This window comes from Collinsella sp. TM09-10AT, assembly GCF_003436275.1.
In the GTDB taxonomy this organism is placed as follows: domain Bacteria; phylum Actinomycetota; class Coriobacteriia; order Coriobacteriales; family Coriobacteriaceae; genus Collinsella.
Window position 1 is genome coordinate 1 of sequence record NZ_QSOP01000007.1, and the last position, 57,671, is coordinate 57,671.

Annotated in this window: 46 protein-coding genes, 2 tRNA genes and 1 pseudogene (1 of these 49 running past the window's edge); 31 read left to right on the plus strand and 18 right to left on the minus strand. The window is 63.2% G+C overall.

What is annotated here, in order from left to right; translation table 11 throughout:
• Positions 1-468: 468 nt before the first annotated feature.
• The 9 genes from DXD77_RS04215 to DXD77_RS04255 all read left to right on the plus strand — a co-directional run bounded on the left by DXD77_RS04215 (position 469) and on the right by DXD77_RS04255 (position 8,742).
• On the plus strand, positions 469-732 hold the full coding sequence (locus tag DXD77_RS04215; RefSeq protein WP_022094575.1) for an HPr family phosphocarrier protein: 264 nt from the start codon (positions 469-471) through the stop codon (positions 730-732).
• Positions 733-865: 133 nt separating this feature from the next.
• Entirely contained in the window at positions 866-2,569 is a 1,704-nt protein-coding gene (gene ptsP, locus DXD77_RS04220) for a phosphoenolpyruvate--protein phosphotransferase (protein ID WP_117564113.1), read from the plus strand.
• Positions 2,570-2,643: 74 nt separating this feature from the next.
• Positions 2,644-3,576 carry a 1-phosphofructokinase family hexose kinase gene (locus DXD77_RS04225; protein WP_055250439.1) on the plus strand — a complete coding sequence of 311 codons (933 nt, stop codon included), beginning with the start codon at positions 2,644-2,646 and terminating at the stop codon, positions 3,574-3,576.
• 184 nt (positions 3,577-3,760) lie between these two features.
• Positions 3,761-4,693 (plus strand): 1-phosphofructokinase family hexose kinase, encoded by a 933-nt coding sequence (locus DXD77_RS04230; protein WP_117564111.1) that lies wholly within the window; start codon positions 3,761-3,763, stop codon positions 4,691-4,693.
• Between the two features lie 164 nt (positions 4,694-4,857).
• Positions 4,858-6,252: a CCA tRNA nucleotidyltransferase gene (locus tag DXD77_RS04235; protein WP_117564110.1), complete on the plus strand. Its 1,395-nt coding sequence runs from the start codon at positions 4,858-4,860 to the stop codon at positions 6,250-6,252.
• A gap of 128 nt (positions 6,253-6,380) precedes the next feature.
• Positions 6,381-6,457: transfer RNA gene (locus DXD77_RS04240), tRNA-Glu, on the plus strand.
• A 22-nt stretch (positions 6,458-6,479) separates the two neighbouring features.
• Positions 6,480-6,556: transfer RNA gene (locus tag DXD77_RS04245), tRNA-Glu, on the plus strand.
• 151 nt (positions 6,557-6,707) lie between these two features.
• Positions 6,708-8,012 (plus strand): lysylphosphatidylglycerol synthase transmembrane domain-containing protein, encoded by a 1,305-nt coding sequence (locus DXD77_RS04250; protein ID WP_117564109.1) that lies wholly within the window; start codon positions 6,708-6,710, stop codon positions 8,010-8,012.
• A gap of 118 nt (positions 8,013-8,130) precedes the next feature.
• Positions 8,131-8,742 carry a TetR/AcrR family transcriptional regulator gene (locus DXD77_RS04255; RefSeq protein WP_158548925.1) on the plus strand — a complete coding sequence of 204 codons (612 nt, stop codon included), beginning with the start codon at positions 8,131-8,133 and terminating at the stop codon, positions 8,740-8,742.
• Between the two features lie 51 nt (positions 8,743-8,793).
• Here the strand turns inward: DXD77_RS04255 and DXD77_RS10555 are convergent.
• The 6 genes and pseudogenes from DXD77_RS10555 to DXD77_RS04285 all read right to left on the minus strand — a co-directional run.
• Positions 8,794-8,970 (minus strand): annotated as a pseudogene (locus DXD77_RS10555) (IS3 family transposase); the annotation flags it as partial.
• Positions 8,971-8,999: 29 nt separating this feature from the next.
• Complete coding sequence (locus DXD77_RS04265) at positions 9,000-10,316, minus strand: ABC transporter ATP-binding protein (protein ID WP_117564107.1); 1,317 nt, start codon at positions 10,314-10,316, stop codon at positions 9,000-9,002.
• The gene (locus tag DXD77_RS04270) at positions 10,317-11,339 is read right to left on the minus strand and encodes an iron ABC transporter permease (RefSeq protein WP_117647851.1); all 1,023 of its coding nucleotides are present in this window, start codon (positions 11,337-11,339) and stop codon (positions 10,317-10,319) included. It lies immediately after the preceding gene.
• Positions 11,340-11,361: 22 nt separating this feature from the next.
• Positions 11,362-12,933 carry an ABC transporter substrate-binding protein gene (locus DXD77_RS04275; RefSeq protein WP_147325414.1) on the minus strand — a complete coding sequence of 524 codons (1,572 nt, stop codon included), beginning with the start codon at positions 12,931-12,933 and terminating at the stop codon, positions 11,362-11,364.
• 4 nt (positions 12,934-12,937) lie between these two features.
• A complete protein-coding gene (locus tag DXD77_RS04280; protein WP_117564104.1) occupies positions 12,938-13,471 on the minus strand; it encodes a hypothetical protein in 534 nt (177 codons plus the stop codon).
• 144 nt (positions 13,472-13,615) lie between these two features.
• Complete coding sequence (locus tag DXD77_RS04285) at positions 13,616-14,542, minus strand: sirohydrochlorin cobaltochelatase (RefSeq protein WP_089571781.1); 927 nt, start codon at positions 14,540-14,542, stop codon at positions 13,616-13,618.
• A gap of 511 nt (positions 14,543-15,053) precedes the next feature.
• On the opposite strand from DXD77_RS04285, the gene cobM reads away from it, so the two are divergent.
• Genes cobM through cobK form a run of 17 tightly spaced genes read left to right on the plus strand, consistent with a single transcriptional unit; the run spans position 15,054 to position 31,481 of the window.
• The gene (cobM, locus tag DXD77_RS04290; RefSeq protein WP_089571784.1) at positions 15,054-15,845 is read left to right on the plus strand and encodes a precorrin-4 C(11)-methyltransferase; all 792 of its coding nucleotides are present in this window, start codon (positions 15,054-15,056) and stop codon (positions 15,843-15,845) included.
• Between the two features lies 1 nt (position 15,846).
• Positions 15,847-17,031, plus strand: a complete 1,185-nt coding sequence (gene cbiD / locus DXD77_RS04295) for a cobalt-precorrin-5B (C(1))-methyltransferase CbiD (RefSeq protein WP_221696317.1) — start codon at positions 15,847-15,849, stop codon at positions 17,029-17,031.
• Complete coding sequence (gene cobI, locus DXD77_RS04300; protein ID WP_089571786.1) at positions 17,024-17,713, plus strand: precorrin-2 C(20)-methyltransferase; 690 nt, start codon at positions 17,024-17,026, stop codon at positions 17,711-17,713. The genes cbiD and cobI overlap by 8 nt, the downstream gene beginning before the upstream one ends.
• A 42-nt stretch (positions 17,714-17,755) precedes the next feature.
• Positions 17,756-18,847 (plus strand): cobalt-precorrin 5A hydrolase, encoded by a 1,092-nt coding sequence (locus tag DXD77_RS04305; protein WP_233506734.1) that lies wholly within the window; start codon positions 17,756-17,758, stop codon positions 18,845-18,847.
• Positions 18,847-19,590, plus strand: a complete 744-nt coding sequence (gene cobJ, locus DXD77_RS04310) for a precorrin-3B C(17)-methyltransferase (RefSeq protein ID WP_117564102.1) — start codon at positions 18,847-18,849, stop codon at positions 19,588-19,590. The genes DXD77_RS04305 and cobJ overlap by 1 nt, the downstream gene beginning before the upstream one ends.
• The gene (cbiE, locus tag DXD77_RS04315) at positions 19,578-21,050 is read left to right on the plus strand and encodes a precorrin-6y C5,15-methyltransferase (decarboxylating) subunit CbiE (protein ID WP_117647855.1); all 1,473 of its coding nucleotides are present in this window, start codon (positions 19,578-19,580) and stop codon (positions 21,048-21,050) included. Before cobJ ends, cbiE begins: the two co-directional genes overlap by 13 nt.
• Positions 21,047-22,429 (plus strand): cobyrinate a,c-diamide synthase, encoded by a 1,383-nt coding sequence (locus tag DXD77_RS04320; protein ID WP_233506735.1) that lies wholly within the window; start codon positions 21,047-21,049, stop codon positions 22,427-22,429. Before cbiE ends, DXD77_RS04320 begins: the two co-directional genes overlap by 4 nt.
• Positions 22,422-23,564: a nicotinate-nucleotide--dimethylbenzimidazole phosphoribosyltransferase gene (gene cobT / locus DXD77_RS04325; RefSeq protein ID WP_117564100.1), complete on the plus strand. Its 1,143-nt coding sequence runs from the start codon at positions 22,422-22,424 to the stop codon at positions 23,562-23,564. Before DXD77_RS04320 ends, cobT begins: the two co-directional genes overlap by 8 nt.
• Positions 23,565-23,566: 2 nt before the next feature.
• Positions 23,567-24,109: a bifunctional adenosylcobinamide kinase/adenosylcobinamide-phosphate guanylyltransferase gene (locus tag DXD77_RS04330; protein ID WP_199407892.1), complete on the plus strand. Its 543-nt coding sequence runs from the start codon at positions 23,567-23,569 to the stop codon at positions 24,107-24,109.
• Entirely contained in the window at positions 24,106-24,873 is a 768-nt protein-coding gene (locus DXD77_RS04335; RefSeq protein WP_158548924.1) for an adenosylcobinamide-GDP ribazoletransferase, read from the plus strand. The genes DXD77_RS04330 and DXD77_RS04335 overlap by 4 nt, the downstream gene beginning before the upstream one ends.
• Positions 24,807-25,871 (plus strand): histidine phosphatase family protein, encoded by a 1,065-nt coding sequence (locus DXD77_RS04340; protein WP_233506736.1) that lies wholly within the window; start codon positions 24,807-24,809, stop codon positions 25,869-25,871. Before DXD77_RS04335 ends, DXD77_RS04340 begins: the two co-directional genes overlap by 67 nt.
• Positions 25,871-26,845, plus strand: coding sequence for an adenosylcobinamide-phosphate synthase CbiB (gene cbiB / locus DXD77_RS04345; RefSeq protein WP_117564096.1), 975 nt, complete (start codon positions 25,871-25,873; stop codon positions 26,843-26,845). The genes DXD77_RS04340 and cbiB overlap by 1 nt, the downstream gene beginning before the upstream one ends.
• Positions 26,842-28,065, plus strand: a complete 1,224-nt coding sequence (locus tag DXD77_RS04350) for a histidinol-phosphate transaminase (protein WP_158548923.1) — start codon at positions 26,842-26,844, stop codon at positions 28,063-28,065. Before cbiB ends, DXD77_RS04350 begins: the two co-directional genes overlap by 4 nt.
• Positions 28,058-29,557 carry a cobyric acid synthase gene (locus DXD77_RS04355; RefSeq protein WP_233506737.1) on the plus strand — a complete coding sequence of 500 codons (1,500 nt, stop codon included), beginning with the start codon at positions 28,058-28,060 and terminating at the stop codon, positions 29,555-29,557. Before DXD77_RS04350 ends, DXD77_RS04355 begins: the two co-directional genes overlap by 8 nt.
• Positions 29,554-30,069 (plus strand): cob(I)yrinic acid a,c-diamide adenosyltransferase, encoded by a 516-nt coding sequence (locus DXD77_RS04360; RefSeq protein ID WP_117647859.1) that lies wholly within the window; start codon positions 29,554-29,556, stop codon positions 30,067-30,069. Before DXD77_RS04355 ends, DXD77_RS04360 begins: the two co-directional genes overlap by 4 nt.
• On the plus strand, positions 30,070-30,711 hold the full coding sequence (locus tag DXD77_RS04365; RefSeq protein WP_117647861.1) for a precorrin-8X methylmutase: 642 nt from the start codon (positions 30,070-30,072) through the stop codon (positions 30,709-30,711).
• Positions 30,708-31,481 carry a precorrin-6A reductase gene (gene cobK / locus DXD77_RS04370; RefSeq protein ID WP_117564093.1) on the plus strand — a complete coding sequence of 258 codons (774 nt, stop codon included), beginning with the start codon at positions 30,708-30,710 and terminating at the stop codon, positions 31,479-31,481. The genes DXD77_RS04365 and cobK overlap by 4 nt, the downstream gene beginning before the upstream one ends.
• Positions 31,482-31,673: 192 nt before the next feature.
• On the opposite strand, the gene DXD77_RS04375 is transcribed toward cobK, so the two are convergent.
• From DXD77_RS04375 to metK, 6 genes are all read right to left on the minus strand, one after another.
• Positions 31,674-32,888 carry an ABC transporter permease gene (locus tag DXD77_RS04375; RefSeq protein ID WP_117564092.1) on the minus strand — a complete coding sequence of 405 codons (1,215 nt, stop codon included), beginning with the start codon at positions 32,886-32,888 and terminating at the stop codon, positions 31,674-31,676.
• The gene (locus tag DXD77_RS04380; RefSeq protein WP_117564091.1) at positions 32,885-33,658 is read right to left on the minus strand and encodes an ABC transporter ATP-binding protein; all 774 of its coding nucleotides are present in this window, start codon (positions 33,656-33,658) and stop codon (positions 32,885-32,887) included. The genes DXD77_RS04375 and DXD77_RS04380 overlap by 4 nt, the downstream gene beginning before the upstream one ends.
• On the minus strand, positions 33,658-35,070 hold the full coding sequence (locus DXD77_RS04385) for an efflux RND transporter periplasmic adaptor subunit (protein WP_117647863.1): 1,413 nt from the start codon (positions 35,068-35,070) through the stop codon (positions 33,658-33,660). Before DXD77_RS04385 ends, DXD77_RS04380 begins: the two co-directional genes overlap by 1 nt.
• Positions 35,071-35,202: 132 nt before the next feature.
• Entirely contained in the window at positions 35,203-36,927 is a 1,725-nt protein-coding gene (locus tag DXD77_RS04390; protein WP_117647865.1) for a L,D-transpeptidase, read from the minus strand.
• Between the two features lie 140 nt (positions 36,928-37,067).
• A complete protein-coding gene (gene sdaAA, locus DXD77_RS04395; protein ID WP_117647867.1) occupies positions 37,068-38,675 on the minus strand; it encodes an L-serine ammonia-lyase, iron-sulfur-dependent, subunit alpha in 1,608 nt (535 codons plus the stop codon).
• 311 nt (positions 38,676-38,986) lie between these two features.
• Complete coding sequence (metK, locus tag DXD77_RS04400) at positions 38,987-40,267, minus strand: methionine adenosyltransferase (protein ID WP_117647869.1); 1,281 nt, start codon at positions 40,265-40,267, stop codon at positions 38,987-38,989.
• Between the two features lie 234 nt (positions 40,268-40,501).
• Here metK and gltX point away from each other — a divergent pair, with 234 nt between their 5' ends.
• The 5 genes from gltX to DXD77_RS04425 all read left to right on the plus strand — a co-directional run bounded on the left by gltX (position 40,502) and on the right by DXD77_RS04425 (position 47,844).
• On the plus strand, positions 40,502-41,977 hold the full coding sequence (gene gltX / locus DXD77_RS04405; protein WP_117647871.1) for a glutamate--tRNA ligase: 1,476 nt from the start codon (positions 40,502-40,504) through the stop codon (positions 41,975-41,977).
• A gap of 210 nt (positions 41,978-42,187) precedes the next feature.
• Positions 42,188-44,641, plus strand: coding sequence for a primosomal protein N' (gene priA, locus DXD77_RS04410; protein WP_117647873.1), 2,454 nt, complete (start codon positions 42,188-42,190; stop codon positions 44,639-44,641).
• A gap of 18 nt (positions 44,642-44,659) precedes the next feature.
• Positions 44,660-45,196 carry a peptide deformylase gene (def, locus tag DXD77_RS04415; protein ID WP_117635192.1) on the plus strand — a complete coding sequence of 179 codons (537 nt, stop codon included), beginning with the start codon at positions 44,660-44,662 and terminating at the stop codon, positions 45,194-45,196.
• 327 nt (positions 45,197-45,523) lie between these two features.
• A complete protein-coding gene (gene fmt, locus DXD77_RS04420) occupies positions 45,524-46,444 on the plus strand; it encodes a methionyl-tRNA formyltransferase (protein WP_117647874.1) in 921 nt (306 codons plus the stop codon).
• Positions 46,441-47,844 (plus strand): RsmB/NOP family class I SAM-dependent RNA methyltransferase, encoded by a 1,404-nt coding sequence (locus DXD77_RS04425; protein ID WP_117647876.1) that lies wholly within the window; start codon positions 46,441-46,443, stop codon positions 47,842-47,844. Before fmt ends, DXD77_RS04425 begins: the two co-directional genes overlap by 4 nt.
• Before the next feature lie 62 nt (positions 47,845-47,906).
• Here the strand turns inward: DXD77_RS04425 and DXD77_RS04430 are convergent, their stop codons facing one another.
• The 6 genes from DXD77_RS04430 to DXD77_RS04455 all read right to left on the minus strand — a co-directional run.
• A complete protein-coding gene (locus DXD77_RS04430; RefSeq protein ID WP_117647878.1) occupies positions 47,907-48,143 on the minus strand; it encodes an FmdB family zinc ribbon protein in 237 nt (78 codons plus the stop codon).
• Positions 48,144-48,231: 88 nt separating this feature from the next.
• Complete coding sequence (locus DXD77_RS04435; protein ID WP_117647880.1) at positions 48,232-51,528, minus strand: 4-alpha-glucanotransferase; 3,297 nt, start codon at positions 51,526-51,528, stop codon at positions 48,232-48,234.
• Between the two features lie 215 nt (positions 51,529-51,743).
• Positions 51,744-54,002 (minus strand): glycogen synthase GlgA, encoded by a 2,259-nt coding sequence (glgA, locus tag DXD77_RS04440; protein WP_199409001.1) that lies wholly within the window; start codon positions 54,000-54,002, stop codon positions 51,744-51,746.
• A gap of 90 nt (positions 54,003-54,092) precedes the next feature.
• A complete protein-coding gene (gene glgD, locus DXD77_RS04445; RefSeq protein ID WP_117647882.1) occupies positions 54,093-55,220 on the minus strand; it encodes a glucose-1-phosphate adenylyltransferase subunit GlgD in 1,128 nt (375 codons plus the stop codon).
• Positions 55,221-55,224: 4 nt separating this feature from the next.
• Entirely contained in the window at positions 55,225-56,373 is a 1,149-nt protein-coding gene (locus DXD77_RS04450; protein ID WP_035138263.1) for a glucose-1-phosphate adenylyltransferase, read from the minus strand.
• 104 nt (positions 56,374-56,477) lie between these two features.
• Positions 56,478-57,671 carry the 3' end of a glycogen/starch/alpha-glucan phosphorylase gene (locus tag DXD77_RS04455; protein ID WP_117647884.1) on the minus strand. It continues 1,233 nt past the right edge of the window, so the window shows 1,194 of its 2,427 coding nt (coding positions 1,234-2,427); its start codon lies beyond the right edge, outside the window; the stop codon is at positions 56,478-56,480.

A 57,671-nucleotide genomic window follows, 5' to 3' on the forward strand; every position in this document is an offset into this window, starting at 1 on the left:
CAGCAGGGGCTCTCAATGTTTTTATGTCCTGCTCATATCGTCTCTGCCGGCAGTTTGGGACACTCCTCAGTCCACAAGAGGGTATAGATAGGCTCCATCAACTAGATCAACCAGGCGAACAAACAATTAGCCAGAATTCCGTTCGCACGATATTGCTCTGGACCGACCGAGTTTCCGCAGCTTGCTCGCCCACAGGGGGCCGGGCGCGGGCTGTGAGGTTTATCGCGAGTTCCGCACGAGCCGAAGAGCACTTAATGTGCTCTTCGTGCGAGCAGGACTGTAGAGCAGGAAATCTCACAGCCCGCGCCCGGCCCCCTGTGGGCGAGCAAGCGGACGACAAACACATCTGTCCAACAATTCGTGCGAAACACAATGAAAAACCGTTTGATGTGAGTTAATATAAACAACGTCGTGAATCTGACTCCTGCCGCATACACGACAGGGGTTAAACACAAAAAGGAGTCAATTATGGTTTCTGAGAAGGCTACCCTCGTCAATCCGCAGGGTCTTCACATGCGTCCGGCTGGCCTCTTCGCCTCCACCATGGGCAAGTACGCCTGCGACGTGACGGTCGTCACCCCCGAGAAGGAGGTCAACGGCAAGTCCCCGATGGCCCTCATGGCTGCTGGTATCCCCTGCGGTACCGAGGTCGAGGTCAAGTGCGACGGCGCCGACGAGGCCGAGGCTCTGGCTGCTGCCATCGAGCTCATCAAGAGCGGTCTTGGCGAGTAGAACTCAAACGGGTCGCATGTTGAACAATTAAGTTCATACTTGGGGGCGCAGTGACCTGCATCAAGGTAGCTGCGCTCTTTTGTCATGGATATGGCAAAACGCTTTATCACATGGCACGGAGAGAGGAATGGGAATGTATCAGGGAGTCAACGCATCCGAGGGCATCGGAATCGGCACCGTCATGGTCGCCGTCGATCCCGACTTGACGTTTGAACCGCACGAGGTCGCTGATTCGGCAGCAGAGAAGGAGCGCTATCAGACCGCTCTTTCGGTCTTCTGCGAGAAGACCCAGGCTCAGGCCGACCACATGAAGGAGACGGTGGGCGAGGCCGAGGCCGAGATCATGAGCGGACACATTGTCCTGGCTCAGGACCCGGGCATGACCGACGCCATCAACGCCGCCATCGACGGCGGCACCTGCGCCGAGCAGGCGCTCATGGACACCTCGACCATGTTCGAGAACATGTTCCTGTCCATGGACGACGAGATGTTCCGTCTGCGCGCGGCCGACATCGCCGACATCCGCACCGGTATTCTGGCCGAGCTGCTGGGCAAGGAGGTCGTCGACCTCTCCGTCCTGCCCGAGAACACCGTCGTTGTCGTGCACGACCTTACGCCGTCCATGACCGCCACGATCGATAAGGCCCACGTTGCCGGTATCGTCACCGAGACCGGTGGCCGCACGTCGCACTCCGCGATCATCGCGCGCGCCCTCGAGATTCCGGCCGTCCTTTCGGTCTCTAACAGCTGCACCGCCCTTCGCAACGGCATGACCGTCGTTGTCGACGGTGGCAAGGGTGTTGTCGAGGCCGATCCCGACGAGGAGACGCTCGCTGCCTACACCGCCAAGGCCGAGGCCTTCGCTGCCGAGAAGGCAGCCCTCGAGGCCTTCCGCGGCAAGCCTTCTGTGACTGCCGACGGCATCAAGAAGATCATCGCCTGCAACATCGGTAACCCCGATGACGTGCCCAACGCGCTCGATCACGATGCCGAGGCCATCGGTCTGTTCCGCTCCGAGTTCCTGTTCATGGACTCCGCTGAGCTTCCTTCCGAGGAGGAGCAGTTCAACGCCTACCGCAAGGTCGCCAGCGCGCTCAAGGGCGCTCCGGTCATCATCCGTACGCTCGACGTGGGCGGCGACAAGGAGATTCCGTACCTGCACATGGTCAAGGAAGACAACCCCTTCATGGGCTTCCGCGCCGTGCGTTACTGCCTGGCCAACCCCGATCAGTACAAGGTCCAGCTCCGCGCCCTTCTGCGCGCCAGCGCCTTTGGTGACGTCAAGATCATGATCCCGCTCGTCACCTGCGTCGAGGAGGTCGTGGCCGTCAAGGAGCTCGTCGAGCAGTGCAAGGCTGAGCTGACCGAAGAGGGCCGCAAGTTCAACGAGAACATCGAGGTCGGCATCATGGTCGAGACGCCTGCCGCTTCGCTGCTCGCTGACCGCCTGGCCGAGGTGGCCGACTTCTTCTCCATCGGCACCAACGACCTGATCGGCTACACCATGTGCGCCGACCGTGGCAACGACACCATTTCCAACCTGTACCAGGTGTACTATCCCGCCGTGCTCCGCTCGCTCAAGAACATCATCGAGAGCGGCGTGAAGGCCGGCATCATGGTCGGTATGTGCGGCGAGGCCGCTGCCGATCCGCTGCTTGAGCCGCTGCTGATCAGCTGGGGCCTGGAGGAGTTCTCGATGAGCGCTCCGTCCATCCTGCGCGCCCGCAAGACCATCAGCCAGTGGACCAAGGCCGAGTGCGACGAGCTCGCCGAGAAGGCGCTCGCCTGCAACACCGCCGCCGAGGTCAAGGCACTGCTCGAGTCCGCAGCTCGCTAATTTGGTATCAGAGGTAACCGCGTGGTTGGAATGGGCCGGCCACGCGGCCCTCACATATACAGGGGGTACTGTAAATGTTCTACACGCTAACCGCTAACCCGGCTGTCGACATGACGGTTTCGAGCTCTCCGCTCGAGCCCGACGAGAACGTCCGCACCGGCTCGGCCAGCTACACCGCCAACGGCAAGGGCCTCGACGTGTCCTTCGCCTTTAAGAAGATGGGCGTCGACACTGTCGCGCTCGGCTTCTTCGCCGGCTTCACGGGCAAGTTCATCGTCGAGGAAGTCATGAACCTGGGTTGCCTGTGCCGCCCGGTCTGGACCGACGGCATCACGCGTATCAACACCTACGTCAACGATGGCCAGCACGAGTACGGCATCCTCAACCCCGGTGCTCCTATTACGCCGCAGCACCAGGAGGAGCTCTACAACATCCTGGACACCGCGGGCGATCTTGAGTGCCTGATCGTCTCTGGCTCCGTGCCTCCCAAAGCTACGCCCGACTTCCTGGCTCAGGTCATGGAGCACGCTCAGGCCCGTGGCGCCGACGTCGTCCTGGACCTTTCTTCCGACAAGCTCAAGGAGCTCGCTCACAAGAAGCCGCTGCTCATCAAGCCGAACCATCATGAGATGAAGGCCATCTTCGGCGTGCCGGTCGACACCGACGACGAGGTCCGAGTTGCCATGAAGCTGGCTCACGAGGCCGGCGTCCAGAACGTGCTGCTCACCCGTGGTAGCCGTGGCGACGCTTACTTCTCCAACGGCGAGGACATCTGGTACGCCAAGCGTGAGTTCAACATCAAGCTGGTTTCTTCCGTCTGCGCCGGCGACTGCACCCTCGCTGCGTTCCTGCACAAGTGGTACAGGGATCGCGACAACGTCGAGGAGGCCATGAAGCTCGCTATGGCCACCGGCGCCAACGTCGCTGAGTCCGTCGGCATCGGCGACTTCGGTCACGTTGACGAGTACAGCAAGCGCGTTGCCGTCCGTAAGCTCGATCGCAAGTAAGCGAAACGCGACATATTCGTGCGCATGCGGCGTCCCGGTTTTGATCGGGGCGCCGTTTTTTCGTTGGAAAAGTCAGATGAAACCGCCCTTCACCGCTTCCACACCGTTCGCCGAGTTGTTGTAGCCTTTTGCCGAAGCGTGGAATATACTTTCATTAACACGTTGCTTCGTGAAAGGAACATTCATGATTTACACGCTCACTGCAAATCCCGCCATTGACTACAACATCTCCTGCGATGGCCTGTCCGCCAATACCGTTACGCGCACCCGTAACGCGGTCTACACCCCCAACGGCAAGGGTCTCAACGTCTCGTTTACGCTCGACCACTACGGCGTCGACACCACGATCCTGGGCTTCTTCGCCGGCTTCTCGGGCGAGTTCATCGTTAAGGGCGCCGAGGCCCTGGGCGTGCCCGTCAAGCCCGTGTGGACTGACGGTATCACGCGTGTCAACGTGTTCCTCAACGCCGGTCCCGACACCGAGTACAACATGGTTAATGCCGGTGCCGCCATTAACGAAGCCAACGAGCAAGAGATGTTTGAGCTCATCGATTCGCTTGACGACATGACCTGCCTGGTCATTAGCGGCTCGCTGCCCCCCAACACCTCCGAGGGCTTCCTTGCCGAGGTCCTGCGTCGAGTGAAGGCGAAAGGCGCCGAGTTCGTGCTCGATATCTCGAGCCATCAGCTGGCCGACCTCATTGCTATGGAGCCGTTGCTCATTAAGCCCAACGACGACGAGCTGCTCGACATCTTTGGCATTAAGGTGAGCGGTGGCGACGACGAGTCCGTCAAGGGCGCTATGGCCGAGCTTCATGCCAAGGGCGCCAAGAACGTGCTGCTGACCCTGGGTGGCGCTGGAGCGTACTTCTCTAACGGCGAGCACATCTGGTTTGCCAACCGTACCTTTGAGGTCAAGCTGCTGTCGACCGTCTGCGCCGGTGACTCTTCGCTGGCCGCCTTCCTGTCCGTGTGGCACGACGCCCCCGAGCGCGTCGAGGACGCCCTGCGCCTCTCGATGGCCACCGGCGCCAACGTGGTCGAGTGCCCTGGTCTGGGCGACTTTGCCAAGGTCGATGAGTATCAGAAGGGTATCGCCATTCGTCAGGTCTGCTAGTTCCGGCACCTTGCCTGAATAATTCGATTAATTCGCATCCGTCTTAGACCAGGACGGATGCATTTTTGTTTATCGGACTTGCTTGTGCAGTAGAGGCCGTTTCTTGCTAGACTTCTTGCAGATGCAATCGATAACCAAATTGATAGTCGCAGGAGGTCATAGGCATGTGCAATGTTTCGCTTAACGGTACGAAGCCGACCGATGCCTCCATCCGTGTCCTGCGTGCGCTTGAGGCAGCCGGTCTTGAGGCTTGGTACGTGGGCGGTTGGGTCCGTGATGCCCTGATGGGGCGCCCCAGCCACGATGTTGACATGTGCTGCAGCGGCCTGTGGCAGGAGTCCAAAGCGGCGCTCGAGGCGGCTGATATTGCCGTGGTTGAGTCGGGCATCAAATTTGGCGGCATCACGGCTATTTGCGATGGCGAGCGTATTGAGGTCACCACGTACCGCCTGGATGGTTTTTATACCGACGGTCGTCATCCCCAGAGCGTGGAGCGTGCGGCGTCGCTTGAGGACGATCTGGCGCGTCGTGACTTTACCGTTAACGCTATGGCCTGGCATCCCGAGCGCGGTCTTGTCGACCGCTACGATGGCCAGGGCGACCTGAAGCGTAAGCTCATCCGCGCTGTTGGAGATCCCAAGCGTCGTTTTAACGAGGACGCGCTTCGCATGCTGCGCGCGGTGCGTTTTGCCTGCCGTCTGGATTTTATGATCGAGCCTAGGACCAAACAGGCACTTGCCGAGTGCGCGCCGCTGCTCGATGCTGTGGCGCGCGAGCGCGTGGGCATTGAGCTCGAGGGCATCCTTTCGACGGGCCACGGGGGAGACGCGATGCTGCGCTACCCCGAGCTTGTTTGCGCCGCCGTGCCCGAGCTCGCGTCCGCTCGCGGGTTTGATCAGCGCAGTGTCTATCATGCGTTTAACGTCTACGAGCATATCGCCCGCGTGCTGACGGTGGCAGGGGAGCTGGCGCTGTGCGACGGCGTCGCGCCCTCGTCGAGCCTTATGTGGGCGGCGTTTTTGCACGACGTTTCCAAACCCGAGTGCTTTACGGTCGATCACGACGGCAGCGGACACTTCTATGGTCATCCCGAGCTCGGCGCCAAGAAGGCGCGTGTCATCATGGATCGCCTAGCGCTCTCGCACGATTTGGTGCGCGATGTGTGCCTGCTGATCAAATACCATGACAAGCCGCTGCGCCCCGAGCGCTCCTGCCTGCTCAATATGATGCGCGCGCTTTCGGGCGAGGGTGTCGATACGCCGCGTCTGATGGACGAGCTCATGGACCTTAAGCGTGCCGACACGCTCGGCAAGGCGCCCTCGTGCTTCTATTACGTCGAGACGATCGAGGAGATGCGTACGCTCGCCCACGATCTGCTGCAGGCGGGGGAGCCCTATACGCTCAAGATGCTTGCCATCAATGGTGGCGATCTGATCCGCGCCGGCGTCAAGCCGGGGCCGGAGCTGGGGCAGCTTCTCAACGCTGCCCTCGACGCCGTGATCGAGGACAACATCCCCAACAACCGCGAAGCCCTCCTGGCTCATCTCAACTTGAACTAGCTAACCAGTTGACCTGCGCGTTCCATAACCTGCCGACAATTTTTTCGGCAATTTGGAATTTCTTCTTGCGCTGATGTTTTTTGTCCCGTAATATATTTCCTCGCAGCACGGCAGTGCAGATGTCATGTGGCCCGTTCGTCTAGCGGTTTAGGACGCCGCCCTCTCAAGGCGGAGATCACCAGTTCGAATCTGGTACGGGCTACCACTTCTTTTCTGCTGAGGCTTATGGCCCGTTCGTCTAGCGGTTTAGGACGCCGCCCTCTCAAGGCGGAGATCACCAGTTCGAATCTGGTACGGGCTACCATGAATCTGAGACCCGGACTTCCCACGGAAGCCCGGGTTTTTTATTTCCGAGCAAACCATCTGCAATTCCCATTTGGCCCATAGCTTTACGTTCTGCTTGTGGCCCTTGCGGGTACAATATGCAAGATATTTGGACGGTCAGAAGGAGCCTCATGACGGAGTCCTCTCAGCATACATCTAAGCCCCAGGTCGAGGTTGAGGCCTCGGGCGGCGATGACAACAAGGGTGCACGCCGCGGTGCCATTTTTATCGGCGTCGTGCTGGTTGGCTATATCGTTTATCTGATTGTGACCGGTCAGATGGGACAGTTCTGGGCCGCTATGTCGAGCGTTCAGGCGCCGTGGCTCGTTGCTGCATGCTTTTGCATGTTCCTGTACCTGTTCTTTGGCATCGTCGCCTATGCGATCGCCGTCTGGCTCGATCCCAATTCGCCCGTCGGCATTCGCGACCTGATCTCGGTCGAGGCGAGCGGTATCTTCTTTGGCAACCTGACGCCCATGATGATGGGCTCTACGCCCGCCCAGATCTACCGCCTGACCAAGGCAGGCCAAAATGTCGGCGAGGCCGGTGCCACGCAGTTCACGCGCTTTATCGTGTATCAGTTTGGCCTCGTTGCCTGGGGCGCCATTCTGCTGCTTGCCCGAATGCCGTTTTTCGCCGAGCGCTATGGCGACATGACGCTGCTGTGCGTCTTTAGCTTTGGCGGTCACTGTTGCATTCTGCTTGGCATCTTTGCCGTCGCGCTCATGCCCAAGACCGTCACGCGCGTCGCGCACTGCATCATCAATTGGCTCGAGCGAATGGGCGTCTCGGCCACCAAGATTGAGGGCTGGCGTACGTTTGTCGACGGCGAAATCTACTCTTTCTCCGAGAAGTTCAAGCTTTCAGCCGGCCACTTTTCGTCCATGCTGCTCACGGTGGTCATCACCATGTTGCAGCTCGCGTTTTTCTACCTCGTGCCGTATTTCCTGATGCTTGCCTTTGGCCACCACGAAGTCGACTTTTTCTCGGTCATGGCCGCGAGCGCCTTTGTTCAGCTCCTGAGCTCTGCTGTTCCCCTGCCCGGTGGCACCGGCGGTGCCGAGGGTGGCTTCGCGCTGTTCCTGGGTCATTTCTTTGGGTCGGCGTCGACCGCCGGTTATCTGCTGTGGCGCCTCATTACGTTTATCGCGCCGACGATTTTGGCCGCGCCCCTGCTGGGTCTTAAGAGCGCTCACAACGAGAGTATCCACTCACGCTGGGATCGCGCGATGCGCAAGCTCGGACGATCGCCTCAGACGTCCTCTAAGCCTGCAAAGCCCCATCCTGTGAATGCGGTTACCGTGGATCCCAATCAGCATGCTCAGAAGGCTTCTGGGGCCGCCAAACCCTCGCATAAGGCCTATGTGCGCCAGACAGGTGACGGCATTCGTGTGTCCCCGGCTGCTTTGAACAAAAAGAAGCTCCCTAAGGCGTAACAGTTGGTCGTGCGTTCTTCATGTTGCCGGGCTTTTTTGTGCCGGATGGGGGATAATCCTCTTACGTAGATTAACTCTCATCTGTTGATGAATGCTCACATTCCGAAGGGACACGTCCATGGACACCAGCAAACCGCGCCTCGACCGCCGCATCGTTCGCAGCCGCAATGCCATCCTTTCTGCGTTTGAGCGCCTGCTGATGGATAAACCGCTTGCCGATATTACCGTGAGTGCCATCGCGCGTGAGGCAAATGTCGATCGCAAGACCTTCTACGTGCACTTTGGCACGGTCGACGGCCTGCTCGATGCCATCGCCGCCGATGTGGTCGAGATGATCGTCGACTCGGTCGAAAAGACGCTTTCCACTATGGGCAGTGACCCCAACGAGCGCGCCCTTGGAGCGGCGGCTACCTTCTTTAAGACCATCAACGAGGCACTTTGCAATAACCTCGTGCTCAATCGCCAGCTGATTGAAAACATCCCGCTCGACGATTTTATGACGCGTTTGCGCGTGCCGCTCGAGCATGAGATTGCCGAGCGCGATCTGCTGCCCCAAGGTCTCAAGGACGAGATGTTCGACTACTATCTGGCGTTTTTGCTGTCGGGTATTATCGGAATCTATCGCACATGGGCGCTGTCTGACGGCTCGGTTCCTATCGAGCGCGTCTCGGAGGTCGCCAACGACCTGACTCTCAATGGCCTGTCGAGTCTGGAATCTCGCTTGGATTAGGCGCAGGCTCGAGTTCGTGAGGCGCTTGTCGGGGTGCAGCCCGATCGATCAGGCGACGAGCATCCCGCCGAAGCAGTCGATGACCGGGCTCAGGTAGACCTTCTCGCCGCCCGGGAGCCTGAACTCGGTGATGTCGGTGAGCCACAGCAGGTTGGGCTCGTCGGCGTGGAAATTCCTGTTTACGAGGTTCTCCGGCGCCTTGTAGACCTCGCCGGCGTAGGAGCTGTAGCCTGAGGATCCTTAAAAGAAAGTCCAGTTTATCCTTTCCACCCCAATTGGGAATCCTCCGATGCGCCTTCGCACGCTCGCATGACCTCGATACCGTGCGAGCGTGCGAACTCGACGAGCTCTGCGTTGCGGGCGTTTATGGTGCCGAAGGCGGCGGGACACACGATAAGGCGCGCGCAGTGGACGAGGAGCTCTTTGGCGCGGGCTATGGTTCTATCCCCGATCGGCTCGAAGGCGCGCTCGGCCACGCATTCCGCCGCCAGGTCGCGCGCGAGCTCGCAGTCGATGTCCCCTTCGTGCAGAACGCCCGTGTAGAACGCCTTGCCCTGCCGGATGAGCTGGCGAAACACAGCCGACCCCGTACCTGCGCCGGCGATGACGAACGTGTGCGCATCGCCGTGCGGGCGTCCAATTTCCACGCTGCCGAAGCGCTCGTTGAAGGTGCCATGTTGAAGGCCGTAGAGCTCGCCAATCGTCTCGCGCGTGAATATGTCCTCGGGTGCGCCGGCGCGGAAGACCCGGCCGTCCTTCACGCAAATCACCTTGTCGGCGCTTTTCTGCGCGAGCTCGAGTTCGTGGATGGACATGATGACAGCCACATTCCGCGATTTCGCAAGGTGGCGAAGTATTCGCAGCAGGTCGATCTGGTAGCGGATATCGAGATATGACGTGGGCTCGTCGAGCACGAGCACGCGCGGATCCTGCGCGATGGCGCGTGCGAGCATGACGCGCTGGCGTTGCCCGTCGCTTATCTGCATGAAGTCGCGCTCGGCGAGCTCTTCCACATGTGCGGTTTTCATGGCCTCGTCGACCCGACTATGGTCGTCGGGCGAGAGTGTGCCCATTCGCCCGGTGTAGGGGTGCCTTCCCGCCTCTACGACATCGCGGCAGGTGAGGAGCTCGGTCCGGGGGCGATCTGTCAGCATAACGGCAAGGTTCCTTGCAAACTCCGCCGTCTTCCATCGGGAAATCTCCCGCCCGTCGAGCTCGACTGCGCCGGCAAGCGGTGCCAGATGGCGTGTGATGGTTTTCAAGATGGTCGACTTGCCCGAGCCGTTCGGCCCGATGAGCGCCACGACGTCGCCCGCGCGAACCTCCAGATCGACGCCTTCGACTACGACCTTCTTGTCGTAGCCCGCCGACAGGTCGCTTATGTGGAAAAGCGGCGCTCCGTCAGCCTGCGTTTCGACCGTAGTTTCGAGGTTCGGCTCCGCTCGGAGGAGGCGTTCCGCGCGCAGTTCCGCACGAGCCGAAAGTGCCTTCTGGCGCTTTCGTGCGAGCTCAGGACTGTCTAAGCATGGAATGTCCCCTCCGAGCGTTTTGGGCCGCGGCACGAATTCCCCCATCTACCTCACCCGCTTCTTCAACATGAGCGCGATAACCACCGGAGCGCCGAAGATGGCGGTGACGGCGCTGATGGAAAGCTCGACGGGAGAGAACAGCGTGCGCGCGATCAAATCGCAGCCCGCGCAGAAGATGGCGCCTCCCAAGAAGCACGCAGGAATCACGCGGATGGGCTTCGACGACTTTAGCGCCGACTTCACGAGATGCGGAACCGCGATGCCTACGAACGACACCGGACCAGCGAACGCGGTCACGCAGGCGGAGAGCATGCTCGCTAGAAGGACGAGCACCACGCGGAAGCGTTCGACGTTCACGCCGACGCTTTTCGCGTAGGCTTCTCCCAGCTGGAAGGCGGAAAGGGGCTTCGATATCGCGAATACGCATGCGCTCACGGTGATCACCACGACCGCGATGACCGCGATGTCGTCCCAGCTCGAACCCGAGAAGCTACCCAAAGACCAGTTGTGCAGGTTCACGATGGACTGGTCGTCGGCGAAGGCGATGAGGAAGTTCGTCGCCGCCGAGCAGATGTATCCCACCATGACGCCCGCCACGATGAGCATGGCCATGGAACTTATGCGCCGTGCGATGAGGAGCACGAAAACGATGGTGATAAGCGAGCCCAGAAACGCTGCGGCCACCATGGCCGGCGAAGACATGGCCATGTTCGCGCCTAGAAGTACGATCATCGTAAGCGCGACGACGAACTTTGCGCCCGAGGAGACGCCCAAGATGAACGGGTCGGCGATGGGGTTGTTGAAAAACGTCTGCAGCAGGAACCCGGAAAGCGAAAGTGCCCCGCCGAGAAGCACGGCTGAAAGCACGCGCGGCAGGCGAATCTCCCGGATGACCTGGCTTTCCATGGAATTGGCCGCGCCGCCCGAAAGGATGCCGGGGATGTGGTCTGCGGGCACGAGCACGCTCCCGATGCACAGGTTGGCCCCGACGAGCACGATGAGGGCAACAGCGAGCAGCGCCGTCACGACGCGACACCGCGCGGCGCGCCCCGATTCGTCGTATGCCATGGAAAGCCGGCTTCTCATGGCGCTAACCGAGCTTCCTCAGATAATGGAAGTCGCTCGCGTTATCGCCGGTGAACGCCCCGTGCAGCTCGTCGATAATGTCGGCGGTAGAAGTCATCTGCTGGTACATGTCGGCGCTTGTGACCCAGACGTTGCCGTTCTTCACGGCTTTGAACTGCGACAATAGCGCGTTTTTGCCTACGAAGTCGTTCAAGGTGGTAACTGAATCGTCGATGGTGCCGTTGTAGACGATGATGTCGGCATCCTTCGCCGTCGCGTAGAAGCGCTCCATTTCGAGCGTTACTGACGAACCTGACGTCGACGACGCCTGCGCGTCATCGAGCGCATAGCTGCCGCCTGCAAGCTCGATCATCTGCGCCACGTAGTCGCCCGCCCGCCGCGTGACGGCGGCCCCGTTCGAGTTAATGTAGAAATACGCCACGGTTTTACCTGACGACGCGAGCCCCGACGTTTGCTCGACGCGGGCCTTCTGCTCGTTGAACAGGTGCGCGGCCTCGTCTTCCTTGTCGAATAGGACGCCGAAAAGCTTAATCCACTCAACGCGCCCGAGTGCTTCGGGCTCGCTCGACGACTGTTCGGTGAGCACGACGAGCCCGAGCTTCTGCAGCTTTTCCTTCACATCGGGCGTGTGGTTGATCATGGTGTTCTCGATGGCGAGCGTGCAGCCCGAGGCCGATATTCGCTCGTAGTCGGGCGCGCTGTACTTGCCGCCGTAGGCGATCGCCCCACTTTCGAGTGCGCTTTTGAAGCCCACGACCGAGCAGTCGTCGGCCTTCGTGCCCGACATGATGATATTGTCGTTCGCATCGAGCGCGTCGACTAGGCACATCGTCGCCGACGACACGAGGTACACCTTGTCGGCGGGGCGCCTTATGACCGCGATGTCGGAGCTCAACCCATCAGGTACCTTCGCATCTTGCGGCACCACGAGGAAACGTTCTCCATTCGAAACGCAGATAAGCCGCAGACCGCCTTCGAACTCGTCGACAGTGAAGTGCTCGGCGTATTCAAGCTGAAGCGCCCCCGTCGGCTCCCAGCCGCAGCCCAAATCGGCGTTGTGGAAGTCGGCCGCGGCGCTTGAAGCCGTTCCTGCAGGGGAGCCGCCGCTTGCATCGTCGCCCGATTTCTCCTTCATGGTGGATGAGTCGAAGTGGATCGTGTAGTCGATGGTGTGCGGCGTCGACATGGCGACGGTCTCGGCCGACACGGCGATGTCCTCGTCGAGCGTGACGGGTATCTCGAACGTGGAGTTGCCGCCGTCGTTTACGGGCGCGTAGTCCACGCCGTCGACGGTCATCTTGTCGTAGTTCGAACTCGACCAGGTGATGGTCGCGGTGTAGGTGTCGCCATCTTTCACAATTGTGGTGGGTGAGGCGATGCTTGCGCGCCCTGACCCGCCGGAAAGCGAGACATTCACAGTGTATTCCTGAGAGCCCGCCGTGCCACCGGTCGCGTTCGGGCTCGCACTGCACCCCGCGAAGGGAAGCGCGAGCAGGGCGACGAGAACGCAGGCGATCGCGCGCGCCGCGATGCTGCGGCGCTTCCTGTTTTCCCCCTTGGGAAGAATCGACCGCATGGCGTTACTTCAGTGCGTCGGCGCGCAGATCGACGCCGGCGGATTCGAACACGAGCGTGCGGTCGTACCACTGCTCTTTTCTAATACTCCACGCGGCACAGGCGGTGTCCTCGTCGAGCGCATCAACGGGCACGTCGTAGGTGTACTTGCCTTCCCCGTTTTCCACATAGGGGATGAAGTCTGCCTCGCTCGCGGCGGCAGCCTCGTCGCCCGTGCCCATGAAGAGCTTGCCGTAGCCCGTGCCGGAAAGCGTCATCACGCAGTGCATGGAGCCGTTTTCCACGATGAGCTGGGCGTCCACAATCCTGAACATGTTCGAGCTGGAATCTACGGTGATCGGATAGGTGCCGTCGGCTACCTTGTCGGCGGTGATGGGGGCAGCGCTTGCGCCCTCGGTCGCATCGGCCGCCTGCTCGGTCTTTTCCTGGGAATCGGTATTGCTTGCCTTTGCGCTGTCGCTTGAATTTCCGGCGCAGCCGGCGATCGAGAACGCGAGAAGCGCCGCCGACAGGGCGAAGACGAGGGTTTTCTTCAACATGGAGGGGTTCCTTTCAATCGCTTCTACCGCCCGCGCCGTGCGGTGGGCGGGCGGGATGCGAATGCAACGGGCATGCGCCGTCGGTCGGGGAAGGCGCATGCCCGTTGCACGGGGACGCGACCGGCGCCCCCGTGCGCGGCGAGTTTACAGCTTGGCGATGGCGTCGTCCACGTGCGAGACGTAGATGTCGTCGACCGCGGCGTTCTGTCCCAGACCCTGGAGCAGGCACGTCACTTCGAAGCCGGCGGCCACGAACTTCGCAGCCCAGCTGTCGGGGTCGGTCTCGTCTGCCATGTCGTTGTTCGCGTGGTCGCCCGCGACCACCATGAACGGCGCGAGCACGGCCTTCTTGTACCCTGCGGCGCTCGCAGCGGCGATAACATCCTCGCAGGTCGGTTCAGCCTCGACGGTGCCGACGAAGAACTGCGTCAAGCCCTCGTTCTTGAACACTTCCTGCATCTTGGCATAGTCGGCGTTGGAATCGGCTTCGGTGCCGTGGCCCATGAGGCACAGCGCCGTCTTGCCGTCGTCGAAGGACGCCATGTTCTCCTTAATGGCTGCGGCCACCTTCTTGTAGTCGTCGTCGGAGGTGAGCAGCGGGTCGCCGAGCGAGATCTTGTCGAACTTGTCGGCGTACTTGTCGAGCTCGTCTTTCACGTCGGCGTATTCCAGGCCAGCCATGAGATGCGTCGGCTGCACGACGATTTCCTTCACGCCGTCTTCCACGCAGCGGTCGAGCGCCTCGGTCATGTTGTCGATCGTGATGCCGTCGCGCTTCTTCAGTTTGTCGATGATGATCTGCGCGGTGAAGGCGCGGCGGATGTCGTAGTCCTGCCAGTACTTCTCGCGGATAGCGTCTTCGATGGCGCCGATGGTGATGTGGCGCGAGTCGTTGTAGCTCGTGCCGAAGCTCGTGACGAGAATGACCGGCTTCACGGCCTTCTCCTTTTCGCTCGATTTCTCGGGACTCGCGGAGGTGCTGGAGCAGCCCGCGAGCGCGAATCCGGCGAGCGCGACGGCTCCGGTTGCTGCGGCGCCCATGAAGCCGCGGCGTGACATCTGGTCGGACATGGTTTTCCCTTTCCTCGGTTTGCCGGTCCCCCGGCGACAGTTGCTTATCGGCACAAGCGAAAGAAAAGCGCGCTCGTCCGCAAAGGGATAGCGCGCCTGTTTCTTGCATTCGAAAGGGAAGCGCACTCCTCGGGGTTCACAAGGAGATAACGCCACGGCGATGCCGTGAGGAAAAGGCGAAGCAGTCTGGCTTGGGGCGCGAGGCGGTTCGCCCGCGCGTCCTACACAGTAATGTCCCTTGCCCAGGATTCCCACCTGGTTCCCTCCGCAAGCCAGCGCGGGCTGTGTGGGCGCCGCGCCGGTCATTTCCTTTTATTCGATTGTCATATGCTCGTTGCCGAAACTACCACTATGATAGTGGGCGTTTGTGGGCGTGTCAAAGCCAGGGCGGGCGGCATTGCGCCTCCTGCCTACGTATTTGCGCCGATTGCCGCTGCGGGCGCCGTGTCTTGCCTGCTGCGCGAAGGGCGGCGTAAACGGTTGCGATGAGAAACGGGAAGGGAAGGCTCGGATGATTCATATTGTTGGCGCAGGTTCGGGCGCCGCCGACCTTATCACGCTGCGCGGGGCGCGTCTTCTGCGCGCGGCCGACGTGGTCGTTTGGGCGGGGAGCCTTGTGAACCCCGAGCTGCTCGCCGAGTGCAAGGAATCCTGCGTCGTCTACGACAGCGCGCACATGACCTTGGAGGAAGTGCTCGACGTGATGTGCGCGGCGGATGCGCGGGGCGAGGAAGTGGTGCGCCTGCACACGGGCGACCCGTGCCTGTACGGCGCCATCCAGGAGCAGATGGACGCGCTCGACGCGCGCGGCGTGGACTACGAGGTGGTGCCCGGCGTGTCGAGCTTTTGCGGTGCCGCGGCGGCGCTTCGCCAGGAATACACGCTGCCGGGAATCAGCCAGTCGGTCGTGATCACGCGGCTTTCCGGGCGCACCCCCATGCCCGCGGGCGAGGGCATGCGCACCATGGCGGAAAGCGGCTCGACTATGGTCATCTTCCTGAGCTCGGGTATGCTCGCCGAGCTTTCCGCCGAGCTTTTGGCCGCGGGCCGCAGCTCCGACGAGCCGGCGGCGCTCGTGTACAAGGCGACCTGGCCTGAGGAGCGCGTGGTGCGATGCACAGTGGGCACGCTCGCCGATGCGGGCGCGCGAGAGGGCATCGACCGCACGGCGCTCGTGGTGGTGGGCCGCGTGCTCGGAGCTCGCGGCGGGCTTGCGCACAACGGCGCGCAAGCGGAGTCGTACGAGCGCAGCAAGCTTTACGACCCTTCGTTTGCCACAGGGTATCGGAAGGCGAGCAGCTAGCGTGGCCTTCGAGCACTACATATATACCGGGACGACCCGCCTGCGCTGCGGCTACACCACGGGGAGCTGCGCCGCGCTCGCGGCGAAGGCGGCCTGCGAGATGCTCTTGTCACGAAAGCCCGTCGGCCGCGTGTCGATCGTCACCCCCGGCGGGCTGCCCGTCGAGGCGAACGTGGTCGACGCATGTATCGGCGAGGGGTGCGCCCAGTGCGCCGTGCGAAAGGACGCAGGCGACGATGCCGATGTGACCGACGGCGTGCTCGTGTACGCGCGCGTGGAACATGCGGGGTCGGGCACGGGTGCTGCGGGCAGCAAGGGCGTGCCCGCGCGCGAATCGGAAGTTTCCGTCGATGGCGGCGTGGGCGTGGGGCGCGTGACGTTGCCCGGGCTCGAGCAGCCGGTGGGGGCGGCCGCCATCAACGCGACGCCGCGCGCGATGATCACTTCGGCGGTGCGCGAGGTGTGCGCCGCGCACGGCTTTTCTGGAAATATCGCTGTGACGATTTCGGTACCCGAGGGTGTTGCCCTTGCCGAAAAGACCTTCAACCCGCACCTGGGGATAGAGGACGGCATCTCCATCCTGGGCACGACGGGCATCGTCGAGCCGCGCAGCCTCGCTGCCTTGCGCGACAGCATCGAGCTCGAGATCCGGCAGCATGCGGCTATGGGGCGGCGCGGAGTCGTGCTCACGCCCGGCAACTACGGCGCACAGTTCATCTCGGGGCATTTCCACCTAAACGGTGCGCCGGTGGTCTTCATCTCCAACTTCGTGGGCGATGCGATTGATTGCTGCGTTCGCGAGGGATTTACCAATGTCCTTCTTGTGGGACACATCGGCAAGCTGGTGAAGGTCGCGGGCGGCATCATGGACACCCATTCGCGTACCGCCGACTGCCGCGCGGAGATTCTGGCCGCCCACGCGGCCTTGGCCGGCGCGGGCACGAAGACCGTGCGCGAGATCATGTCGTCGGTCACGACCACGGCGGCGCTCGAGGTAATCGAGGCCGCCGGCGTGGGGGACGCTGCGCGCGCCTCGCTCGCTGCGGCAATCGATGACAGGTTGCGCCGCCGCGCGGCGGGCGCATGCGACATCGCCGCGGTCGTGTTCGACGCCGAGCGCCGAGAGCTTTTCCGCACGTCGGGCGCCGATGCAGTTATCGGGGAATTGGGGGCTACGTATGAGTAAAGGCGTGCTGTACGGGGTGGGCACGGGGCCTGGCGACCCCGAGCTGCTCACGATCAAGGCCGTCCGCACAATCGAATCGTGTCCGGTCATCGCCGCACCGCAGACGGCGGACGGGGCCATGGTCGCGCTCGACATCGTGCGCGGCGCCGTCGACCTTACAGGCAAGACGGTGATCCCCGTGCGATTCTCGATGACGCGCGACGCCGAGCGCCGCACGGCCGAGCATGCCTCGCTTGTTCGCGAGCTTGTCGCGCACCTGGATGCGGTCCGCGACGTCGCGCTGCTGAACCTGGGGGACCCGAGCATCTACGCCACCTTCCAGCGCATAGCGCCCGACGTTCGCGCCTGCGGGTTCGAGGCGCGCGCCATTCCCGGCGTGCCGAGCTTCTGCGCGGTCGCCGCAGCGCTCGAGCGCGACCTCACGCCCGAGATGTCGTCGCCTCTGCACATCGTGCCCGGCGGCTACGACGACGTGCGCCGCGCAATCGGCTGGCCGGGGACGAAGGTGGTCATGAAGGCGCGCCGCTCGCTTGCGGACACGAAGCGCATCCTTCGCGAGGAGGGCGCCTTCGACGGTGCCGAGCTCGTAGAGGACTGTGGGCTTCCGGGCGAGCGCGTGTACCGCTCGCTCGACGATGTGCCCGATCGGGGCAGCTACTTCTCGACGATGGTGGTGCGCTAGATGAGGGTTTCCTGCATAGCGTTCACTGAGAGGGGGTATGCGTTGGCGGAGCGCATCGCACACGCGCTTTCCGATTGCGCGCAGACAGGTGAAGATGACCCTGGCTGGGACGTTTCCGTTTCGCGCGGGTTCGGCGAGTGGAAGGCCGACCTGCGCGCATGGACGGCGCTCGCGTGGGAAGCGTCGGACGCGCTTCTGTTCGTGGGCGCGGCGGGCATCGCCGTGCGGGCGATCGCGCCGCATGTCGCCTCGAAGGCAAGCGATTCCGCGGTTGTGGCGATCGACGAGGCGGGGCGCTTTGCCGTCCCGCTTTTGTCGGGGCATTTGGGCGGTGCGAACGAGCTTGCGCAAACTGTGGCACGCGCGGCAGGGGCCATCCCCGTCATCACCACGGCGACCGACGTCCGCGGCGTGTGGGCGGTGGATACGTGGGCTCGCTGTGCGGGGCTCGCCGTTTCGAATCCCGAAGCCATCAAGCGAGTGTCGGCGCGGCTGCTTTCGGGCGGGCGCGTGGCGCTCTATTCCGACATGCCGATTTCGGGACAGCTGCCTGAGGGGGTTGACATTGCGTCCGACCGCGCTCGGGCCGATATTGTCGTGTCGCCGTTCGCTGGCGCGAATGCAGGTGCGTCCGTTCGCGCGGCGGAGACAACGGGCGAGGTCGTGCCCGCCGGTGAGACGGGGAAGCCGGCGGGCGTGCGGGCGCAGACGTCTGCGCCCGAGCCGCTTCGCCTTGTCGTGCCCTGCATCGTTGCGGGCATAGGGTGCCGTCGCGGTGCGTGCGCCGAAGCGATCGGGGAGACGTTTCTTCTCGCGTGCGGGCAGGCGGGTATCTCGCCTTCGGCCGTGCGCGAAGCGGCGACGATCGACGTGAAGGCGCACGAGGAGGGTCTGCTCGCCTTCTGTCGCGCGCGCAATATCCCGCTTGTGACGTATTCCGCAGAGGAGTTGTCGCAGGTCGAAGGCAGCGTTTCGCCATCTGATTTCGTGCGCGCGACGGTGGGGGTCGACAACGTGTGCGAGCGCGCGGCGCTCGCGGACGGGGGCAAACTTATCTTCCCGAAGCTCGCTCACGGCGGCGTGACCGTCGCGTTTTCCAAGGTAACTATCGAACTTTCGTTTAAGGAGCGGTGATGGGAAAGCTCTTCGTGGTGGGGATCGGTCCGGGCGGCCCCGACGGCATGACGATTGCGGCTCGGCGCGCGCTCGAGGCGGCCGACATCGTTGTGGGGTACACGAAATACGTGGAGCTCGCGCTCGCCGCCGTGCCCGACGCGGCGCATCTCGCGACGCCGATGATGCACGAGGTCGAACGGTGCCGCCTGGCGCTTTCGCGCGCGCAGAGCGGAGAAGCCGTGGCGCTCGTGTGCAGCGGTGACGCGGGCGTGTACGGCATGGCGAGCCCCGTGCTGGAGCTTGCGGAGGACTACCCCGATGTAGACGTGGAAGTTATCGCCGGGGCCACCGCGGCTCAGAGCGGGTCGGCGGTGCTCGGCGCCCCGCTTGCCCACGACTTCGCGGTCGTGTCGCTCTCCGACCTGCTTACGCCGTGGGAGGTCATCGAGCGCAGGCTCGCCGCCGTGGCGAGCGCCGACTTCTGCATCTGTTTGTACAACCCGCGCAGCAGAAAGCGCGCCGACAGGCTCTCGCGCGCGGCGAAGATTATGCTCGAATGGAAGGCCCCCGACACGCTCTGCGGCTGGGTACGCAACATCGGGCGCGAGGGGCAGCAGTCGGGCATGTGCAAGCTCTCCGAGCTGGGGGAGTTCGACGCCGACATGTTCACCACCGTGTTCGTCGGCAACGCGGACACGAAGCGCGTAGGCGGCCGTATGGTCACGCCGCGCGGGTATCGGGAGATTCCATGCGAAAGGTAACGATCATCGGGGCGGGGCCCGGAAACCCCGACTTGCTCTCGCGCGCGGCGCTCGACGCGATCGACATCGCCGACGTGGTCATCGGCGCTCATCGCGCGCTTGTCAGCATCGACGTGCCGCCCGACGTGGTGAGATGCGAGCTCGTGAAGACGGCGGACATCGTCGCCGCTCTCACCGATGCGGCGTCGTGGCAGCGCGCCGTGGTCGTGATGACGGGCGATGTGGGGCTGTTCAGCGGCGCGCGCCGCCTGGTGGAGGCGCTCTCCGGCGACGCGCGGGTGGACGTGCGCGTCATTCCCGGCATAAGCTCAGCGTCGTATCTCGCCGCGCGCCTCGCGCGTCCATGGCAGGATTGGAGCTTCGCGAGCGCTCACGGCGTGGCGTGCGACATCGTGGCCGAGGCCGAGCGCGCAGGTGAGCTCTTCCTCGCCACGTCGGGCGGGGAAGACCCCTCGCGGCTTTCGGGCGAGCTTGTGCAGGCGGGCTTCGGGGACGCGCGCGTGACGGTGGCCGAGCGCCTGTCGTACCCCGACGAGCGCATCACCTGCGCGACCGCAAGTGAAATCGCAGGTCAGACGTTCGACGACTTGAACGTGATGCTTATCGAGTTCGCAGGCTGCGCCGGGTCGCCTGCGGGCTCTAGCGCAGCCTCCGAGGCGCCGGCCGGCGCGTCTGCGCCCGCGGCTGCTTCTTTCGCGGCGGACTCTGCGGGCGCATCCCGCGCCGCGAGCTCCCGCTGGCCGTACGCTTCCTCGGGCATTCCCGACGAGCTCTTCATCCGCGGCGACGTTCCCATGACCAAGCAGGAGGTGCGCGCCGTCGCGCTCGCGAAGCTGCGCCTTACCGCGACCGACACCGTGTGGGATGTCGGCGCCGGCACGGGGAGCGTGTCGATCGAGGCGGCGCTCGTCGCGCGAGCGGGGTCGGTATGGGCGGTCGAGCGCAACGCGGCCGGCGTGCGGCTCATCCGAGAGAACGCGGATGCATTCGGGTGCGGCAACGTGCATGCGGTCCCCGGTGTCGCCCCCGAAGCGCTCGCGAAACTGCCTGTCCCCGACGCCGTGTTCGTCGGCGGGAGCGCGGGCGAGCTTCCCTCCATCGTGGAGGCGGCGCTCGAGAAGAACTCGCAGGTTCGCCTGTGCGTGCCATGCGTCACCGTTGAGACGCTCACCGAGGCGTGCGCGCTCCTCTCGGGTTCGCGCTTTAAGGGGTTCGAGGCGTGCCAGGTGTCGGCCGCCCGCGCTGAGGCTGTAGGCTCGCACCATCTTATGAAGGCGCAAAACCCCGTGTTCCTCGTCAGTGCGCGCGGTGCGAGCGCGGATGCCGAGGAGCTTGCCGAAGTCGGCGCGCTTGCTGAGTCGCCTTTCGGGGAGGACCCCTCTGTCGAGGGGAACCCATCCGTTGAGGTGGTCTCGCTTGCTAACTGCAACGCCGCAGGTGGGGAAGGCGGTGCCCGGTGAGCACGTCCATCCCGCGCTTCATGGTCGCTGCGCCCTCGAGCGGGAGCGGCAAGACGGTCGTCACGTGCGCGCTCCTGCGCGCGCTCGCGCGCCGCGGCCTTGCATGCGCAGCCTTCAAATGCGGCCCCGACTACATTGACCCGCTCTTTCATCGCCGCGTCGTGGGTGCGTGCTCGGGCAACTTAGACGGCTTCTTCACTGACGCCCCGACGCTGCGCGCCCTGCTCGCACGCGGCGCCGCGGGCGCGGATGTCGCGGTGCTCGAGGGGGTCATGGGCTTCTACGACGGCATGGCGCCCGGCGTGGCCGACGCGAGCAGCTATCAGGTTGCGCGCGACACGGAAACGCCGGTCGTTTTAGTGGTGAACGGGCGCGGGGCGTCTTTATCGCTCGCCGCCGTAATCCGCGGCATCGCCGAGTTCCTGCCTTGTGCGAACGTGCGCGGCGTCGTGCTGAACAAGACGAGCGCCGCTGCCTGCGCCTACGCGGCGCCTGCGATCGAGAAGCACACGGGCGTCGCGGTTTTGGGGAATATCCCCGCCGACGAGGCGTTCTCGCTCGAAAGCCGGCATCTGGGGCTTGTGACCGCCGACGAGGTCGAGCAGCTCTCCGCGCGCATCGGCAAGATGGCCGAGCTGGTGGAAAAGAGCATCGACGTCGACCGCTTGCTCGAAATAGCGGCGACGGCACCCGATATCCGCGAGGAACCTTACCGGTTGGAGCCGATCGCGGGAGCGCGGCCCATCGTCGCCGTCGCGCGTGACGAGGCGTTCTCGTTCTATTACGAGGAGAATCTGCGCGCGCTCGAGGACCTGGGTTGCGAGCTGGCCTTTTTCAGCCCCCTGTGTGATAGCGAGTTGCCCCGGGGGACAAGCGCCCTCTATCTGGGGGGCGGCTACCCGGAGCTCCATGCGCGGCAGCTCTCCGAGAACGTGTCGATGCGCGAGGCGGTGCGGCGCGCGGTGGAATCCGGCATGCCGACGGTCGCCGAATGCGGTGGGTTTCTGTACCTGCAGCGCGAAATCGCCGATAGCGAGGGGCGGCGCTGGCCTGTTGCGGGCGCCCTTGAGGGCGCAAGCGAGAACGGGGGAAGGCTGTCCCATTTCGGGTACGTGGAGCTCACTTCCCAACGCGACGGGCTCTACGGGCCACGCGGCACACGCATCCGCGCGCACGAGTTCCACTACTGGCAGTCCACCTGCCCGGGCGGCGACTTCTGGGCGCAGAAGCCCCGGCGCGACAAGGGCTGGCCGTGCATGACGACCACCCCGTCCCTGGTGGCGGGCTTCCCGCATGTGTACTATCCTGCGAACCCCGACGTTGCGCGCGCGTTCGCGTCTGCCGCAGCGTCGTTCGCAGAGAGGAGACGGCATGGCTGAAGCAACCGAAACCGCGCTTGCCTGCATCCGCGAGGAAGTCGAGCGCGCGTTCTCGTCGGCGCCGGGCGCCGTGCTCGAAGCCGCGCTTTCCCGGATCGCGCCCGCAGACGAGTGCGCCCGTGCCGCCGCGTACGCCGCGTGGGACTCCATCGCGCACCCCTTGGGGGGATTGGGCGACTTTGAAGACGCCGTCGCGTGTATCGCCGCAGCTCAGGGGAGCGCCGAGGTGGCCGAGTTTCCCCGTGCGCTCGCGGTATTCTTCTCCGACAACGGGGTCGTTGCCGAAGGCGTGTCGCAAAGCGGGCAAGATGTGACGCGAGCCGTCGCGCGCAACATGTGCGAGGGGGCCGCGAGCGCCTGCCGCATGGCGGCGTTCGCGGGTGCCGAGGTCGTGCCCGTCGACGTGGGTATGGCCCGGGGCATAGAAGACGCGCGCATGGTGCGCGCGAACGTGCGGCGGGGGAGCGGCAACATCGCTCACGGCTCCGCTATGTCTCGCGATGGGGCCGTGCGCGCGATCGAGGTCGGAATCGCCGTCGCGTGCGGGCTTGCCCGCGCCGGCGTGCGCCTTCTCGCCGCGGGCGAGATGGGCATCGGCAACACGACCACCTCGGCGGCGGTGGCCGCAGTGCTCATCCGGGCGGACGCGCGGAGCCTTGTCGGGCGCGGCGCGGGGCTCTCGGACGCCTCGCTCGCGCGCAAGCGCGACGTGGTCGAGCGCGCTATCGACGCGAACTCGCCCGATCCCGCCGACCCGATCGACGTGCTCTCGAAGGTGGGCGGCTTCGACATCGCTGCGATGTGCGGCTTCTACCTGGGGGCCGCGGTCTCGAAGGCGCCGGCGCTCCTCGACGGGGTCATATCCTGCACGGCGGCCCTGTGCGCGGCGCGCCTGTGCCCCAACGCCTTGGGCTACCTCGTGGGCACCCACGCATCAAGCGAACCCGCAAGCCGGGAGCTCCTTCGCGAGCTCGGCATAAAGGCGCCCCTCGACGCAGGCATGCACTTGGGCGAGGGCGCGGGCGCCATGGCGTATCTCCCCCTTCTGGATTCGGCGCTGCGCGTGTACCGGGATGGGAAGACGTTCACGGCGACTGGCATGGCTGCTTACGAGCATTTCGAGGCCGGGAAATGACAGTGACGCTCGTCATCGGCGCCGCCGCGAGCGGCAAGAGCGCCTACGCCGAGTCCCTGTGCCTCGGGCACGACGGCCCTCGCGTGTACCTGGCAACGATGGAGCCCTTCGGGGAAGATGGCGCCCGCCGCATCGCGCGCCATCGGGCGCTGCGCGAAGGCAAAGGGTTTTCCACCCTCGAGTGCTCGCGTGACGTGGGCGCCGCAGCGCCCGGGCTTCCGCGCGGCTGCACACTTCTTTTGGAGGACGTGGGCAACCTGGTTGCGAACGAGCTCTTCGCGGAAGGCGGCTTGTCCCCGCGTGACCCCGACGCTGCGGCGCGCGAGGTACTCGGAGGCATCGAACGGCTCGCTCAGGCCGCTGCGTATACGGTGGTGGTCACCGTCGACGTGTTCGCCGATGGGATGCGCTACGATGAAGGGACCGAGGCATGGAGGCGCGCGCTCGCGCGCGTGAACGCGGGCGTCGCGGCGCTGGCCGACCATGCAGTCGAAGTGGTATGCGGGATTCCCGTGTGGATGAAAGGCGAAGGACCTACAAGGTGAAGATAGCAGAGGCAATCGGCGCGGCGTTCGGAACGTTCTCGCGCATCCCCGTCCCGAAATCGGCCTGGACCGATTTCGGGTCAACCCATGCACTTGCCGCGTTTCCCCTGGTGGGCCTTGCGGAAGGCTTCCTCATGACGGCGTGGGGGCACGTGGCGAACCTGCTCGGCGTGCCCGCGACCATCGTCGCGGCCGTGCTCGCGGCGCTGCCTGTGGCGGTGACGGGAGGCATCCACCTAGACGGGCTCTGCGACACCTCCGATGCGCTTGCAAGTTGGGCCCCGCGCGAGCGAAAGCTCGAGATCATGCACGATCCGCGGGCGGGCGCCTTCGGGGTCATCGGTGTTGTTGTGTACCTTATTCTGCAGTTTTCCCTGTTCACCGTGCTGCCGCTTACGGCGGGGGCGTTCCTCGCGCTTCTGTGCTCGCTCGTGTTCTCCCGCGCGCTTTCGGGACTCGCCGTTGAATGCTGGCCTGCCGCGCGGGCGGACGGCATGGCCGCGGGGCTCTCGCCTGCGAAGAAGCGCGCGGCGATCGTCGTGCCGCTTTGCGCTTTCGCTGCGGCTTCGGCTGCAGGGATGGTCGCGTGCGCTCAGGCCGTCGGCGCCTTTATGGCGGTGGCGGGGCTTTTGGTGCTCGCGTGGTACCGCCATGTTGCCCTGTCCCGCTTCGGCGGGGTGACGGGGGATTTGGCCGGATGGTTTCTGCAATGGGCCGAGCTCGCGATGCTTGCCATGCTGGTGGTGGGGGGCATGCTCCTATGATGCTCGTGGTAGGTGGCGCGCATTCGGGGAAGAGGACCTTCGTACGCGAAAAACTCGGGTTCGCGGCGGACGATTTCGTCGACGCGGCGCAGCTTGCGGAGGGCGGCGTGCCCGCGGCTTTTGCCGGCCGCGTCGCATACCGTGCTGAGGAACTCGTACGCGCGCTCGACGCTGACCGGGCGCTCGAGCGGCTGATCGGCTTCGACGCAGTGATTCTGCCCTTGGTCGGCTCGGGGGTCGTCCCCATGAGTGCGGAAGACGCCCAATGGCGCGAGCGCGCGGGGCGCCTGGGATGCGCGCTCGCTGCGCGCGCCGACGTCGTCGTGCGCATGACGTGCGGGATTCCCCAGGTCATCAAAGGAAACCTTGCCGATGCACCTCGAGGGACGCAGGGCGCGGGTGCGCTTTTGGAAGTCGTCTTCGTGCGCCATGGTGCCACGGCGGGCACGGAAGACCATCGCTACAGCGGGGCGGGCACCGACGAGCCCCTGTCGAGTGCGGGCGAGCGCGCTTTGCGCGACCTCGCGTGCGATCGTGACGTGTTCCGTGTTATCACGAGCGGCATGGCCCGCACCGACCAGACGGCGCGCATCCTCTTCCCGAACGCGGAGCTTATGGCGTGCCCCGGTCTGCGCGAGATGGATTTCGGCGACTTCGAGGGGCGAAGCGCCGCCGAGCTTAAAGAGGATGCGCGCTATCGCGCCTGGGTAGACTCCTGGTGCGAGACGCGCTGCCCGCATGGCGAGGGCAAGAGCGATTTCACCCGCCGCGTCATCGCGGCGTTTCGGGAGGCGTGCAAATCGGAGCGCTCCCAGGGGAGTGGGCGCGCCGTCTTCGTCGTTCACGCGGGTACCGTGAAAGCGCTGCTCTCCGAGCTAGCTGTCCCGAAAATGGGATACTTCGACGTGCATACCGAGCCGGGCGGCGCATGGGCCGCCACTTGGGATGGGCGCTGCCTTCGCGACGTTCGCCCCGCTTGGGGGGGCGATGCCCGGTGATGACGATTCTTGCCGTCGCCGCCGGGTTCGCGGCCGACCTTGCCTTCGGCGACCCGCGCTGGCTTCCCCATCCCGTCGTCGCCATGGGGCGCGCGATCACGTGGGCCGAAGGCCGCCTGCGGGGCGCATTCCCGCAAACGTCCGCGGGCACGCGCGCCGCAGGGCTTGTGCTCGCCGTGGCGCTTCCGCTTGCGTGTGGGCTTTTGACCTGGGGAATCCTGCATCTTTGCGGCATGGTTCACTCCGGCTTGCGCTTCGTGGCCGAGGCATGGGCGAGCTATCAGATTCTCGCGGCATGCGAGCTGCGCCGCCAGAGCCTGGCCGTTGCCCGCGCGTTCTCGAAGGGCGGCCTTGTCGCGGCGCGCGAAGCCGTCGGGCTCATCGTGGGACGTGACGCGTCTGTTCTCGACGAGCAGGGCGTCGCGCGCGCCGCCGTGGAAACGGTGGCGGAGAACGCGAGCGACGGTGTCATTGCGCCGCTTTTCTACCTTATGATCGGGGGTGCGCCCTTGGGCATGGCGTACAAGGCGGTGAACACGCTCGACAGCATGGTGGGCTACAAAAACGAGCGCTACATCGACTTCGGCTGCGCCTCGGCGCGCCTCGACGATGCGGTGAATTGGATCCCCTCGCGCTTATCGGCCCTGCTCATGATCGCCGTGTGCCCGATCGTCGGGCTCGACGCGCGCGGGGCGGCGCGCATCTGGCGCCGCGACAGGCGTCGCCATGCGAGCCCGAACGCGGCGCAGACCGAGTCAGCGTGCGCGGGCGCGCTCGGGCTGCGCCTGGCAGGACCCGCGGTGTATTTCGGCAAGCTTGTTGAGAAACCGACGATAGGCGACGCGTCCCGCGAAATCGAGTGGGGCGACATCGCCCGGGCGACAAGGCTCATGCTCGCCGCGTCCGTATGCGCGCTCGTCGTCTTCGGCGCCGCGCGCGCGGCGGTCGTGCTCGCCGTGGGGGCGATGGCATGAGGAAAGACCACGCCGCGCCCCGGGCTGCCGGGGGAATCCTGCGCGCCCGCACGCATGGGGGCAGCGCGCAATCGCTCGGCATCGCTTGCGAAGGGGGTGCCTCCGACCTCATTGACTTCTCGGTGAACGTGAATCCGGCAGGCCCCTCGCCGCGCGCCGTCGCCGCAGCTTGCAAGGCGCTTTCTCGAATCGACGCCTACCCCGATAGGGAAAGCCTCGCCCTCGTTCGCGCCCTAGCGCGCGACCAGGGCATTCCCGAAGATACTATCGTCTGCGGCGCGGGCGCGTCCGACATCATCTGGCGGCTCGCCGCGGCGGTGCGCCCGAAACGCATCGTCGTGTGCGCGCCGACGTTCTCTGAATATGCGGAGGCGGCATCGTACTACGGCGCATGCGTGCAGGAGTTCCCGCTCTCCGAAGCGGACGACTTCGACGTGCCCGCCTCCTTCGCCCGCGCGATCGAGGGGCCGGGAGACGTGGCGTACCTCTGCAATCCGAACAACCCGACGGGGCGCCTCGTCGACCCCCGTGTGATCGATGCCGCGGCTTGCCGCTGCGAGCAGGTGGGCGCGCTGCTCGTCGTGGACGAGTGCTTCCTCGGATTTGCGCCCGACGCCCGCGAAAGGAGCGTGGCCGCACGCGCCGCGTGTTCGCGCCATGTGGCCGTGCTCTCCGCGTTCACCAAGCTCTACGGAATGGCGGGGTTGCGGTTGGGATATCTGATCAGCGGAAACGCCCAACTCATCGAGGGGATTCGCCGGGCGGGGCAGGCGTGGCCCGTCTCTTCGGTCGCCGAGGCCGCGGGTATCGCCGCCCTGGAAGACGTCGAATACGTCTCGCGCACGCGCGATGTATTGGAGGGCGAGCGAGCGTGGCTTTCCCACGAGCTCTCCTCGCTCGGGCTTTCCGTCGTGCCGTCGGATGCGAACTTCCTTTTAGTCCGCACGCCGGCGAAAGACATCCCCGAGCGCCTGTATGATCAGGGGGTTTTGGTCCGCACGTGCGACTCGTTTTCGGCACTGTCCCGTTTCTGGTGCCGCGTCGCGGTGCGCACGCGCAAGGAGAACGCCCGGCTTGCGATGGCGTTCGGCCGTGCGCTTCGGGCGGAAGACGCATCGGGCGAAGGCGAACCCGACGAACGGGGCGGCGCTTCTTTCAGCGGCGCTATGGCGGGCGCGGATGGCCGAGGCTTGGCGAAGGAGGTCGATACCCGTGGGTAGGGCCAAGCCCATCATGATCCAGGGCACCATGTCGAACGCGGGGAAGAGCCTGCTCGCGGCGGGGCTGTGCCGCGTGCTTTCGCAGGACGGCCTGCGCGTGACTCCCTTCAAGAGCCAGAACATGGCACTCAACAGCGGCGTCACGGCCGACGGGCTCGAGATGGGGCGCGCCCAGATCATGCAGGCCGAGGCGTGCGGCATCGCGCCCGACGTGCGCATGAACCCCATCCTGCTCAAGCCCGAAAGCGGCCACCGAAGCCAGCTCATCGTGGCCGGCAAGGCGCAGGGAGCCTTCGCTGCGAGGGACTACTTCGCGCGAAAGAAGGCGCTCGTGCCGCAGATTTTGGAGGCGTTCGATTCGCTCGCGGAGGATAACGACGTCATCGTCATCGAGGGCGCCGGCAGCCCCGCCGAAATCAACCTTGCCGAAAACGACATCGTCAACATGGGGCTCGCGCGCGCCGTGTCCTCCCCCGTGCTGCTTGCGGGCGACATCGACCCGGGCGGGGTATTTGCCCAGCTCTACGGCACGGTCGCGCTCCTTGCGCCCGAGGACCGCGCGCTTTTGCGGGGGCTTGTGGTGAACAAGTTCCGCGGCGATGTGGAAATCCTGCGCCCGGGTTTGGCCCCGCTCGAGAAGATGTGCGGGGTTCCCGTCGTGGGGGTCGTGCCGTATCTTACGCTTGACCTGGACGACGAGGACTCGCTCGCGCCGCGCCTATCTGCCCGCGAGGCGCGCGGCGTCATCGACGTCGCCGTCGTGCGTCTTCCGCATCTGTCGAACTTCACCGACTTCGACCCGCTTTCGCGCGTGCCCGGCGTGGGCGTGCGCTACGTTTCCTCGACGAGCGATCTGGGCCGACCCGACCTGGTGGTTCTTCCCGGCTCGAAGACCACGCTCGACGACGCGCGCTGGCTTGCGGCTAGCGGCATCGGAGCCTGTGTACGCGCGCTTTCGGGCGCGGGCACACCGGTGCTCGGCATATGCGGAGGCTACCAGCTTTTGGGAGACGAGCTTTCCGACCCGCACGGCAGGGAAGGCGCTGGCACCGCGCGCGGGCTCGGGCTCATCCCTGCAAGTACGGTGTTCAAGGAGGAAAAGCGCCTCGCCCAGTCGGAGCTGCGCATCACGGGCGCCCAAGGCGCGTTCTCGGTGTGGAACGGCATGACGGCGCGCGGGTACGAGATTCACGACGGCGAAACGACCGTCTCCTGCGCCCCTGCGGGCACGATTGGCGGCAAACCAGAAGGCGCGGCCTGCGGAAACGTGTTCGGAACCTATCTCCACGGCCTGTTCGACGAACCGGGGTTGGCGCTCGCCCTCGCGCGCTCGCTCGCGCGCATGCGCGGCCTGCCCGAGAGCGTCGTGGGTGCTGCGGGCGCAGCGTCCGCAGCCGATCACCGTGCGCGCGAGTTCGACCGCCTGGCCGACGTCGTGCGCGGGGCGCTTGACATGGAGTATGTCTACCGCATTATCGAGGAGGGCGTATGATCCACGTGTATCATGGCGACGGCAAAGGCAAGACCACGGCGGCGATGGGCCTCGCCCTTCGCATGCTCGCCGCAGGCCGCCGCGTCGTCGTCGTCCAGTTCCTGAAAGACGGCGAAAGCGGGGAGGTGCGCCTGCTCGCCGAGCATTTTGGCGTGCCCGTGTTCGCGGGGAAGGCGTCGGACAAGTTTACCTGGTCGATGACGTCGGAAGAACTTGCCGCGACGTGCGAGCTGCACGATGGGAACCTCGCTTCCGCGCTCGCCGAGCTCGAGGGCGCGCAAGAGGGACTGCTCGTGCTCGACGAGGCGCTCGACGCGCTTTCGAAGGGGCTTGTCGACGAGGCACTCGTGGACCGCGCACTCGATATGTCCGCGCTCGGCGTCGAAGTAGTGCTCACCGGGCGCGCGCCTTCCCGCAAGATCGTGGAGAAGGCCGACTACATAACCGAGATGCGGTGCAAGAAACACCCCTACGAGCAGGGGATATGTGCAAGGGAAGGAGTGGAGTACTAGATGGATTCCAAGGAGATGGCGCCCGGCGACATCGAGCGGCGCAGCTTCGAGATCATCACCGAAGAGCTCGGCGGCCGCACGTTCCCGCCGCTCGAAGAGCCCGTCGTGAAGCGCGTCATCCACACCACTGCCGACTTCTCGTACGCCGATTCCCTCGTGTTCACCCATGACGCCGCGCACTGTGCGCTCGACGCACTGCGCGCAGGGGCCACGGTGCTCACCGACACGAACATGGCGCTCGCAGGCATAAGCAAGCCCGCGCTCGCGAAGCTCGGCTGCAAGGCCGTGTGCTTCATGGCCGACCCCGATGTCGCCGCGGCTGCGCGCGCCGCGGGCACGACTCGCGCCGTTGCGAGCATGGACAAAGCTTGCGGCATCGAGGGTCCGCTCATCGTGGCCGTCGGCAACGCTCCCACAGCACTTCTGCGCCTCGCCGAGCTCATGGACGCGGGGAAGATCGCGCCCGCGCTCGTCGTTGGGGTGCCGGTCGGGTTTGTGAACGTGGTCGAGGCGAAAGAGGAGCTACTCGCACGACGCGTGCCGGCCATCGTCGCGAGGGGTCGCAAGGGCGGCTCGACCGTGGCGGCTGCCATTATGAACGCGCTGCTCTACCAGATCACGCGCACAGGCGGCCCGAAGTGACGGCTCCCGCATCCGCGCCGGCGCTGCGCATCTTCGCCGGCACCACCGAGGGCCGCCTTCTGTGCGAATGGGCGAGCGGGGCGGGCATCCCCGCCCGTGCCTACGCGGCAACAGAGTACGGAGGCGAACTTTTGGGCGAGCTTCCGGGCATCGAGGTGCATGCGGGCAGGCTCGACGAGGCCGACATGGAGCGCGAGCTTTCCGGCGCGCGCATCGTCGTCGACGCCACGCACCCCTTCGCTACGCTCGCAAGCGGCAACATCCGGGCCGCTTCGCTCGCCGTGGGTGCACGATGCCTGCGCCTTGCGCGCCCGGTCGAGGCGCTGCCCAAAGGCGTCGTGTCGGTCGCGTCGATCGCCTGCGCGGCGCGCTTTCTCTCCGAGAACCCGGGTCGCGCTCTTCTCACGACGGGGAGCAAGGAGCTTGCTCCCTACACGCGCGTCGCCGATTTCGCGGAGCGCTTCTTCGTGCGCGTGCTCCCGCTGCCCGGTGCTATAACGAAGTGCATCGACGCGGGGTTTTCGCCGTCGCACGTCATCGGCATGCAGGGGCCCTTCACCCGCGAGCTCAACGAGGCGATGCTTCGGCAGGTGGGCGCCCAGTGGCTTGTGACCAAGGACTCGGGAACCGTAGGCGGCACGGCCGAGAAGCTCGCCGCAGCGCGCGCCGTGGGAGCGCGCTGTATCGTGGTCACCCGTCCCGCCGAGGGAGGCGGGGCCCTTTCGCTTCGGGAAGTGGAAGATGCGCTCTTTCGGGAGTTCGCGCGCTAGGCGCTCGCCGCGCCTGCGAGGAGGATCGCCTCGAGCAAGCTCGACCCGTACAAGCCCGTCATCCACCAATAGCTCGAGGACGCCCGGAACTGGCGCAAACAGCCCTTCAATAAGTTGCGGTGAAATAGTGTCTGTTTTTGCTGCTAGATAGCATACTCAGTCCCTAAATCACCGTAACTTGTCGGTGGTGGCTTACTGGTAGCGTAGGCACTCCACCGGGTCGAGCTTTGCCGCGCGTCGAGCGGGGTAGAAGCCAAAGATTACGCCGATGCCGACGGAGACGGCGAAGGCCAGCAGCACCGTGGCGATTGAAAAACTCGGTGTGATTTGCCCGCTGGCACCGAGCTCGCCAAGAATCCCGGGTCCGGAGGCAAACATCGCGAGGCCCCAGGCCAGCAGATAGCCTATCAGGACACCCAGCAGGCCACCGGTGACGCACAGCGCCGAGGACTCGGCCAAAAACTGCGCGGTGATATCGCGACGACTGGCGCCCAGAGCGCGACGGATGCCGATCTCGCGGATGCGCTCAGTCACGTTGGTGAGCATCATGTTCATAATGCCGATACCGCCGACAAGCAGCGAGATACTGGCGACAGCACCCATGATGAGCGAGAAGGCGCCCATAAAGGAATTGAGGGAGTCGATAGCGCTTTTCATGGAGGTCGCCGATACACTGTCGTACTCATCATCCTCCGCGATACCCTTCATCGCGCGCACCTTGGACTCGATGGTCTTGCAGAGCTCATCCATGTCCGTGCCCTCGGCGGCAAGTGCCGTCACGCTGGGGAATGAAGGATTCTCGTCGCCAAATAGGCCGGAGATGGTTTCGCGTGGCATATACAAAGTGAGCGAGCCCATGGAGTCGCTGCCGCCATCAATCACGCCTACAATCTGCACCTCGCCGTTGGACACTTTGATGGTTTTTCCCAGCGCATCCTGTTCGTTGCCGTAAAGCTGATCGGCGCCGCCGCGGCTGATGAGCGCCACGCGCGAGCCTGCCTTTGACTCGACATCGGTGTAGGTGCGCCCCGCAACGAGCTTACTGGCACCCACGGCGTCGAGCATGTCGCTATCGACACCCTGTGCCATGACGGTATAGCTTTTATCGCCGGTCTTGTACTCGGTATACGCGCTTTTGACAATTCCGATCTGTTCTATCTGCGGCACCAGTTTTTTAAGCTTCTGGACGTCAGAATCAGAGAGTTCTTGGGACGAATAGATCTGAACCATGCGAGCTGCGTTGAGGCCCAGGCTGTTGACCAAGCTGTTTTGGATGCCGCCGATGAGCGAAGTCATGGCAATGACCGAGGCGATGCCAATGACGATGCCAAGGATGGTGAGCAGGCTGCGCCCCTTGTTGGCCTCGAGCGAGTGAAGGGCTTCCTGGATAAGATCGCGGGCGCTCATGCCATCACTCCTTTCGGCGGGTTGGCGGAGGCGGAAATCATGGGCAGGCTATCTACGGCGCTGCGTAGGGTCCGCGGTGCATGCGGAATATACGCGCCGTCGTGAATGCGACCGTCGCGGATGGTCACGGCACGGTCGGCCTCGGCGGCGATGCCGGGGTCGTGTGTGATAAGCACGATGGTCTTGCCGCGTTTCTGGAGCTTGTGGAAGGTTTCCATGACGAGCGCCCCGGTTGTCGAGTCTAGATTTCCCGTTGGCTCGTCGGCCAAAATGATGGGCGGGTCGTTGACGAGGGCGCGCGCGATGGCGACGCGCTGCATCTGTCCGCCCGAGAGTTCCGATATTCGGTGGTCCCAATGGTCGACCGGCAGTGTGACGGCTTGCAGCGCGTGCACGGCGCGCATCTCGCGCTGGCTACGCGGCACATTGGTGTAGGACAGCGGCAGCATGACGTTTTCGATCACCGTCAGACGCGGCAGCAAGTTAAAACTCTGAAAGACAAAGCCGATGCTCAGCGCGCGCACCTCGGTGAGCTCATCATCGTCGAGCTCGGCGACGTTGAGCCCTTGCAGGAAATAATCACCCGCCGTCGGCTTGTCCAGGCAGCCCAGGATGTTCATGAGTGTCGACTTGCCCGAGCCCGAGGGGCCGGTGATGGCGACGAACTCACCGGGGTTCACCGCCAGGCTCACGTTGTGCAGGATGTGGGCGCAACCGGCCTCGCTTTCAAAGATGCGGTGCACGTTGCGGATGTCGATGACGGGACGCATTACTTGCCCTCGTCGGCAGGCATGTTGTCGCCGCCGTCTGCCGTCATGCCTGTGCCGGTATCCGTCACGATGGTGTCGCCGTCGCGTAACTTGGTAACCGGGACGTCTGGGTTGATCTCGTTGCCCTGGTCGTCGCGCTTGACCTGCGTCTTACCGACTACAGCCTCGTTGTCGTTTTGCGTCACGACGGTCACCTTCACGCGGCGCGTCTTCTTGCCTTCCGAATCGGTGGCCAGATTGACGTAATAGTGCTCGCCATCTTCGGTCATCAGCGCCATGGTCGGCACCATAACCACGTCGTCGAGCTTCTCGGTCACTACCGAGACCTCGGCAGTCATACCCGGCTTAAGGCGACTGTCGGGTGCTTCGATGAGGATGTCGACGTTAAAGGTCACGCTGCCGCCGCTACCGGAGCCGGAGTCAGAGTTTGCCACCGAGGCGATAGCCGTGACGGTGCCCTGACTCACGATATCGGGAAACGCGGGATAGGTCACGTTGGCGCTTTGGCCCACGGCAATTTTGGCGATATCCTTTTCGCCCACCTGAACCGTCACCTTCATCTTGGACAGGTCGGCGATTTGCATGCACTGCTTGCCGCCGCTCGTGTCGCCTTCGCCCATGATCGTGCCTCCGGTCACCGTGGCACCGACTTTGGCGTTGAGCTCGACGATGTTGCCCGAGCTGGGGGCCTTTACGGTGCGCTCGGCCGCCTTTGCAGTTGCCTGCTCCAGCGTTGCCTGGGCCGAGGCGAGGTTGCGCTGGGCGGTCGAGACGGCATTTGCGTTGGCGTTTGCGTCCGATGGGCCGGTCGATCCGTCACTGTCCGTTGTCGGTGCGGCCTGTGCGGCCGCGAGCGTCGCCTTTGCATTGTTCAGGTCTTCCTGGGCGGCCGCGACCGCGCGCTGCGCCTCGGAAACAGCGCTATCGAGCGCGTCGTTCTTAATGGTCATGAGCACGTCGCCCTCGTTGACGGATTGGCCTGCCTGCACGTTGATCGAATCGACCGTGCCGTCGACAGAAGGGGAGACCACTGAGGACGAAATGGGTTTGAGCTGGCCTTTCGCCTCGACCGTTGTGGTAAACGTGCCCTCGGTCACCATGTCGGTCACAGGCCCGCTAGCGCCCTGCGGCTGCGCATTGATAACCAGGGTTGCGACAATGGCAATGAGCGCGATGGCACCTACGACGCCGGCGGCAATACCGCGTCGAATCAGCTTTTTGCGTCGACGTTCGGCACGTTTTGCCTTGAGCTTGGCATACGCCTCTTCATCGGAAATCTCGGCCGTATCGTTCGTGCGTTCGCTCTGCTTGTCGGCATGTACGTTTTTAATCAGAGGAATCGTTTCGGTGGCACCTTCGGGCGTGTACTCGGCATCATCCGGGCCTGGGGTGATGGTGGGGACATTCGGCATAGCGTCTCCTTTATAGAAAGTTCCTCAATAAGTATATGCGCCCGTCGCGTAAGGCGGGCGCATATGGCGGATTCTTTCGGAACTGTTAGATTGGTCGCAGCGGCTCCACGTTGTAGGAATGCGCGCGTTGCACTACGAGTGGACAACCACGCACAGGCCGACTTTGATGCAGTCGTGAAGTGCCTTGGCGTCGGCCAGACGCAGGTTGATGCAACCGTGGCTGCCGCACCACTTGTACGACTCGGCGTTATCGAAGCTCTTGTCGTTTTGCCAGGTGGCATCGTGGAAGCCGATCATGTTGCCCTCAAACGGCATCCAGTAGCTAACTGGGCTTTCGTATTTGGGCTTGCCGGTCTCGGGGTCCTTGGCACCGATGAGTTTGCTGGCGCCATCGTTGCTGTTGATCTGCCATACGCCCTCGGGGGTGGCGTCTTCGCCCGGTTTGCCGGAAATAAAGTTGGCCTCCCACACAATATTGCCGCTCTCGTCGTAGTAGCGCGCGTGCTGCTCGGACAGATCGACATCGACGTATGCCTTCCAGTCAGGCTCTCCCTTTGCGGTAAAGGTGTCGGCCTTCTGGGAGTACTTGATATCGATTTCGCCGGTCTGCTTGTTGTTAATGGCGTCTTCGACCTGCTTGGCGAGCGAGGTACTGTCGATGGACCAACCAAAGTCGCCGCCTTCGACGGCGCACTGCTTGCCATCGGCGCGCGTCCACCAGCGAGTGGAGCCCACGGTATTAAAGCCGTTGGCAAGCTCGGCTGCCCAGCTGCTGATCTGCGACGTATCGAGCGTGGGGTTGGCCGGATCGGCAAAGCTGATCCACTGCAACACGGAGCTGCCATCAACCTTGCCGGCATCCTCGCCGTTGAGCTTGAGGGTCACGTTGACGCCCAAGAAGTTGTTGGCGGCATCGCATGCGGCCTGAATCTGATCATCGGTCAGCGTTCCATTGAGCGGCTCATAGGCATCGTTGCCGAGCTTGGAAAGATCTACGGTCTCGGCCAGCGAGGCAAGCTCGAGCTCGGCATACTTAATGACATGCTCGCGGTTGAGTTTTTCGTTGGAGCGCGCCTTCTCGACGGTAAACTTGCCGGCCTGCTCGTCATAGGAGCTATTGGCCTCGAACGCGCCCGAACGCCCCTCGTTAAACTCGTCGATGGCGGCGCCCAGATCCTTCTCAAACTGCTTTTGGTCAAAGGTGTCGGAGAGCATGGACAGGTCGACGTCTTGATCAAGATCGACTTCGTGGGAGCTAGCGGTTGTTTTGGTCTTGCCGCTTAAGGATTCTACAAGGCGAACCGGCCATACAATGGCTTCGTTGCGGCTGATAATCTCTTTTGCGGCAGCTTCGCCGTCGACAATGGGCTCATCGGACTCGGGCTGATAGGTCCAGCTAAAGTCATCGCCTGTCACGGTGAGCTTATAGTGCTTCCAAGCCGAGTTGACCTTGGTGGCGGCAGACGAAGCGTTGGAGAACGAGACATCGACGCCGGCGATAGTGGTGTTGGGGTAGGCTACCTGCGAAAACGCTACAACGCCTACGATATAGACAATGACGATAAGACCCAGAACGACAAAGAGCGTCGTCTTTTTGCCCGACTTATTGTTCTCGGCGGGTTTGCGTGCGGGGCCGCAATCGCCTCGAGCGTGCGTGGGGGGCTGCTTGGGCGCATTGCCATTTGCCTGGCGCTGCTGATGCTGCTTGTTCGGACGTTGGGAAACGTTTGCCGCACCTCGCTGCTGACCGCGGCTCGGCGCGATAGGACGCGGCGACTGAACGCCGCCGGTGTGCCTGCTCGGCTGCTGCGGATCGGGAATCAGTTGAGTTCGATCGTTTTGCGACATCGTATGCATATCCTTCGGATTTCGCCTTGCGGCTCATCGTGTTTTTACTGGGCTTGCATTATAGCGATTACCCAGTTGTTTGTGGTATGGAAACGGTGGCATTCAAAAGAGGTGGGACATTTGTCCCACCTTCGAGTCTTTCTTTGTCGCTATCCGCACACACCGCATTTTGCACAGGCCGAAAGTGCGGCCGGAGCCTGCGCGATGCCACCCTTTGCCGTCTCGCGCAGCGTGGCCGGCAACGCGTGGCCCATGGAGAGCATGACGTGCGCCATCTGGTCAAACGGCACCAGGCTCTTGATACCGGCAAGTGCAAGCTGCGCCGAGCTAAATGCCGCGGCCACGCCGATGGCATTGCGGTTTTGGCACGGCACCTCCACGAGGCCGCCCACCGGGTCGCAGACCAGGCCCAGCAGGTTGCTCAGGGCGATGGAGCTGGCGTCGAGTGCCTGCTCAGGCGTGCCTCCGAGCATCTGCACCAGCGCGGCGGCGGCCATGGCGGCCGCGCTTCCCACCTCGGCTTGGCATCCGCCCTCGGCGCCGGCGACGCAGGCGCTCGTGGTGAGGTTGAGGCCGATGGCGGCGGCGCAGTAGAGGGCGTCCATGACTTGCTCATCGTCCAGTTGCAGATGGTCGGCGAGCGCCAGCACGCAGCCGGGCACGACGCCTGCGGAGCCGGCCGTGGGGGCGGCGACGATCACTCCCATTGTGGCGGAGCGCTCAAGGACGGCCATGGCGCGGGCCACGGCATCGGTCTGGACGGCGCCCATCAGGCTTACGCTCAAGTCGTTGCGGCCGGTGGCATCAACGAGTCTGGCCTCGCCGCCGATAAGCCCGCCGAGCGAGCGCTGAGGATTGGCGATGGGGGCCGTGGTCTCCTCGCGCATGACGGCGAGCACGCGGCGCATGGCGGCGACGGCGTGGGCCTCGCCGGTCAGGCGCGCCTCGCGAACGGCCATGACGGCGCCGATGTTGAGGCCGAGTTCGGCGCAGGCGTCGAGCAACTGCGCACCATCGTCAAAGATTTCCTTGGCCGAAACGCCGGGGGAGAGCGACGAGGCCGAGCCCGGGAGCTCGATAAAGGTGGCGTAGTTTACATTGTCGAGCTTGCGCAGCATGGGGATGACGGTGTCGTCGGGGGCGCCATCGGTTTCAAAGACGGAGTATGCCTGGCCGCCCACCTCGGTGCGGTAGGTGCGGCAGAAAGCGATGTTCACATGGGCGTAGGCGAGCAGGTTCGTGAGCGCGGCGAGCACACCGGGGACGTCCTGGTGTGCCACGAAGAGCGTGGAATACATGCCCGAGATATCGACGCCGACGCCGTTGATGCGGCTGATGCGCATCTTGCCGCCGCCCAGGCTCTCACCGCGGACCTGGGCCGTGGCGCCCGTGTCGTCGACCATGTCGATGTCGACGGTGTTGGGGTGGATGGAGGCGTCGTCGCCCTTGATGTCAAAGTGATATTCGAGGCCCTGCTCGTGCGCGAGGTCGAAGGCCTGCTTGATGTTCTCGTCATCGGTGTCGAGGCCCAGGATGCCCGCGACGAGCGCACGATCGGTGCCGTGGCCGCGGTAGGTGTGGGCAAAGGAGTTCCACAGGCCAAAGGTGACCTTAGTGATGCGGCCTTCCAGCAGGCTGGCGGCAACTTGGGCGCAGCGCAGGGCGCCGGCGGTGTGCGATGAGCTGGGGCCGACCATGACGGGGCCCAAGATCTCGAATGCCGAGGTCGTAGCTAGTGTTTGTGGCTTGCCTGCCATATGCGCTCCTGTTCTATCCCGTCGTCCCGAGGGGCGGGGCATAAGGTCGCCTGCTCGGACAGTCCTGACTCGCACGGAGAGCACATTAAGTGCTCTCCGGCTCGTGCGGAACTCGCGATCGACCTTATGCCCCGCCCCTCGGGACTAAGGATACATGGTAGAGGCGCTCGTGCTGCAAAATTCATGAGCTGGTGACCTATTCTGCGTCCCAGGTCGGCTCATCTTCACCACCGGTTAATAAAAAAGAGGTACCGGTTGGTCCGGTACCTCTTTTGGTGCGTTTCGATTTGGCTGTAGCTTTTGCCGCTAGCTTACAGGCCGCAGGCTGCTTTGAGTTCTTCGACTCGGTCGGTCTTCTCCCAGGTGAAGTCGGCGTCTTCGCGGCCGAAGTGACCGTAGGCTGCCGTCTTTTCGTAGATGGGGCGGCGCAGGTCCAGGTCGCGAATGATTGCGCCCGGGCGCAGGTCGAAGGTCTTCTCTACGGCCTCAACGATCTTGTCCTCGGCGACCTTAGCGGTACCGAAGGTGTCGACCATGATTGAAAGGGGCTTGGAAACGCCGATGGCGTAGGCAAGCTCGACTTCGCAGCGGTCGGCCAGGCCGGCGGCGACCACGTTCTTGGCGACCCAGCGTGCGGCGTATGCGGCGGAGCGGTCAACCTTGGTGCAGTCCTTTCCGCTAAAGGCACCGCCGCCGTGACGGCCGTAGCCGCCGTAGGTGTCGACGATGATCTTGCGGCCGGTGAGGCCCGTGTCGCCCATGGGGCCGCCCACGACAAAGCGACCGGTGGGGTTCACGTAGATGTCCGCGTTGTCCCACGGCATGTTCTCGGCGGCCATGACCGGGGTGATGACGTGCTCGATGAGGTCGGCCTTGATCTTGCCCATGTCCTCGATCTCGGCGGCGTGCTGCGTGGAGATGACGATGGTCGTGACCTCGACGGGCTTGCCGTCTTCGTAGCGCACGGTGACCTGGGTCTTGCCGTCGGGACGCAGATAGGCGAGGGTGCCGTCGTGACGCACGGCGGCCAGGCGCTCGGCTAGGCGGCTTGCCAGGTAGTGTGGCATGGGCATGAGGGTCTTGGTCTCGTTGGAGGCATAACCGAACATCATGCCCTGGTCGCCGGCGCCGATCAGGTCGATCGGGTCGGTGGTAGCGCCGGTCTGGGTCTCGAAGGACTCGTCAACGCCCTGGGCGATATCGGGTGACTGTTCGTGGATGAGGCTCATAACGCCGCAGGTGTCGCAGTCAAAACCGAACTTGGCACGGTTGTAGCCAATGTGGCGGATAACACCGCGGGCGATTTCCTGTACGTCGACGTAGGCCTGGGTGCGAATCTCGCCGGCGACGATGACGGTGCCGGTGGTCACGAGGGTCTCGCAGGCGCAGCGGACGTTCTCCACGTTGGCAGGCACGCCGTTGGGGGCGATGTAACCCTGCTTCTGGAGCTCTATTTCTTTGGCGAGGATTGCGTCGAGGACGGCGTCGCTGATCTGGTCAGCGATCTTATCGGGATGACCTTCGGTCACCGACTCCGACGTAAAAACAAAGGACCCGTGTTGGGGCGGGATGGAACGAAGTTCTTCTGACATGATTGTCCTTTCAAAAACGTGTCCCGGCGACCGTTACCATTCCGCCGGGCTCTCTATGCAAGGGCACATCATAGCGCGTAAATCAAACATTCACACCCTTTCCGCACCTACTCATTTAAGTCTGTCCCCAATGAGTAGTCCCCAATGAGTAGGTCGGTGCCCTTTGTGCGGAGGTTGCTTTGATGCTTTATACTGGTGCGGTTAGACATCCATCCTGCAATCGAGGAGATTTCCATGGCATCAGACGTTCGCGTCCGCTTTGCACCCTCACCGACGGGCAAGCTGCACATCGGCGGCGCCCGCACCGCTATCTATAACTGGGCTTTCGCCCGTGCTAACGGCGGCACGTTCATCCTGCGCATCGACGACACCGACCCCACCCGCTCCACCGACGAGAACACGCAGATCATCCTGCGCGCCATGCGTTGGCTGGGCCTGGACTGGGACGAGGGTCCCGAGGTGGGCGGCGATTTTGGCCCCTACGCCCAGACTGAGCGCTTGGACCTGTACAAGCAGGCCGCCCAGAAGCTTTGGGACGAGGGCAAGGCCTATCCCTGCTTCTGCACCAAGGAGCAGCTCGACGCCGACCGCAAGGCCGCGCAGGAGCGCAAGGACCCCTTCCAGGGCTATCAGCGCCGTTGCCGCGATCTTGATCCCGAGGAGGCCCGCCGTCGCATCGAGGCCGGCGAGTCCTACGTCCTGCGTATTAAGGTGCCCGAGGACCGCGGCGACGTCGTCATCCACGACGCCGTCCACGGCGAGGTGACCTTCGACGCCAAGGAGCTCGACGACTTTGTCATCTTCCGCTCCGATGGCACGCCCACGTATAACTTCGCGACCGTCGTCGACGACGCCATGATGAAGATCACCCATGTCATCCGCGGCGACGACCACCTGTCCAACACCCCGCGTCAGGTCATGGTCTACGAGGCCCTCGGCGCTCCCGTGCCCACGTTCGCTCACATCTCCATGATCCTGGGCGCCGACGGCAAGAAGCTCTCCAAGCGCCACGGCGCCACCTCGGTGGAGGAGTACCGCGATGCCGGTTACCTGTCCGACGCCTTCGTCAACTATCTGGCGCTGCTCGGCTGGTCGCTCGACGGCGAGACTACGATCATCCCGCGCGAAGTCCTTGCCAGCAAGTTCTCGCTCGACCGCATCTCCAAGAACCCGGCTACCTTCGACCCCAAGAAGCTCGACTGGGTCAATGCCGAGTACATCAATGGTATGTCCGATGCTCAGTTTGCCGACGAGATCATGGTTCCCGAGCTGCACGAGGCGGGTCTCATCGAGGGTAATGTCGAGTACGGCGAGGATTGGATCGACGCGCTTGCCGCCATCGTCAAGCCGCGCACCAAGATGCCGGCCGACGCCGTGACCGTCGCCGCTCCCATCTTCGCTACGGCCGAGACGCTCGAGTATGACGAGAAGTCCGTCAACAAGGGCCTGGCCAAGGAGGGCATGGGTGCCATTCTGGATGCCGCCAAGGCCGCTCTCGAGGGCGTGAACGAGTGGACGGCTGCCAACATCGACGCCGCGCTTGAGCCGCTGCCCGAGCAGATGGACCTTAAGAAGCGCGTGGTGTTCCAGGCCGTGCGCGTCGCCGTCTGCGGCAACATGGTGAGCCCCCCGCTGGGCGAGACCATGGCGCTCGTCGGCCGCGACGACTGCCTGGCGCGTATCGACCGCGCCCGCACGATGGCGCTGTAGCAGCCGCGTAAACGCATGTATCCGAGCCCCGTTCACCCGAGCGGGGCTCTTGTTTCTGTACCGATGAGTGGGTTGCTGGGACAAAATAATCAGTAGTGTTTGTCCCATGTTCGAGTGACGCAACGAGCTCGACACTCGTATCGGCCATGGGACAAACTCTACTGATTATTTTGTCCCACCCCTTTCAGGTCCGTTCATTAGAGGTGGTGTATGGCTCAACAACTGTCGCTGTTTGGTTCGCCGGAACCGGAGGAGGTTCCAGCGGCGCCCGTGCCCGCCGCTGCACCGGCCAAGCCCGAGCATACACTTGACCCCATCGCCGCCTACGCGAGCGTGGTCCTCGACATTCCCACCCGTGCGCTGTCCGAACCGTTTGTTTACGGCATCCCTGAGCCCCTTGCCAACGATGCCCAGATCGGCTCCACCGTCCTAGTTCATTTTGGCAACCGTGCGGCCGCGGGCTACATCGTCGACATCGCGCCCGAGCTGGGCGACCTGCAAGGTAACGACGCTCTCGACCCCGCGCGCGTCAAGCCTATCGAGGCTATCCTCAGCAAGCCGCTCTTTACCGCCGAGGCCGCCCGTATCGCACGTTGGATGAGCCGCGAGTACGTCGCGACGCTTTCCGAGTGCCTGCGCCTGTTCTTGCCTCCGGGCGGCAGCCCGCGCGTGGTCAAGGGCGATGACGGCGCATGGTCGGTTGAGCGTCCCGCCGTCAAACCCATCCAAAACCGCTGGGTGATGCTTACGCCCGAAGGCTTTGACTACACGCCGCCCAAGACCGCGGTCCGCCAGCGCCAGCTCATTGAGGCGCTTCAGTGCGGCCCCGTTACGACGCGCGACCTCAACCTGCTTTACAACAGCATGTCGGCGACCATCAAGGCGCTCGAAAAACGTGGCGTCGTGGTGGTGGAAGAGCGCCGCGCCTGGCGTGGCTGCAGCGAGCAGACCACGCTGTCCTCGGCGAGTGGGAAGGCCCCGGTGGCACTCACCAACGGCCAGCAGCAGGCCCTCGCGCAGATTGAGCGCGCCCGCCTTGACGCCCACGGCGACGTGGTCCTTGTCGATGGCGTCACCGGTTCCGGCAAAACCGAGGTCTACCTCTCGGCGATTGAGCGCGTGCTGGCGGCCGGCCGTTCGGCCTGCGTGCTCGTACCCGAGATCTCGCTGACGGCCCAGACCGTCGGCCGCTTCCGCTCGCGCTTTGGCGAGACGGTCGCTGTGTTCCACTCGCGTCTTTCGGCCGGCGAGCGCCTGGACCAGTGGGATATGGTCGCCAGCGGTGCCGCGCGCGTGGTCGTGGGCGCCCGCTCGGCGCTCTTTTGCCCGCTCAGCGATCTGGGCCTCATTATTATCGACGAGGAGCACGAGACCAGCTACAAGCAGGGCTCCAGCCCGCGATACCATGCGCGCGAGGTGGCTGCCGAGATGGCGCGCCGCTATCGGTGTCCGCTCGTGCTGGGCTCCGCCACGCCCTCGGCTGAGACCCTCGACCGCTGCCGCCGCGGCACGTACAACGGAGCAACCTGGACGCGTGTCGAGATGCCCGAGCGCCCGGGACACGCCGTGTTGCCCACAGTCCGCATTGCCGACCTACGCCGCGAGTTCGCACACGGCAGCCGCTCCATGTTCTCAAAACCGCTGATGGAGGGCCTGGAGCGTGTAGTCGAGCGCCGCGAAAAGGCCGTGTTGCTGCACAACCGTCGCGGTTTTGCGCCGTTCCTTATGTGCCGCGAATGCGGCTGCGTGCCCACCTGCAACCACTGCTCCACCGCGCTCACGTACCACGAGCGCACGCACACGCTGCAATGCCACACCTGCGGATCGTCCTGGCGCGTGCAGCCCTATCCGGCCCCCACGAGCCGCTGTCCCAAATGCGGCAGCCGCTATCTGGCAAAAATGGGCCTGGGCACGCAGCAGATCGAGGATGCGCTGCACCAGATGCTGCCCGAGGATGTCGCCATTATTCGCATGGACGCCGATTCCACGCGCGGCAAGGACGCGCACAAAAAGCTGCTCGAGCAGTTCGATGCCGCCGATTGCGCGGTGCTGCTGGGTACCCAGATGATCGCCAAGGGCCTCGACTTTCCCGAGGTCACGCTTGTGGGCGTGGTCAATGCCGACTTTGCCCTCAAGCTGCCCGATTTTAGAGCGGGGGAGCGCGCCTACGATTTGCTGGAGCAGGTCGCGGGCCGTGCCGGACGCGGAGATCGCCCCGGTGAGGTTATCATCCAGACCTACCTGCCCGAGGACCCGGTCATTCGCGCCGTCGCTGAGCACGACCGCTCGATCTTTACCGACTACGATCTGGACCAGCGCCGCGACGCGCTGTACCCGCCGTTCGTGCGCCTGGCCAACATCTTGGTATGGTCGACGAACGCGGATGACGCGCGAGACTATATCGGGCGCATCGCGAAACTCCTTAAGCGTCGCTGGCATGCCGCCGCGCCTGACTTTTTGCGGGCGGGGAGCGCCGTGCCGCAGGTGCTTGGTCCGGCTTCGTGTGTAATCGAGAGAGCCAAGGACCGTTATCGCTTCCACCTGCTTGTGAAGTCGCCCGTGGGGTACCATGTCTCTGATGATATCGACGCCTGCCTCATAGAGGTGGGCTCCGTGCGCGGCGTGAGCGTGAGCGTTGACGTCGACGCCTATGATTTGATGTAACAACCCGAAAGGATGGCCATGGAAGCCAACGGAATCGTACTGTCGCCCGACCCTCGTCTGCGCCAGGAGTGCGCCGTGATCGAGGAGATCACTCCGGCGATCGAGGCGCTTGCCGAGAAGATGAAGAAGATGATGTTCGACAACGGCGGTTGCGGTCTGGCTGCCCCGCAGATCGGTGAGCTTATTCAGCTCGTCACCATCGACTGCGACTACAGCGACAAGAATGACTACGATCCCTACGTGCTCATCAACCCTGTCATTGTTGAGCAGAGCGACCATCTGGTGCCGTTTAGCGAGGGCTGCCTGTCCATTCCCGGTATTAGCTGCGAGATCGAGCGTCCCGACCATGTCGTCGTCGAGGCGTACGACCTGGATGCCAACCTGATTCGCTACGAGGCCTCGGGCGACCTGTTCTGCGTGTGCTTGCAGCACGAGATCGATCACCTGCATGGCAACACCATGTTCGAGCGACTGAAGCCGATGCAGAGGATCAAGGCCGTCAAGGAGTACCAGGACGCCCTGGCCCGCGGCGCTCGACCGGGCGAGACGGAGTAGGTCCCACCGTCCCCGGTGCTGAGCGCCCACATATCATCCCGTGCTCAAACATTCTCGCTTTGCTGCGAAACTGCGCGCGGGACGATATGTGGGCGCTCAGCACCGGGGACTGCGTTGTTCTGGCTCGGTTCGCCCGGGTGCCGTCGGGCCAGGGATGGGCGTCTTCGCTGATAGGTGCTTTGCTGAAAGAGCTGCTTTTATTGCGGCTCTTTCTTTGGTTTTGGGTATATTTGTTCTTGTTGAAATGTTATTGCGGATGGGCTGGTGACTTGGCTTTCCGCTGTTCTTTGTAGCCGTCTCGGCTTTGGTTGAGAGGAGACGATTTTTATGCGTATTGTGTTTATGGGTACGCCTGATTTTGCTGTGCCTTCTTTGACTTCGCTTGTTGAGGCTGGGAATGAGATTGCGCTTGTTGTTACTCGTCCTGATGCTGTTCGCGGGCGTGGTAAGAAGCTTGAGCCGTCTCCTGTTAAGGCTAAGGCGCTCGAGCTTGGTTTGCCTGTTGTTGAGGCTAATCGTATGACGCCTGAGGTTGTTGAGGTGCTCAAGGCTGCGCAGGCTGATATTTTCTGTGTGGCTGCTTATGGCTGTATTTTGCCTGATGAGGTGCTTCATATAGCGCCGCTTGGTATTGTGAATGTTCATGCGTCCTTGCTGCCTCGTTGGCGTGGGGCTGCTCCTATTCAGCGTGCCATTCTTGCTGGTGATGAGATTGCTGGCGTTTCTATCATGCGCATTGGGCATGGCGTGGATACCGGCGCCTATTGTGCGCAGGCCTCGACCTCGGTTGCCGGTAAGCATGCCGAGGCGCTGACTATGGAGCTCGCTGAGCTCGGCGGCAAACTGCTTGCCGATACGCTTCCTTCTCTTGCCGATGGCACCGCCGTGTGGATCGAACAGGATGAGGCGCTCGTTACCCATGCTGCCAAGATTTCTAAGCAGGAGATGCGCTTGGATCCGCAAATGTCGGCGCTTGATTGCGTGCGTCATGTGCTGGCCTCATCCGATACCGCGCCTGCTCGTTGCGTGATTGCCGGCAAGACCGTGCGTGTGCTCGATGCTGCGGCGGCTGATGTGTCGCTTGGCGAGGGTCAGGTTCTCGTTCAGGCTAAGCGTGTTTACCTTGGCCTTTCCGATGGCTCGGTTGAGTTGCTCGAGGTTAAGCCTGATGGCAAGCGTGCTATGGTCGCTTCTGCTTGGGCTGCTGGCCTGCAGGGTGCCGATCTTTCGTGGGGTGTTTTGTCATGAGCAAGCTGTCTCCCGCGCGCAAGCTTGCGCTCGATGTGCTGATGGAGGCCGATCGCCGTGGCATGTATGCGCGCGACGTGTTGTCTTCCCGTGCTTCCGCCAAGGCCATTGACCAGCGCGATTCTGCGTTTGCCGCTCGCTTGGCGCTCGGTGTTGCCGCCACGCAGGGTGTTTTGGACGAGCTGCTCGATCAGTTTCTCGATAAGCCCAAAAAGGTTGCGCCGCGCGTTCGCATGGCGCTTCGTATCTCGGCCTTCGAGATGCTCTACCTGCATACGCCGGGCCGTGTTGCCGTAAGTCAGGGTGTTGAACTGGTTCGTTGCGGTGCTAAGTCCGCCGCCGGCTTGGCCAATGCTGTACTGCATAAGGTTGCGGACAATGTTGAGGACTTTGCCACGGCATCCGACATGGATGAGTCCGAGCGACGCTTGGTTCGTCTGTCGCGCCTTATGGGTCTTCCTCGCTGGCTGTGCGCTCGCATTATGGCGTCGTTTGACACGCCCGAGGGTGCGCTGAACTTTGCCGGCAATCTGGCCCCCGCGCCGCTGGCCCTGCATGAGAACGCCTTTGCGACTAAGCTCGATCCGTATATTTCGCAGCTTGTGGCACCCGTGTTCCCGGGCTGCCATGCCCCGGTTGATGCCCAGGTTACCGTTGCTTCGGGTGTGTTTGAGCGTGCTGCCGCGGTGGCATCTGATCTCAACGCGCAACTTATCGCCACAGCTGCCACGCGCCCTGGTAGCTGCCTTGAGATTGGTGCTGGTCGTGGCACCAAGACCTATGTGATGATGTGCCAGGCCAAGCGTGCGGGCTATGAGCGTCAGCATACGGCGCTCGATCTGCATGATCGCAAGTGCGATCTGAATCTCGCTCGCCTGCATAAGGCCGACATTCAGGGCGTTCGTACGGTTTCGGGTGATGCTTGCGAGCTTGATGAGGTGCTCACATCATTTGATGCCATGCTTGGCGAGCCGGTTAAGTTCGACACGGTCTTTATCGACGCGCCGTGCTCTGGCACCGGCACTATGCGCCGTCATCCCGAGATTCCGTGGCGTCTGACCGAAAAGGATGTGACGGTTGAGCTGCCCAAACTGCAGCTGACGATGCTCAAAGAGGCTGCCGCGCGCGTGGCTACTGGCGGCGAGCTCATCTATGCGACGTGCTCGGTCTTTGACGAAGAGAACACGCAGGTCGTGGATGCTTTCCTAAACTCTCCCGAGGGTACCGGTTTTAGCCTGGAGTCGCTCTCCGAGGCGCAGATCCTGCAACTGCCCGATTTCGAGCAGGCCAAGAAGCTGGTAGCCGTCCGTCAAAACGACCGTGGCCTCTTCCAAAGCGTGCCGGTAAACGCCGACTCCTACGACGGCCACTTTTGCGCCCGCCTGGTCCGCAACTCATAGAGCTACCTGCGACACAAAGAAACAGCCCCGCGATCGGTGTTGATCGCGGGGCTGTTTGGTTTCTAGTGGTTATGCGGGCAGTTGGCGCAGCAGCCGCTTGTGGCGCTGGTGCTGGAGCCGCCGCTGCGCTGGTCGGTGTTGTAGAAACCGCTGCCATCGAACTTAATACCGCTGGCCGAGAACGTCTTGGCCGCCGGGGCACCGCAGCTCGGGCATAGGACCTCGGGGGTCTCGGACATGGGATGCTCAACCTCGAACACGTTGCCGCAGCTCGAGCACTTGTAATCGTAGCGCGCCATAATACTTCCTTTTCAGCATAAAGCGGGCAGATCGCTCTGCCCGCAAAAATTCAAACAGCTGTAACTGTACCCTATATCGGGGGTTTTATCACGCTTCGCCCCAGAATCTATGGGTGTTGCGCAGGAGCTGCGCAGTTTTGCCCTCGGCGGCCGCAACATCGGTCTCGTCAGCCTGCCAGGTCCAGTTGCCCGTGGCCACGCCCGGAACGTTCATGCGCGCGTCGTCGCCCAGCCCCAAGACATCTTGCAGCGGCATCATCACCAGGGGAGCGTCGCTTGCCAGCGCGTCGCTCATCAGCTTGGACGCCACCTCAACACCGCTCGGCACGTCGCCACCCGCAAAGGAACGCGTGCACCAACCGGCCAGCGTCGACGTATCGTGCGTCGAGGTGTACAGAATCTTGCCGGGCGTGGGATGCACACCGCAACGAACGTCGTAGTCGCTAAACTCCAGCACGTCCATGCCGGGGAAACCGCAGGTCGAAGCCATGGCGCGAACACCGGGCGTCAAATAGCCCAGGTCCTCGGCGATAAAGTTGAGCGGACCTAGCTCGTCGTAGGCGGTCTGGAACAGGTCCTTGCCCGGGCCCGTCAGCCAGCGACCGTCGGCGCAAGCCTTGCCCGCGGGGATACTAAAGTAGCTGTGGAATCCCAGGAAGTGATCCAGGCGCACGCGGTCGTAGAGCGAAAACGCGCGGCGCAGGCGATCCATCCACCAGCTATAGCCGTTCTGCTTCATGTGGTCCCAGCGGAACGTCGGGTTGCCCCACACCTGACCCTCGGGCGCAAAGTTGTCGGGCGGCGCGCCCGAAATCTCAATTGCCTTGCCGGTATCGGACAGCCAGAAATTTTCGGGCTCGCTCCACGCGTCGGCCGAATCGTCCGAGACATACATGGGGATATCGCCGATGACCTCGATGCCCTTCTTGTGTGCATAGTTCATGAGCTCGCACCAGGCCAGGTCAAAGCGGTACTGCATGTACGCCTGCAACTCTGCCTCGTCGTGGAAACGCTTGTCGTCAATCAGACGCTCGTTGTAGCGCGCGACATCGGCCGGCCAATCGTGGCGCGACTCGCCCTCAAAGTACTTCTTAACGGCCATGTAGACGCAGTACTTCTCGAGCCAGTCGGCATTGCGATGTTTAAATGCCGTGTAGAGCGGGTCTGCATCCTCGCCGCCACGGGCCTTCCAGGTTTCAAAGTCGGCGGCCAGCTCCTCGCGGCTCTCGGGCAGCAGGTCGATATTGCCCGCAAAAGCTGAGGGACCGGCGTAAGGGGAGCGGAAGAAGTCCGTAGGGTTGACGGGGAGAACCTGCCAGTAGCGCATACCCATGGCGGCCAGATGGTCGATAAAGCGACGCGTGGGTGCGCCGATCGTGCCGGGCTTGCCGTCATCGGTCGGTACCGAGGTGATATGGCACACAACGCCCGCGCCGTGATCGAGCGGCTCCTGCAAGCGCTGCTCGGCATGGTGATAGATGATCGACGAGCCCAGCGGATACAAATCGAGCGTGACTGTGCCGTTGTGGATCTCGCACTCGTGACCGCTGATCACGTCACTCGCGCATTCGTCGAGCGCCGGAATCGTCACGCGGTGCGAATTGCGCAGACTACGGTTGATGATAACCGTCGCGGACTCGCCATCCTTGCCCGTGCGGTTGTATGCCAGCACCTCGTCGTTGAGCGCGAAGGCCTTGATCTCGCCGTCGATCATAAACGGCAGTGCGCGACGTACGGCGGAGGCGTTTTTGACAATAGCCAGCGTGTCGAAGTCGTGCAGTTGGTCCTTGGTCGGCAGGGTGCGGCGGTTGCCCGGATCGGTTAGACCCTCCAGGCCGTATTCGTCGCCGTAGTAGATCGAAGGCACACCGGGGAAGGTCATCTGCATGAGCGTGGCGAGCCAAAAACGGCTCTTGGCCAGGCCCATTGAGTTCTCGTCCAGGCGCCATTTGCTGCGCTCGCACTCGGGCAGCTGCGACTCGTCGGGGCCGCCGCCGAGCACCGAGATGATACGCGGGCGGTCGTGGCTCGACAGCAGGTTGAGCGCGCAGGACAATGCCTCGCTCGGGTAGTTCTCGCGCAGGGTCTCGATATCCTCAGCGGCCTCGTAGGCGTTCTTGTAGCCCATCAAAAAGCCGATGACCATGTCGCGGAAGGGGTAATCCATAGCAGAGTCCAACTCGGAGCCCTGTAGGTAGCGACGCAGATGGCCGTAGCTAATCTTGTTGGAGGCGTCTTCCCAGACTTCGCCGAGCAACAGTGCGTCAGGCTTTTCGGCAAGTACGGCCTTCTTGATCTCGGCCAGGAAGTCGTCGGAAAGCTCGTCAGCGACGTCCAGGCGCCAGCCATGAGCGCCGGCACGTAGCCATTTACGGATCACGCCGTCCTTGCCCAGAAGCCGCTCGCGTACCAGCTCGGAGCTCTCATTGATGGCGGGCATGTTGCCCACGCCCCACCAGCAGTCGTACGAGCCGTCCTCGTGGAAATAAAACGCATCGCGCCACGGCGAGTCCTCGCTCTGCCACGCGCCCACGCCGGGGTAGTTGCCGTAGCGGTTGAAATAGATGGAGTCGTCACCCGTATGGTTAAAGACGCCGTCCAGGATGATGGAGATGCCCAGCTTCTCGGCTGCCTGGCACAGCTCGGTAAAATCCTGCTCGGTGCCCAGGATTGGGTCGATCTTGGTGTAGTCGGCCGTGTCGTAGCGGTGGTTGCTCGCGGCCTCAAAGATGGGGTTGAGGTAGATGGCCGTAAAGCCCAGCTCGGCGATGCGGGGCAGGTCATTTTGGATACCCTTGAGCGAGCCGCCGTAAAAGTCCCAGGTCTTGATGGATCCGTCCTCGGCACGCTCGTACGCGGGCGGCTCGTTCCAGTCCTCGACCATGCGGCGCTGGATTCCGTTGCGTGGCTTTTCGACTTCGGCCAGCGTGCGCTCGCGCCAGTTTTCGTCGCGAGCATAGCGATCGGGGAAGATCTGGTAGACCATACCGCGCTCGTACCAGGTGGGACGGTTCTCGCGGTGCTTGTAGACGGTGACCTGGAACGACGGCACTTCGGCGTAGTCGTAGGTTACGCCCTCGCCGCCGGTGCGACCTTGCGGCGCGCCTAGGCGAACCTCGGGCTGGCCCTCGATATTGCAGATAAAGCTGTACCAGATAAGACAGGGCTCGGTGCACTCAAGCTCTGCAGTAAATATGCCGTCGCCCTCGTGCGTCATGGGATACAGAGACTCACCGATTTCATCGACCCAGGTGCGCAGCGTAAGCGTTGCCTGGTTGGGGTCGGCATCCTCCAAAATCACCGAGAGTGCAACGGAAGTTCCAGTGGTCACAGCGCCAAACGGAGTGCGAAACTGCGGCAGACGGCTGTTGTGTATCAATCTCATAATACGGTCCAGTTCAATAGAATCACGGCCTGCGGGCCATGGCTTTACGCACAGGATGTAAGTATATCTGTTGTACATAGGCTGTATAAACAACATCCGTTTACCATCGGCGAACGGTTGTCCTAGAAAATCGTTTTACCAACTATTAACAGAGAAGGGGCGCCCGGTTGGAGCGCCCCTTGCTTAGGGTTTGATGAGGTTTTGGATCGTCTGGATTAGCGGCGCTTGCGGGTGGCCGTTGCCTTGCGGACGGAAGTCTTCTTGGTCGGAGCCTTTTTCTCGGTCGGAGCGGCAGGGGAGACCGGGGTCTCCTTGGCAGGCTCGGGCTTGGTCTCCTCTTTGACGGCGGCGGGCATAGCCTCTGCCTTAGGAGCGGCAGCCTTTGCCGTGGTCTTCTTGGCCGTCGTCGTGCGCTTGCGCGTGGTGGTCTTGGCGGTCGGCTTGGCCTCGACAGCTGCTTCGGCCTTGGGCTCGGCAGGCGTCTCCTCGACCTTGACGGCGGGCTTTGCGGCAGCCTTCGGAGCGACCTTGGTCGCAGTAGCCTTGGCGGCCGTCGACTTCGTTGCCGTGGTCTTCTTGGCAGCTGTAGTCTTCTTGGCGGTCGCGGTTGTCTTCTTGGCAGCGGTCTTTGCCGGAGCCTTGGCGGCCGGTTTGGCCTCAGCGACCTCGGCCTTTACCTCGGGAGCAGCCTCGGCCTCGGCGGCCTTCTTGGCAGCGGCGGTCGTGCGCTTGCGCGTGGTCGTTGTCTTGGCAGCCGTTGTTTTAGTCGCGGCAGCTTTGGTCGTCGTAGCCTTCTTAGCGGTCGTCTTGCGGGTCGTGGTCTTCTTAGCTGCGGGCTTTGCAGCGGGCTTGACCTCGTCCTTTGCCTCAAGAGCAACCTCAGCCTTCACCTTAGGCTCGGCCTTTGCGGGCTCAGCCTCAACAGGCTTCTCCTCGGCCTTGGGCTCCTCGGCGGCCACCGGTTCAGCAACAGCCTCAGGCTCGTCGACAACAGCCGCCGGCCTCTCAATCTCCGGATGCATAAAGAAGTACAGGTCCAGATACTTATCGGCCGAGCGCGTCCAGCTAAAGTCCTGGCTCATGGCCTGCGTGACCAGCTGGTTCCAGGCATCGCGGTTGTCCCAGAACAGGCGTGCCGCGCGGAACACGGCGTCGCCCATCTCGTCGCCGTTAAAGTTACTAAACGAGAAGCCCGTGCCCTCGCCGGTAAACTCGTTATACGGGATCACGGTGTCCTTCAGACCACCGGTCTCGCGCACGATGGGCAGCGTGCCGTAACGCATGGCGATGATCTGCGACAGGCCGCAGGGCTCAAACTTCGACGGCATCAGGAACATGTCGGCGGCGGCGTACATGCGCTGCGACAGCGCAGGATCGAACTCGATGCGTGCGGCCATGGTGCCGGGGTACTTGTCCTGGAAGTAGCGCAGGCCGTCCTCGTAGTCGCGGTCGCCGGTGCCCAGTACCGCCACTTGCACGCCGCCGGCCAGAATGCGGTCAAGCGCGTACATGACCAGGTCCATGCCCTTCTGGCGCGTCAGGCGCGTGACCATCACCATGAGCGGACGGTCGTCGCGAATCTCGAGCCCCAGCTCTTCCTGCAGCTTGGCCTTGCACACGGCCTTGCCAGAGCGGTCTTCAACCGTGTAGTTGGCGGCAATGCGCTTGTCGGTCGCCGGGTCAAAGCCCGCCACGTCAATGCCGTTCAGGATACCCTGCAGCGCGTACGAACGCTCGCGCAGAACGCCGTCCAGGCCCTCGCCAAACTCGGGCGTCTGGATCTCGTTGGCATAGGTGGGGCTCACCGTAGTGATGGCATCGGCATAGCGCAGCGCGCCCAGCATATAGTTGATGCTGCAGGCGTCGCAACGCAGCTGCGAGGCGGCCGCCGGAATATGCGCCACGCCCAGGATGTCCTCCATCACGGTGTCGCTAAACTGGCCCTGGAACGCTACGTTGTGGATCGAGAACACGGTCTTGACGCGGTCATACAGCGGCAGGCCCTGGTAAAACTCGCGCAAAAACACGGGCGCAAGTGCCGTCTGCCAGTCATTGCAGTGCAGGATGTCGCACTCAAAGCCGGCCGGCAGGTGCTGCAGGCTCTCGGTGATGGCCTTGGAGAAAAACGCAAAGCGCTCGCCGTCATCAAAGAAGCCGTACGGATAGTCGCGCGCAAAGTAGCGCTCGTTGTCGATGAACATATAGGTGACGCCGTCGTGCTCGAGCTTCTCGAGCCCGCAGTACTCATTGCGCCAGCCCAGGCTCACGTAAAAATCGGAGAAGTGCTCCATCTGTGCCTTGTACTCATCCTTGATGGTGGCGTACTTGGGCACCATCACGATAACTTCGGCGCCGGCGCGCACAAGCGCCGCAGGCAGCGAACCTGCCACGTCACCCAGGCCACCGGTCTTTACAAACGGTGCGCACTCGGCCGAGGCAAACACGATCTGCATCTTTTTGCTGGAATCAGCCATATTGTCTCCCATGTTGCAATTCGAGAATAGCCGCCTGGCGCTAACCGGGCGGCTATTCTACATGTTACGAGCGATGTTGCGGTGCCAACGTTAACGTACGATGGTGATGTCAGAAGTTAACGGAGCCTTGCCCAGCACCAGAATGTTCTCGGGCGTGCCGCGAAGCTCGGTGTTGGTGGGGACCACGTTGTTCTTGTCCAGGATGGCGTTCTCAACGCGTGCGCCGCTCTTGATGATGCAGCTCTGGTTGATGATCGAGTTGGTCACCGAGGCGCCCTCCTCGACCACGACGCCGCGCGACAGGATCGAGTTGCGCACGGTGCCCTTGATGATGCAGCCGGCCGAGATGATCGAGTTGCAGGCGTGGCTGCCGGTCGCATAGCGCGAAGGCGGCACGTCGTGAGCCTTGGTCAGGATCGGGCGTTCGGGATCGAAGAGCTGGTCGGCTACGGTCTGGTCGAGCAGGTCCATGCTGCGGCGATACAGCGACTTCTCGCTAAACACGCCCACGACCTCGCCCTTGTACTCGTAGCTGCACACGTCGATGTTGCCAAAGTCGCCCTGGAGTGCCTCGAGCAGGTCCAGATAGTCGGCGGCCTGATAGTGGTCGATAATCTCGAGCAGCGTCTCGCGGTTGACGATGCAGCAGTCCATGGAGGCGTTGTCGCCGTACACGACGCCGGCGCTCACGCCCGTCAGGCGACCGTTCTCGTTAATCTCGAGCTTGGTCTCGTCATCGACGTTGCGCGTGGCCTTGCAGTACACCACGGTCATCTGGGCACCGGAGTTCTCGTGCGCCTCGATGATGGTGTTGAGGTCCATGTTAAAGATGATGTTGGTGCCCATCATCACGACATAGGGCTTCTCCGAGCGCTGGAACAGCGTCTTGTTGGAGATGATGTCGCGCAGCAGGAAGCGCATGCCGCCCTTGGTGGTGCCATACGCGTTGCCGGGTACCATGAACAGGCCGCCCTTCTTGCGGTCCAGGCCCCAGTCCTTGCCCGAGCCCACGTGGTCGATCAGCGAACGGTAGTTACCCGGCATGACGACGCCGACGGTCTTAATGCCGGCATTCATCATGTTGGACAGCGGGAAGTCGATCAGGCGGTAGCGGCCCAAAAACGGAACGGACGCGATGGGGCGGTCCTTGAGCAGGACGCTGCCGTAGGACGAAGAGTAGTTAGCGGTGATATAACCGATGGCCTTGCGATTGATCATCGGATCATTCCCCCTTCCCGATAACGACGTCATTTCCAACGACGGCCGTATCCTTGGTGGTATCGACAGAGCCGAGCTTCACGCCCTCTTCGACCGTGGAGTTCTCGCCCAAAATAGCGCGGCAGATGTGTGCGCCGCTCTTAACGTGCGCACCCGGCAGCAGCACGGAGTCCTCGACCACGGCGCGCTCCTCGATGATGACATCGGTCGAAAGGATCGAGTGGCGAGCGGTGCCGTAGATCTTGCAGCCGTTGGAGACCAGGCAGTCGTCCAGGCGGCCGTCAGGGCCAATGTAGTGCGGCGGACGCGTGGTGATGTTGGACATGATGGGGAAGTTCTTGTCGAACAGATCGAACTCGGGGTTGTTACCCAGCAGGTCCATCGAGGTCTCATGGAAGCTGGCGATGGTGCCGACGTCCTTCCAGAAGCCGTGGAACTCGTAGCTGTACAGGCGCTTGTTCTCACCGAGCAGCTTGGGGATGATGTCCTTGCCAAAGTCGTGGCTCGAGCGCTGGTCCAGAGCGTCCTCCTCGAGCGCCTCGATCAGCACGTCGGCCGAGAAGATGTAGATGCCCATGGATGCGAGGTTCGAATCGGGCTTCTCGGGCTTCTCGGTGAACTTGGTGATGCGGCCGTCTTCGGGGTCGGTGGTCAGGATGCCAAAGCGGCTGGCCTCCTCCCACGGCACGGGCATAACGCTCACCGTGAGGTCGGCGTTGTTCTCAATGTGCGTCTTGAGCATCTTGCGGTAGTCCATGCGATACAGGTGATCGCCCGAAAGAATCAGAACGTACTTGGGGTCGTTCGCCTTGATGTAGTCGAGGTTCTGCGTAATGGCGTCGGCCGTGCCCGCATACCAGGCGCCGCCGGTCTGCGTCTCGTACGGCGGCAGGATCGACACGCCGCCGTCGCGGCTGTCCAGATCCCACGCCTCGCCGGAGCCCACGTAGGCATGCAGCAGGTAGGGACGGTACTGCGTCAGAACGCCCACCGTGTCGATGCCCGAGTTGGAGCAGTTGGACAGCGAAAAGTCGATAATGCGGAACTTGCCACCAAAGCTAACCGCCGGCTTGGCGATCTTTTGGGTGAGTGCCCCCAATCGGCTGCCCTGTCCTCCTGCGAGGAGCATCGCGATGCATTCTTTCTTACTCATCGATTTCTCCTTCTGTCATCGATGTTCCTAACCCATTAGCGACGGGCGCGGCGCACTGTCACGCCCGTCGAGTAATGCCGTGCGGCAAAGGGAGCTCGCGCGCTTTATGCGTGCCAGATCTCGTCGCGATACTCGCGAATGGTGCGGTCGGACGAGAACCAGCCACTCGAGGCGGTGTTGAGCAGGGCCTTGCGGTTCCAGGTCTCCTGGTCGCCGTAGCTGCCCGTGAGGTTCGCCCATGCATCCACGTAGCTGCGGAAGTCGGCCATGACTAGGTCGGGGTCGTTGTTGTTCATGAGCTCGTTGTAGATGCTCTCGAAGTTGCCCGAAAGACCCGCAAACGTGTTGTCCTTGAGCTCGTCCATCACGCGGCCCAGACGCTCGCGGTCGCCGTTGAGGGTATCCCACGCAAAGTAGCTGTTCGATGCCCAGAGCTGCTCGACCTCGGGGGCGGTCAGGCCAAAGATGGCCTCGTTCTCGCGGCCGGCCAGATCGGCGATCTCGATGTTGGCGCCGTCAAGGGTACCCAGCGTAATGGCGCCGTTCATCATGAGCTTCATGTTGGACGTGCCCGAGGCCTCCTTGCCGGCCGTGGAGATCTGCTCCGAGATCTCGGCGGCGGGGTAGATGAGCTGGGCGTTGCTCACGCGGAAGTTGGGGATAAAGCAGACCTTCATGACCTCATTGACGCGGGCATCGTTGTTGATGACGTCGGCAACGGAGTTAATGAGGCGGATGGTCTCCTTGGCAAAGGTGTAGCTCGAGGCAGCCTTGCCACTAAAGATGAAGGTCGTCGGCGTCACGTGGAAGTTAGGATCAGCGATGCGACGGTTGTAGATGTCCATCACCTTCATGATGTTCATGAGCTGGCGCTTGTAGGCATGGAAGCGCTTTACCTGGACATCGAAGACGGTGTTGGGGTCAATGACCAGACCGGTCTCGGCCTTAACGTAGGCGGCCAGGCGCTCCTTGTTAGCGCGCTTGGAAGCACCCACGGCCTTCAGGAACTCGGTGTCGTCCTTAAACTCCTTGAGTTTCTCAAGCTCAAAGGCGTCTTTGAGCCAGCCATCGCCAATGGCCTCGGTCACGAGCTTGGCGTAGGTGGGGTTGGCTTCGGCAAAGAAGCGACGGTGCGAGATGCCGTTGGTCTTGTTGTTGAACTTCTCGGGCGTCAGGGCATAGAAGTCCTTGAGCACGATGTTCTTGATGATGTCGGAGTGGATCTTGGCCACGCCGTTGACGCTGTGGCTGCAGATCACAGACAGGTTGGCCATGCGAATCTCGCCGTCCCACAGGAT

Bases quoted from the DNA above. Each gene is read 5' to 3' on its own strand.
- DXD77_RS04215 (WP_022094575.1), top strand. From the start codon at position 469: ATGGTTTCTGAGAAGGCTACCCTCGTCAATCCGCAGGGTCTTCACATG.
- ptsP (WP_117564113.1), top strand. From the start codon at position 866: ATGTATCAGGGAGTCAACGCATCCGAGGGCATCGGAATCGGCACCGTC.
- DXD77_RS04225 (WP_055250439.1), top strand. From the start codon at position 2,644: ATGTTCTACACGCTAACCGCTAACCCGGCTGTCGACATGACGGTTTCG.
- DXD77_RS04230 (WP_117564111.1), top strand. From the start codon at position 3,761: ATGATTTACACGCTCACTGCAAATCCCGCCATTGACTACAACATCTCC.
- DXD77_RS04235 (WP_117564110.1), top strand. From the start codon at position 4,858: ATGTGCAATGTTTCGCTTAACGGTACGAAGCCGACCGATGCCTCCATC.
- DXD77_RS04250 (WP_117564109.1), top strand. From the start codon at position 6,708: ATGACGGAGTCCTCTCAGCATACATCTAAGCCCCAGGTCGAGGTTGAG.
- DXD77_RS04255 (WP_158548925.1), top strand. From the start codon at position 8,131: ATGGACACCAGCAAACCGCGCCTCGACCGCCGCATCGTTCGCAGCCGC.
- DXD77_RS04265 (WP_117564107.1), bottom strand. From the start codon at position 10,316: ATGGGGGAATTCGTGCCGCGGCCCAAAACGCTCGGAGGGGACATTCCA.
- DXD77_RS04270 (WP_117647851.1), bottom strand. From the start codon at position 11,339: ATGGCATACGACGAATCGGGGCGCGCCGCGCGGTGTCGCGTCGTGACG.
- DXD77_RS04275 (WP_147325414.1), bottom strand. From the start codon at position 12,933: ATGCGGTCGATTCTTCCCAAGGGGGAAAACAGGAAGCGCCGCAGCATC.
- DXD77_RS04280 (WP_117564104.1), bottom strand. From the start codon at position 13,471: ATGTTGAAGAAAACCCTCGTCTTCGCCCTGTCGGCGGCGCTTCTCGCG.
- DXD77_RS04285 (WP_089571781.1), bottom strand. From the start codon at position 14,542: ATGTCCGACCAGATGTCACGCCGCGGCTTCATGGGCGCCGCAGCAACC.
- cobM (WP_089571784.1), top strand. From the start codon at position 15,054: ATGATTCATATTGTTGGCGCAGGTTCGGGCGCCGCCGACCTTATCACG.
- cobI (WP_089571786.1), top strand. From the start codon at position 17,024: ATGAGTAAAGGCGTGCTGTACGGGGTGGGCACGGGGCCTGGCGACCCC.
- cobJ (WP_117564102.1), top strand. From the start codon at position 18,847: ATGGGAAAGCTCTTCGTGGTGGGGATCGGTCCGGGCGGCCCCGACGGC.
- cbiE (WP_117647855.1), top strand. From the start codon at position 19,578: ATGCGAAAGGTAACGATCATCGGGGCGGGGCCCGGAAACCCCGACTTG.
- cobT (WP_117564100.1), top strand. From the start codon at position 22,422: ATGGCTGAAGCAACCGAAACCGCGCTTGCCTGCATCCGCGAGGAAGTC.
- DXD77_RS04340 (WP_233506736.1), top strand. From the start codon at position 24,807: ATGGTTTCTGCAATGGGCCGAGCTCGCGATGCTTGCCATGCTGGTGGT.
- cbiB (WP_117564096.1), top strand. From the start codon at position 25,871: ATGACGATTCTTGCCGTCGCCGCCGGGTTCGCGGCCGACCTTGCCTTC.
- DXD77_RS04350 (WP_158548923.1), top strand. From the start codon at position 26,842: ATGAGGAAAGACCACGCCGCGCCCCGGGCTGCCGGGGGAATCCTGCGC.
- DXD77_RS04360 (WP_117647859.1), top strand. From the start codon at position 29,554: ATGATCCACGTGTATCATGGCGACGGCAAAGGCAAGACCACGGCGGCG.
- DXD77_RS04365 (WP_117647861.1), top strand. From the start codon at position 30,070: ATGGATTCCAAGGAGATGGCGCCCGGCGACATCGAGCGGCGCAGCTTC.
- DXD77_RS04375 (WP_117564092.1), bottom strand. From the start codon at position 32,888: ATGAGCGCCCGCGATCTTATCCAGGAAGCCCTTCACTCGCTCGAGGCC.
- DXD77_RS04380 (WP_117564091.1), bottom strand. From the start codon at position 33,658: ATGCGTCCCGTCATCGACATCCGCAACGTGCACCGCATCTTTGAAAGC.
- DXD77_RS04385 (WP_117647863.1), bottom strand. From the start codon at position 35,070: ATGCCGAATGTCCCCACCATCACCCCAGGCCCGGATGATGCCGAGTAC.
- DXD77_RS04390 (WP_117647865.1), bottom strand. From the start codon at position 36,927: ATGCATACGATGTCGCAAAACGATCGAACTCAACTGATTCCCGATCCG.
- sdaAA (WP_117647867.1), bottom strand. From the start codon at position 38,675: ATGGCAGGCAAGCCACAAACACTAGCTACGACCTCGGCATTCGAGATC.
- metK (WP_117647869.1), bottom strand. From the start codon at position 40,267: ATGTCAGAAGAACTTCGTTCCATCCCGCCCCAACACGGGTCCTTTGTT.
- gltX (WP_117647871.1), top strand. From the start codon at position 40,502: ATGGCATCAGACGTTCGCGTCCGCTTTGCACCCTCACCGACGGGCAAG.
- priA (WP_117647873.1), top strand. From the start codon at position 42,188: ATGGCTCAACAACTGTCGCTGTTTGGTTCGCCGGAACCGGAGGAGGTT.
- def (WP_117635192.1), top strand. From the start codon at position 44,660: ATGGAAGCCAACGGAATCGTACTGTCGCCCGACCCTCGTCTGCGCCAG.
- fmt (WP_117647874.1), top strand. From the start codon at position 45,524: ATGCGTATTGTGTTTATGGGTACGCCTGATTTTGCTGTGCCTTCTTTG.
- DXD77_RS04425 (WP_117647876.1), top strand. From the start codon at position 46,441: ATGAGCAAGCTGTCTCCCGCGCGCAAGCTTGCGCTCGATGTGCTGATG.
- DXD77_RS04430 (WP_117647878.1), bottom strand. From the start codon at position 48,143: ATGGCGCGCTACGATTACAAGTGCTCGAGCTGCGGCAACGTGTTCGAG.
- DXD77_RS04435 (WP_117647880.1), bottom strand. From the start codon at position 51,528: ATGAGATTGATACACAACAGCCGTCTGCCGCAGTTTCGCACTCCGTTT.
- glgA (WP_199409001.1), bottom strand. From the start codon at position 54,002: ATGGCTGATTCCAGCAAAAAGATGCAGATCGTGTTTGCCTCGGCCGAG.
- glgD (WP_117647882.1), bottom strand. From the start codon at position 55,220: ATGATCAATCGCAAGGCCATCGGTTATATCACCGCTAACTACTCTTCG.
- DXD77_RS04450 (WP_035138263.1), bottom strand. From the start codon at position 56,373: ATGAGTAAGAAAGAATGCATCGCGATGCTCCTCGCAGGAGGACAGGGC.